This window comes from Staphylococcus caledonicus, from assembly GCF_016238465.1.
Lineage (GTDB): Bacteria > Bacillota > Bacilli > Staphylococcales > Staphylococcaceae > Staphylococcus > Staphylococcus caledonicus.
Window position 1 is genome coordinate 57,672 of record NZ_JABTXV010000004.1, and the last position, 57,671, is coordinate 115,342.

Here is a 57,671-nt window from a genome sequence, read left to right on the forward strand (position 1 = left end):
TAAAGTGTTTGAAGATGTCATCAAACGCTTGTTGTTGTTCTTCTTTTGAAACTTTTGTTGGGAAGTCATCAAGTTTCTTAGTAAGTTGTTCATCATCAGCTAATACACCCGGTTTGCCATCCATATTGCGATATACTGAATTCATGAAATTGTACGGCATTAACGCATCAGAATACGTTCTATAGAAAATAAGATCGTAATCCTTTTTAGTCCATAGCGTATCGTAATATGTTTGAGCATCTAACGTTTTAATATTTAATTTAATACCTACTTGTTTCAACTGACGTTGTAATTTTTCAGCTTTGTCTTTCCAATTTGGAAATTCTGCCGTTTGAATAGTTAAATTCAATGATAATGGTTTGCCATCTTTTTCGAAGATGCCATCGTCATTTTTGTTGTAACCTTCATCTTTTAATAATTCTTCTGCTTGTTTCTTATCAAATACATGTTTTTCCTGGTTATCCTTAGTCACAAATTCTACGTTCTTTTGGAATAATCCTTTCATCTCTGTACTAGATAATTGTGACGTATCAATACTCTTGCTAATAGCTTCTCGTACAGCGTGATTTTTTAATGTCTTATTATTAGGGTTAAATGCCATAAAATGACTTACCGTACTTGGTTTATCTTCAATTGTTAAATCTTTATTCTTCTTATCTTGTTTAAGTTGTTGTTCTGATAACATACCTAAGGCGCCACCTGAGACATCTACCTCGCCACTTTGAACGGCTGAGTTTCTTGAATCGCCATCTTCAATTGTTTGGAACGTTAAATTGTAGTTAACAGGATGGTCGTTATTAAAGTGTTTATTCGGTTTCAATGATGTCTTCTCTTTACCTTGTTCATCTACTACAAATGCACCTGTACCAATGGCTTTTTTAAACTTACCATTCACTTTTTCCCCTTCAACTGCGTGTGGGCTCATAATACGTAATGGTCGCACTTGTGTTAACTCGTTTAACACCTGATTTGAAGGCGATTTAAGTTTAATTTGTACGGTATGGTCGTCTTTAACTACCACTTTATCTAATTTCTTCAATGTCTCTACCGTTGTCTCTTTGTTCATAGCTTTCGCACGATCGATAGAGAATTTCACAGCTTTGGCGTTTAACGGTGACCCGTCTGAGAATTTAACATCCTTTTTCAAGTGAAATTCATATACTTTTCCTGAGTCATCTACCGACCACTTATCGGCTAATCCTGCTTTGATGCCTTTATCTTTGTCGTATCTTACTAAAGCGTCATACACCGCACTGTAGAAAGGCATTGCCGCATCGTAACCTTGGGCGTCTAATTTATCCGCTTTAGCCTCGGTCGGTAATGACACTTTGACTTCTTTATTATCTTTTTGGTCATCGCCATTACCACAACCCGCTAATATAATAGACGCACTTGCAGCCATCGTTATTAATAATCTTTTCTTCATAAATTAACGCCTTCTTTCACTCTAGCTTTTATTAAAAATGACTCCTCAAATAGGGTGCGCAAATAGTCATTCGGTGATAAGTAAAAATCACTATAATGCGTTAAATCAATAACATCCGGAACGGGTTCTTTTATAACTGCCACTTCAAAGCCTTCTGCCACAAAGCTATCTACAATATCTTTGAGAGAGTGATTTTGTGATGGCGTAGCGCCGTATTGATTAATCGTGTCGTTCATAAATTGGCGACTTGGATTGTCAGTATGGTCCGCAAATGTGGCGTAATAGACACCATTCGCTTGTAATACTGCTTTTAAATCTTTTGCGTGTTGGCGTAAGTCCTCGATTAAATAAAGTACCGATGTACTTACTGCAGTATGGAATGTTTTGTGAGTGTCTTGTGGTGTATCTGTTAATACATATGTAAGTGGACGTTCTCCTTTTAATTCTTCAGCTTTCTTCAATGATGCGCGTGCTAAATCAATTCCTACGCCTTCTTCGAAAGGTACTGTGTCGTACATTTGGCGTAAAAATCCTCCCTGATTACAGCCAAAATCTAAAATTCTTTTATCTTTAATGTCTTCTGTATCTAACATTTGGATTGTTCTTTCCCATGCTTCTTGATGGTCACGAGCCATATCATCGTCTGATTCTTGCCCTTTTTGCCACCAAACCTCATAACTCTTAGTCATTAAAATTCTCCTCGTCTAATATAAATCGTAATAATTACGTTTTATATCGTGCTACAATAATTCATTAAGCACAATAAGAATTTAATTTAAAAATAAAAAATGATAATTTCTATCTTGGTTCAATAGAAATTATCATTTTTCTTTTGGTCTGAGAGTTTTATGTCTCAGGCTACTCGTTACAATGAGTCATATTATTTAGTTTGTGTGGTTTTGTTAGAACGCATTTTATATACGATAAAACCAATAATAAATCCAATAATTGCCGGTACAATCCAACCCATACCGATTGTATAGAATGGTAAATATTTTTCCGCAAATCCTACTAATGATTGAGCGAATCCAGTCTTCGCAAAAGATTCTGGACTTGCTTTAACTCCATCGAAGAACGCCGCAAATACTGTAAAGAATGTTGTAAAGCGGTAAACGATTGTTGAATGATTAAATAGTGGACTTGCAAGTGTTAATAAAATTAACGTGATTGCTAATGGATAGATGAACATCAGTACTGGTGTTGAATACATAATGATTTTTGTTAAACCGACGTTGGCGAAGATACATGCTAATACGCTGGCACCAGTAGCTAACCATAGGTAATTCATTTTCGGGAAGAGTTCTGTAAATGTTTCTGAAAATGCTGTAATCAACCCGATTGCCGTTTTTAAACATGCCACGATGATAATAAGTGACAAGATGATAATACCGTAATCGCCTAAGTAGTATTGAGCGATTTGTGCAAGTGCGATACCACCATTTTCACTGACTTTAAAATGACCTAAACTCATAGTACCCATTACGGCTAATAGCGTATAAATAATGCCCATGCCGACGATACTAATCGTACCTGATTTAAATGTTTCTTTCGCAATATCGTTCGGTCTTGTGATTCCGAGCTTCTTGATTGTTGTCACGATAATAACACCGAATGCGAGTGACGCTAAGGCATCTAACGTGTTATAACCATCGATAAATCCTTTAAGTAATACGCTGTTGCTATAGTCTGGGCTAACTGGCGCATTGCCAATGCCACCCATTGGTCGAATAAATGCTAATAGCACAACGATTCCTAGTAATACTAAGAAGACGGGATTTAAGAATTTCCCTATGTAATCTAATATTTTTGAAGGTCTTTTTGAAAAGAACCATGCGACTAAGAAGAATAAAATACTGAATATTGGAAGTATCACTTTACCGGTACCTGGTGATATGAAAGGTGAAAATGCGATTTCATATGATGTTGTTGCAAGTCTTGGTAAGGCAAAGAATGGTCCAATAACGAGATATAATGCGATTGTGAATAGGTAGGCATAGATTTTACTTACTCTTGAAGAGATTTCGAATATGCCGTTTGTTTTGGATACGCCAATGGCTACGATACCTAAGAATGGTAGTCCAATTGCGGTGATTAAGAAGCCGAGATTGGCGAGTAGTACGTTGGAACCAGCCGTTTGTCCAAGATGAATTGGGAAGATTAAGTTTCCTGCTCCAAAGAACAATCCAAACAACATAGAACCAATAAAGATGTTTTCTTTGATTGTAAGTTTGTGTTTCATCATGTGTCCTGTTTCTCCTAATTGTGTATTTACTAGCTATTATACAAAACTTTGTTGTTCATTTGTTCGAAATATTCAATAAATTTATAAAAAATTACTTTAATGTATTTATTTATTCAAATTACTTTTACGTTTTGATTAGTATCAATACTTTAAATGGGCATATGTTTTATACCAATATTTCGTATTGTTGGCTCTTATTTTGTATATACACGAGTAGTTAGTCTAATATCTTTTAATACCAATACTTCGTATTGTTTGGCTCGCTTTCCGAGGAGGATGGGTCGAGCCTCGGTCTCGACGCTCATCCTATTTCCTCAGGAGTCTCGCCAACAATACTACGTAAGGATATGTGAATTTTACTTTGAACAATGACAATAAACCTTGTATGTGAGTTGCTCAACTTTACTAAGACAAATTAATAAAATATTTTATGTTATTCAACTACTCATGAGATTTCGTACTCTATTAAACAATTTATTGAAATAATAACTAAAATAACCATACTCCAATTAATTGTAAGTATGTTTTAGAATACAAATTTAATTCAAATTATTGTATTAACATGAAGCTATACTATTACATCTATTGAATACGGCAAAGTATTGATTACGACACGCCTGTGGGGGAGTGGGACAGAAATCTAATGAAATTTCTAAGATTTCGTCGTCCCACCCCGGCAAGGTTGGCTAGAAATGAAGAAAGTGAGGCTTGAACGCATCTTCATTTCAGACAACTACTGCCAAAAATGTACAAAAAACAGTTTGAGACGAGGGGTGGGATCTCAAACTGTTTTACTACTTTAATGCTAAATCATATTAATTTGTAGCTTTGGTAATCTTCCATTGGTATGGATCTTCTAGGTCGTTCCAGTCTTGTTGGATTTCTTCACTATTAATCAAGCATTGGTCTAATTCTTGTTCAATTTTCTCGCGGTCTAGGTCTGTTCCAATAATTACAAATTGTGTATTTCTATCGCCGTATTCGATATCCCATGTTTGGGCAACATCTGGGCGTTGTCGGAGTATTTGTTCACGTTGGTCAGGCGCCATGGCTGCTACCCAATATGTAACGGGACTAATATTACATGATGAGCCTGCTTGTGATAGTAAACATGCCACTTCATTGTATTGCGCTAGCCACACAATTCCTTTTGTTCTTACCACATTTTCAGGTAAATTCTCTAACCAAGTATTAAAACGTTTCGCGTGAAACGGCAACCTTCTTGCGTACACAAATGAACTAATGCCGTATTCTTCTGTTTCAGGTGTATGTGTGGCATGTCCGCCTTCTGTGAGTTCTTTAATCCAACCGGCAGAGTTACTTGCTGTTTCAAAGTCAAAACGTCCTGTGTTTAATACATCGGCTAAATCTACTTGTGAATTGGTTGTTTTGATTAATTTAGCTTCAGGTTGTAATTTCTTGAGAACATTTTCCAAACGAGCTAATTCTTCTTCTGTTACTAAATCTGTTTTATTGAGGACTAATACATCACAGAATTCTACTTGATCGATTAGTAAATCGGCAATGGTTCTTTCGTCGGTTTGGTCGGCACCTTCATCACGGTCGACTAATAAATCTTCGGAGTTAATATCATTGATGAAGCGATTCGCATCGACGACTGTTACCATCGTGTCTAATCGACATATTGAGGTTAAATCAATACCCATTTCCTCATCGATATAAGAGAATGTTTGCGCGACTGGCACTGGTTCAGAAATACCTGTAGATTCAATGACGATGTAATCAATATTGCCTCGTTGTACCAAGCGCTCCACTTCTTTAAGTAAATCATCTCTCAACGTACAACAGATACAACCATTCGATAATTCGACTAACTTTTCATCAGTCCTAGATAGTCCCCCACCATCTGCAACTAAATCTTTATCAATATTAACCTCACTCATGTCGTTCACAATGACCGCAATACGTTGACCGTTGCGATTATTTAAAATGTGATTCAATAACGTTGTTTTACCAGAACCAAGATAACCACTTAATACAGTTACTGGAATTTTGCCCATAAAATCATACCTTTCTTATAAATCGTAATAATTACGTTTTGTATTTTACAGTTATATTTAAAATTGTCAACGTTACTCGACCACACGCTAGCACTACTTCGCGGGCGCTTTTACATTTAAATCAAATATTGCTCCCCCTTGACATTATAAATTTTAGCATTGTATGATGAAATAAATTAGGTTAACCTAAACTTTATGTTAGGGGGTTGTTATTTGTTATCGATAAGCAATGTAAATTTATATTTAAGTCATAAACATGTACTTCAAGATATTAATTTATCGTTACCTATTGCTGGCGAAGTGATAGGTATTATGGGCCCAAATGGCGCTGGTAAATCTTCTTTGTTGAAAAGTTTAATCGGAGACTTTAATGCTTCAGGAGAGATGACGCTATACGGGAAACCAATACATAAGCAATTAGAATATATTACTTATATTCCGCAAAAGGCACATTTAGATTTGGACTTTCCAATTAATGTTGAAAAGGTCATCTTGTCGGGGTGTTATAAAACCATTGGTTGGTTCAAGCGTGTCGATCACTTTTCAAAAATGAAATTCCACCAATTATTAAAAGAATTAGAGTTAGATCATCTACAGTATAAGCAACTATCAGAACTGAGTGGTGGTCAATTGCAACGTGTCTTAGTGGCACGCGCTTTGATGTCGGACAGTAAGGTCTATCTATTGGATGAACCGTTTGTGGGCATCGACTTTAGTAGTGAGTCATTAATTATGGACAAAATTAAGCAACTGTAGGCACAAGGTAAATTAGTGTTGATTGTTCATCACGATTTATCAAAAGCTGAGTCTTATTTCGACCGTATTATATTGCTTAATCGAACATTACGCTTCTTTGGCCCGAGTACAGAGGCAATGCAACCTAGCAATTTAAATCGCACTTTCTCATTCAATATTAAGCCTGTGACTAACGAAAGGACTGAACCATGTTATGAATGATTTTTTTCAACATTTATTTGATTATCAGTTCTTAAATCGTGCGCTAATCACTTCCATAGTTGTAGGGATTGTCTGTGGCACAGTAGGAAGTCTTATTATCTTACGTGGCTTATCTTTAATGGGAGATGCGATGAGTCACGCGGTCTTACCTGGTGTCGCTATTTCATTCTGGTTGGGCATTCCTATGTTTATCGGGGCAATGTTTACTGGAATGATAGCCAGTTTGCTTATCGGCTTTATTTCGAATAACAGTAAGACAAAGCCAGATGCAGCGATTGGGATTAGCTTTACGGCTTTTCTAGCGAGTGGTGTAATCTTGATTAGTTTAATCAATAGTACGACTGATTTATATCATATTTTATTTGGTAATTTACTGGCTATTACTCATCAGACGTTTTGGTCGACGATTATTATCGGCATCATCGTGATGTTGTTAATTATTGTACTTTACCGCCCATTAATGATTTCGACGTTTGATGCAACGTTCAGTCGCGTTAGTGGCCTAAATACAACATTGATTCATTACTTTGTGATGTTATTACTAGCATTGGTGACAGTGGCAAGTATTCAAACGGTTGGTATTATCCTAGTCGTAGCCTTGCTTGTAACCCCTGCATCGACCGCATTTTTAATAACAAAACATTTATATTCAATGATGATTGTAGCAAGCATTATTAGCGTTATTAGTTCGATTATCGGACTTTATTTCAGCTTTATCTACAACATTCCAAGCGGTGCCACAATTGTCATCGCGACATTTAGCATTTATATTTTGACCCTTCTTTTCACAAAAATAAAAATAAAACATAGAGGTGTACGTACAACATGAAAAAGTTAATTCCAATATTAGTTGCACTGCTACTTGTCTTAGCGGCATGTGGCTCGAACTCAAGTAAAGATCATTCAGATAATGGTAAGAAATTAAATGTCGTGGCAACCAATTCTATTATCTACGATATGGTAAAAAATGTGGCGGGCGATGATGTCAATGTTCACAGTATCGTCCCTGTTGGCCAAGACCCCCACGAATACGAAGTGAAACCAAAAGATATTAAAAAACTGACAGATGCCGATCTTGTACTCTACAATGGTTTCAATTTGGAAACAGGTAATGGTTGGTTTAATAAGGCTTTAGACCAAGCTGATAAGTCGATGAAAGACGAGTCAGTGTTCGCAGTGTCTAAAGATGTAAAACCGATTTATTTGAATGGCGAAACTGGAAACAATGACAAGATTGACCCGCATGCTTGGTTAAGCTTAGATAACGGTATTCAATATGTGAAGAATATTCAATCACAATTGATTAAAGCTGATCCTAAGCATAAAGCGGACTACAAGAAACGAGGTGATGCTTATCTCGCTAAACTGAAAAAGTTAAACAATGACAGTAAAGATGCATTCAAAGATATTCCTGATCAAGAACGTGCAATTATCACAAGTGAAGGTGCGTTCAAGTACTTCTCAAAAGCTTACGATATTAAACCTGGCTATATTTGGGAAATCAACACTGAAAAACAAGGTACTCCTGAGCAAATGAAACAAGCTGTGAAATTTGTTAAAGACAATCATCTTAAACATCTGTTAGTTGAAACTAGCGTGGATAAAAAAGCCATGAACAGTTTAGCGGAAGAAACAAATAAATCTATTTATGGGGAGGTGTATACAGACTCTATAGGTGAAGAAGGTACAGAAGGTGATTCATACTACAACATGATGAAACATAATATTAAAACGATTCACGGCAGCATGAAATAACAGAACAATGTAAGATAAGTGAATATGATGTTGATTAAACACTGCGTATTGTTTGGCTTCACTTTTCTGAGGGGTCAAGAGAACGAGATTTAATAAAATTTCTAAGATTTCGTTGCTCCACCTAGGCAATGTTGACTAGAAATGAAGAAAATATTTTCATTTCAGCCGACTACTGCTAGGTCTCATCCCTTCGTCGTATAGTACCTCTCAAAGGGTTCGCCAACAATACTGTGTTTAATCATGTGGTTCAATAATAAAGTTTTAAAACATTCTCCTAAAATAATTATCCTGGGACATGGGTCCCAATTTAATCCTAAAACAATTTAATCCTAAAAATTTTCTAACCCTTAAATAATTTAATCCTAGAAAAAGGCTCGAAGGTGGTGTTAATCATCACCCTCGAGTCTTTTATTTTTACTCCGTAAACGTCAGAGCAATATTTATTATTAATTAAAGTAAAATAACGCACTCTAATTACTAATAAAAATAATTAGAGCATGATAAGTATGTTTTTTAATAAATCACTTAAAAAATACATGAAATTTCCTTATACTTTAATAAAGAGTAATCATTCAATTTTGAAATTAATTTCGCAAAATTAAAGATAAAATGTGAGTCTAAGATTTTACTTTTTACATCTACCGAGAAAGGTTGGAGGTTTATGTCAAAATCTAAAATAAGATTAATATTTAATATCTTTGTTGGTGTGTTATTTTTAGCCATGGCATGTCTACTTTTATTCACTGATATTCCTGATACCCGATGGTCAATTGGTTTTCTTATTATAGTTATGATTATTTATACTATCAGAGACATAGTAGCGCCGAAGAAAAAGAAGAATATGGATGAGGATAATAATTAAAAGAATGTTTCATGATGAGTACTAATAAAAAAGTTTATCTAACTTTCTTAATAATAACTTTTATCATATATATTACTTTACCTATAATTTTTAATAAAAATACATTCCATATACGTTTGTTTGTTATATTTCCATTACTTTTTCTTGGTGCTTATTTATTTTCTTCAGATCAAAAAAAGTAATTTTCAAAGTGTATTTAATAATAAGGTGCATCTCTAAAAATCTAACTTTTAAAGATGCACCTTATTATATTTATCTTTTTAAATAAATGTTTTTATTGATTTCTTTTATAATCTCCAACCTTCTGATTGGCTTTTTATTGTTATAAAGTCTTTATACATTCCAGGTTGTTTAATTAATGTATCATGATTACCTTTTTGAATAATTTGCCCATCATCAATTACAATAATTTGATTCGCATTTTTTATAGTACCGATTTTATGTGCAATAGTAATTACAGTTTTACCTTTGCTTAATTTATCAATAGCACTTTGTATAAGGTGCTCATTTTCTGGATCAATACTTGCAGTGGCTTCGTCTAAAATAATAATAGGTGCGTCTTTTAGGATGGCTCTCGCTATAGAAATTCTCTGCTTTTCTCCGCCAGACAAATTATTACCCTTCTCGTTGACCATCGTTTGATAACCATCAGGCAAAGCCATTATAAATCATGGCAACACGCTTGCTTTGCTGCTTGAATAACTTCTTCTTTTGTAGCTTCTGGGTTACCATATAATATGTTATTTTCTATAGTGTCATTAAATAAGTATACTTTTTGAAATACTGCGCTAATATGTGACATTAATGAGCTAAGTGTCATATCTCTAATATCAACATTTCCTACGCGAATACTTCCCTCATCCACATCATAAAATCTTAGTAAGAGATTACATAATGTTGACTTCCCGCTTCCAGAAGGTCCAATAATTGCCGTAGAGGTTTGTTCAGTCACTTCAAAATTAACATCATTAATAACTTGTTTTTCTTCATATCCAAAGCTTACATGATCAAATTCTATTGTATGGTTTTCGATATTAATATCTTTGCCCGTTTCATCTAATAAAGGCGCGCTTTTAATTTCCTCGATATCATTCAGTGTCATATCAATCATCTCTAACACATGGGCTGCATTGTTCATATTCTCTACACTTTCAAATATGACAAATGAAAAAATAGAAATCATAATAAGGCTCGGCAAATCAATATTTTGGTTAATATATAATAGACTAGCAACTAAAACAATTATTATAGATACCACTTTTAAACTTAATAAATGTAATAAGTTAAACGGAATATATTGTAATTCAATTTTTGAATTTACGCGTTTACTTTTATCAACTGCTTGATTAAAGCTTTTGAGACTTGTATTTTCTTTTGAAAATGATTTTATTACTTGAATACCTCTAATTACTTCTAACACCTTTTCAATAAGCTGATTTTGAACATGATGATATTCTGGGGCATTTTGGTGACTTTTTTTCTCTAATAGTTGGAGGCTTATAAATGATAATATCACGCCCACAAGTGCTAATAGCGATACTTCCCAAGATACAACTAAAAGTGAAGTGATAAGTACCGCTATTAAAATATAACCATTGATAACGATGTCGACCATTTTCATCGCATAGTTTTCTAAAAAGGTTAAATCTGTTGTCACGACCGTAGCTAATTCATTGGTACTATGATTTTCGAAATAGCCTAATCTGACGTTTTTTAGTTTTTCTCCAATATTCAATCTTTCTTGAGCACTCATTTCATATGCAATACTTTCTTGTAATTTACTTTTCAAATATGCAGTGATAAATCTGGCAAGAACTAATAAAATCATAATTCCTAATACAATAAAGATTTCATGCATTTCAATTTGTTTTTTTGATAATACGCGATTAAATACTTGAGCTGCTAAAAAAATAGGTAAAGCGATAAAAATTGAATTAATAAAGGATATTATAAATCCTAATATCATTCTTTGTTTAAACGGGGCAGTCCATTTCAAAAGTTTAATTGTAATGTTAAACATTTCATATCCTCCTATTTATTTGGTTTTTACAAATTAAGAAGAAACTCCCCAGTTCTTCGCATCCATATGTATGCCCCACATACGTTTGTAGTTTCCATTTAATTCCATCAAAGTCTTGTGGTCACCCTTTTCAAGAATTTGGTGATTACCTAACACGATAATTTGATCTGCCTTTTTAATTGTAGATAATCGGTGTGCAATAACTATGAGTGTTTTGTCTCGCGTTAAAGCATTTAGAGCTTCTTGAATTTTTTGTTCATTGTCTGGATCAACATAAGCCGTAGCTTCATCCAATACAATAATCGGCGCATTTTTCAATATCATTCTTGCAATGGTTACACGCTGTTTTTCCCCACCAGATAACTTATCTCCTACTGATCCAACATTAGTATCATAACCATCAGGTAATTTTTTGATAAAAGCATGACATTGAGCTAGTTTCGCTGCGTTTTCTACTTCCTCATCCATAGCTTCTGGGTTTCCAAGTTTAATATTTTCTTTAAAAGTAAGATTTAATAAAAAATTATCCTGTCCTACAAAACCAACTAAATCATTGAGTCTTTTAGGATCAATATCTTTAATGTTTACGCCACCGATTTGTATTTCACCCAATGTTACATCCCAAAAGCGTGATAAAAGTTTAGCAATCGTTGATTTACCACTACCAGAAGCTCCTACAATCGCTGTAAACGTCTTCTCTGGTATATCAAATGTGAGATGATTGAATATGAGGTTATTACTATCATTAAAATATGAAAAACCAACATCTTTGAACGTTATTTCTGTATTTTGAGGTGCTTTAAACTGTTTTGATATCTCCATCTCTTCTAAATTTAATACTTGATGTACTTCTGTAATGGCATACTGAATTGATTTTATTTGATTTACATAATTTGTAAAATTCTTTATCGGAGCTATTACACCTAAGGACAACGCTAAACAGATAAAAAATTCTGCATAAGTAAGTTGATTAATAGAAATTAAGTACATTCCTACTGGTAAAATTCCTAAAAATGTGGAAGGTAAGACGCTAGCCCCTAAATTCATATAACCCCATGTACTTTTAAACCAGTTTAATGTATGAGTTTTATAGTCATTTACAGCATCTTTGTATTTTTTATACGAATTATGCGACTGATTAAATGTTTTTATTACTTCTATACCTTCAATATATTCGACAATAGCGCTATTCATATAATTATTTGAGGCCATTTGTTCTTCATAAGTCTCGTTGAACCCAGACATCAATTTTTTAAAAGCAAAGAACGAAATAGGTATGGTAATTAACATTGCACAAGCCATTCGCCAGTCAATAATAATGATGTACACAAATATAGAAATCGAAAGTAACAAGTTCCCTATAATTTCAGGAATCATATGTGCTAAAGGTAATTCAATCGTCTCTACTTTATCTACAAATATATTTTTTAACTCACCAATTTTTTTAGACTCAACAACTCCTAGTGGCAAACGCATTAATTTTCGAGCTAATTGCTTTCGAATATTAGATAAAATGTCATAAGCCGTTACATGCGACAACATAGTTGAACATCCAAAACAGATGACCTGTAAAATATATGCAAGTATGGCGATTATGATATAAAAGATAATGTGATTCAGTTCTTTATGGCCATTAATCATTAAAAATACGATTTTATAGACTGCCCAGTAAGGCACTAAGCCAGAGAACACGCTAATAATTGATAATAATACTGATGAAATGATTTTAAATTTGCTATCTTTTGCAAATGTCATTAATGATTTTATCCAATGTTCTTGAGGCTCCATATTTAGATTTCTCCTCTCATCTATGCTATTTACACATTGAAATAATGATTTAAATATTCTAATCCTTTATAGTCTAAGGCATACTGATGTGCTATATGCCCTTCTGAAAAATGTAAAATATACGTACATATTTCTAAAATTAAAGATTTATCATGTGTAATAATAAAAATTTGTTTATCCTTTGTTTGTAAGTTCTTTATCATTTTGGCAACTTTTTTCATATGGTATAAATCTAAACCAGAAGTCGGCTCATCAAAAATAATAATTTCCTTTTCACTCATTATGGCTGTAGCTATAGCCATTCTTTGTTTTTCTCCGCCAGAAAGAGATAATGGATGCTCATATTTTTTATCAAGTAAGTTCATGCTTTCTAACATGTCATCACATTGTGTTTCAGATACTTTGTGATTTAATAGTTGTAACTCTTGATTTAAGCTTTCGGTAAACAGTTGTGTGTTAACGTCTTGAAACACCATATAACTTTGCTTCAATAATTGTTTACGACTAATTCGTCGATTGTCGTACAACACATGACCTTTGAATCCTTTTAATAAACCACTTAAACACTGCGCAAAGGTAGACTTGCCGCTTCCATTATCGCCAATAATTGCGATGACTTCTCCTATAGGAATCTTAGCTGAGTTAATATCCAATTGTTTTTTCTTACTATATTTGTCATAAGCAAAGTTAAAATCTTTTATTTCCATAGTTTTAGGTTTTAGAGAACTTTCTTGTTTTAAAACCTCACTTTGGTCATATCTAATTCCCATCTGTTTGTAAGAAGAACTTTCTAGCGATTTGAAATCGCTTACACTAAAACGCGAATTAATTTTTCCTTTTTCCATATAATAGATAGTATCAGCATGATCGATAATATAATCTAAACGATGTTCGATAAGCACAATCGTTTTACCGTTTTGTTTTAAATAACAAATCATCTCTTTTAATTTTTTGATGCTATACATATCTAAATTTGAAGATGGTTCATCTAGCACTATAATTTCTGGATTTGTAATTAACACAGACGCACAAGCAATAATTTGTTTTTCTCCACCAGATAATTCAAATATATTACGATCTAATAAATGTTCAATTTCAAATCGTTGCATTACGTCTTTAATTTTATTGATGATAATGTCCGGTTTTACACCTTGGTTCTCTAAATTAAATGCTAACTCGCTTGTTGTATCAACATTATAAAATTGAGTTTTAGGATTCTGAAATACGCTGCCAACCATTTGTGATAATTGATACATTTCAAATTGAGATATGTCTTTATTATTGATATAAACTTCTCCTGAAATATCTCCATTTTGAACTTTAGGAATTAATCCATTAATCAATTTGGCAATTGTAGACTTACCGCTGCCTGATTTTCCACAAAATATTACAAATTCACCTTTATTAATCTCAATAGAAATATCTTGGATAGCTGCTTGCTCCGAGGCTTCATAATTAAATGCTACGTGGTCAAATTTAATCACTGAACAACTTCTCCTTAAAATAAACTATCCATAAACATAAAATGATAAGAAATAATAGTTTATCTAATACTTTAAATTGAATGTTACAAATATTGGTTCTCTTATGAGGTGTATCAATTCCTCTAGTCATTGCGGTAAAAGAAAGGTCATTACCAATTTGAACCACCGAAATAATTAGAGGTATAAGTCTATATTCGATGCCTTTTAAAAAATGATGTAAAAATGTAATGCCTCTCATCTTCATAGCATAATTAATATGCTTGTATTCCTCTGCGATTGTAGGGAAAAATCTAAAAATAACTGAAATAGGGATAATGATGTTGCGTGGTAATTTCATCTTTTCCATAGCCACTATAAACTCACTTACTTTTGTAGAAAACAAGGTAAAGTAACCTACAATAAATCCTGGTAACATATTCATAAATATTCCAACAAATCCTAGAAAAATAAATTTAACAGTACCATGAGTATGTGGAACGACCCACTTCTGTATCAAAAAAAGTACTATAAATGTGGTGACGCATTTTATAAATAGACTTCTTTTATTTATACTTAATAGCAATAATAGAGAAAATAAAGTTAAACTTATTCTTAAAATACTTTGTGAACTTCCACTAGAAATTAGTATCGTGCTAATTGTGATGGTTAATAATATCTTTGTTCTAGGATCTAATTTTGCAAATACGTTTCTATCATCATTCAAAGAATTGGCAACTAGATTCACACTAGCCCAGCCTTTTTGAAATGTTTACTAAACATTTTTTTACCTAACCATGCTCCTACGAGGCCACCTAGTATAGTTAGAAGAAACATAACCGGTAAAGTCCATAGTGGTGTAATAGATTCCAAAACGCTAACATAATCTTTGCCATAAGACTGTCCTACTTCTTTAAAATATTGGTCTCTAGCAATAAACATTCTTAATACAAATCCCATTATCCATAAAGAGAAACCAGCGTACCCCCATGCGATATACTTCCAATTTTTATAGTTTCCGGCTTTCATGATGAAGTCTCCAAGTAAACCGCCGATAATTCCAGCAGGCAACATAATCAAACCACTACCCATAACTGTGAAAGCAAGCCCTAAGATAGTACCTGTTAGTGTTATCATGCCAAATTTTTCTATTTTCATTACATATAAAATAAATGGAATACCGCACACAATTGGACAAATAAAGCCTAAAAAAGGTATTAAAAATGGAATGTAACCAATCATAAACGTGACAAAAAAGACTACTAAATAAATCGCTGTAAAAATACCGACAGTAATTAAATCTTTAACTGATAATTTTTGCATAATCTCTATCTCCTTAGAATTTTCTATTTTTTAAAATAAAACGAAATAATTGCGTTTTAATGTGTAAAATTTTTTCTTTATTACTCATGTTGATTAACACTAAATAAATCTGATGCCATGAAAATGAGTTATTGCTTCTCATGTTTCGCTCGTCACTATTATTAATGTTAATTTTCAAAAATAATAAAATATTACATCATTATAATATAATATATGATAATGATTATCAATATCATATAGCTTAAAATATTGTTTTAACTATAGTATGAAATCTATTTAAATAAACTTATACGCTAACTTATCCATTGAAATGTGTCTTAAGAAGGATTATACTACTTAAATCGTAATTATTACGTTTTAAATACAGAACTTATAGAAAGGCAGTGTTAGGATGGCTAATCATCATCGCGTTATTATTATTGGGGCTGGGGCTGCTGGTATTGGGATGGCAGTGACATTTAGGGATTTTAATATGAAGGATGTACTCGTCATTGAAGGTGGGACAATTGGTCAGTCGTTTAAACAATGGCCTAAGTCAACTAAGACGATAACACCTTCTTTTACAACGAATGGTTTTGGTATGCCGGATGTCAATGCGATTGCTAAGGAAACGTCTCCTGCGTTTACCTTTAATGAAGAACATGTCTCTGGAGATACATATGCAGAATATTTATGTATTGTTGCACAACACTACAACATACAAGTCGCTACAGAGACGAAGGTTTCAGACGTTGCCTACGTAGACGGTAAATATGAATTAACGACAAATAAAGGTGTATATTCAGCCGATTACATCTATGTAGCTACCGGTGATTTTACCTTTCCACATCAACCGTTTAAGTATGGTCAACATTATAGTGCAGTTGATGATTTTAACAATTTAAATGGGGACGAGTTTATTATTATTGGTGGCAATGAGAGTGCCTTTGATGCGGCTATTCATCTCGGTAGTCGTGGTGCGTCTGTATCGATTTATACATCTTCCACAGGCTTTGATCATGACGATGCAGACCCAAGTGTTCGTTTGTCGCCTTATACACATCAACGCTTGAGAGAAGCCGTGCGCCAAGGTGCTCATATCGAATTGAATGTAGGTTATCACGCCTCAGATATTACTTGTCACGACGGCGTTTACCAAGTTCATTTTGAAAATGGTCATACAGCAACTTCGTCATCTGAACCGATTATCGCGACTGGATTTGACGTCACACGTAATCCTTTAATCCAACAACTCTTTACCGTACGAGATAAAGAAGTTCAATTAACCGACTTAGACGAATCAACACGTTATCCCAATGTCTTCTTAATCGGAGCAACCGTCCGTCATGACGAAGCAGTACTATGCTATATTTACAAATTTAGAGCACGTTTTGCCGTATTAGCTAACATTTTAATGCGTCGGGAAGACTTACCCGTTGATGCATCGCTCATCGACACTTATAAGAAGAACAATATGTATCTAGATGATTACAGTTGTTGCGAAGTGGATTGCACATGTTAGAAGTGACTTTCAATTTAAGAGATGGAAGTTATACTCCAATCCCTGATGAACCACATACGCTTTCTCTTGAAAATTATTCAAAATTAACAACACGACAACAACAATTACTTCGTAGCTATATCGTAAAGCATCAACTAGAAGTTTCTCTGAACGAAAGTGTGCCCTCCTCACCGCATCATAGTTCACAGATTATTCAACGACTAGAAGATTTCGTGGAGGAAAGTAAAGGCTATCAACCTAAGGGCTTCGAGACATTATTAGGATGGCTTATTATCTTAATGATGTTTGCCTTTCCAGTCTATTTGGCCTATCACTTTTCAGATTGGCTACAAACCAACTATGTTTCAGAGTGGATTACTACGCTTTCTCAATATCCCGTGTTTCAAATTGAGTGGCTAAACAACATTTTATTCGGCGACTATGGCGTATTATCACTAGGAACTTATTCGCTTGTCTGGGCATTACCCGTCGTTATTATGATTAGTTTATCGACGGCTACCATCGATCAAAGTGGTTTAAAACAATATGTAGTGTGGTCCATTGAACCAACGATGACACGTATTGGTTTGAATGGTTCAGACGTTATTCCATTGCTAGAAGGATTTGGCTGTAATGCCGCAGCAATTACGCAAGCCGGACATCAATGTAGCGTGTGTACCAAGACACAATGTATGAGTTTAATTAGCTTTGGGTCATCATGTAGTTATCAAATTGGCGCCACATTATCGGTCTTTAGCGTCGCACGCCAATCGTGGTTATTTATGCCCTATTTAGCTATGGTCTTTATTGGCGGTATTTTACATAATAAATTATGGATGAAACAAGGCACTCTAATGCCTACGCAAGTCGTCCATCAATCGACGGGGTTGCACTGGCCAAAATTAAAAGCGTTAGGCGCTCAAATGTGGGGCAATGTTCAAATGTTTGTGGTTCAAGCATTGCCTATTTTCATCGCTATTTGCTTTGTGGTTAGTATTTTATCTCTAACTCCTCTACTACATATCATTTCGTATGTGTTTACGCCGATGTTAGCTTTATTAGATATTCCAACACAGCTATCACCAGGGATTTTATTTTCAATGATTAGAAAAGACGGGATGTTGTTATTTAATATGCATGGCGGTCAATTGATTCAACAACTCCCTGCATGGAAACTATTATTGCTTGTCTTCTTCAGTTCGACCTTTACGGCTTGTTCAGTCACTATCACAATGTTGATTCGTCAATTAGGTTGGTGGGAAGGTCTGAAAATCACTATGAAACAAATGATGACATCCGTATGTTGTGTCGGTTTACTAGGTGTCGTTACGATGGCCGTTAAATTGATGATTAAGTAAGGAGGTTAACTATGCAAATTATTATTATCGGAGGCTTTTTAGGCGGTGGAAAAACAACTACATTAAATCACTTAATTACCGACGCATTAGATAATAACTTGAAACCTGCCGTATTGATGAACGAATTTGGGAAAATGAGCGTCGACGGCCAGTTGATTGAACAAGAAGTACCTATGGAAGAAATAGTAGATGGTTGTATTTGTTGTGCTATGAAGGCTGACGTTTCTGACCAGTTACATCAACTGTATTTAGATTATCAACCTGATATTGTCTTTATTGAATGTAGTGGCGTGGCCGAACCATTAGCCGTGGTGGATGCATGTTTAACGCCTGTCTTAGCGCCTATTATTCAAATTAGAAGTATTGTGGGCATTGTTGATGCGACGATGTATGAGCGACTTGATGCCTATCCTGCCGATATTCAAAAATTGTTTCTTGAACAAATACGTCATTGTTCTACACTTTTTGTTAATAAAATTGATTTAGTCGCTATAGAGGCTACGGCAAAACTTTTGAGAGAGCTTGAGTCGATGAATAGCACCGCCAATATTCTAGTAGGTAGCTATGGTTCACTATCCTTGAAGTCGCTATTAGAAGCTACAAATATTAAGCGTCACGATAGTCAAATACTTCACGGCGACATTGGACATTACTATATAGAAGCACCACAGTTGAAATCTAAAGCTGACTTTATTGATGATTTAAGCGCACTACCTAATGACGTTTATCGCGTCAAAGGCTTTATCCGTTTCACAGACGAACAACATATTTATCTCGTCCAATACGCCCAAGGAGAAATCGAACTCTCCCCCATCCAATTAACAGCAGACGTCCCATTATATCTAGTCGTTATCGGTAAAAACCTAGACAACATCGATATACCATTATAGCTCTTCCTTGTAGATTTTAGAGGGCAGCGACGGAAATCTAATGTGATTTAGTCGTCTCACCCTAGTAAAAGTGACTAGAGATGAAGAAGTGAAGTTTAAACGCCTCTTCATCTCAGTCAACTACTATCTAAAACACAAAAAGGGAACAGTTATAAACTAACATATTGACAATTTGCAATATGTTGAAATATAATGCAGGTCATGGAGGGATAAACATGAAACAATTAAATCAACGCTATGAAATCAAAAAAGGCGTTTGGCTTAACAATAGAATTGTGATGGCCCCAATGACTACTAAAGGATCTACATGGGAAGGTTATATTACAGACGAAGACCTTCAATTTTATAAACGCAGAGCAAATGTAGCGGGATTACTTATTACTGGTGCAACCGCAATCAGTCCTTTAGGTGAGAATTTTCCTTACCAAATGTCAATTTATAATGATAGTTTTATCCCAGGAATGACAGAACTTGCGCAAGTAATGAAATCTAAAGGGAATAAAGCAATTGTGCAACTTTATCATTCTGGCGCGAACTCTATCACTTCTTATAGAAAAACTGGAAAAGCAGTAGCACCTAGTAGACGAACATTTCATCATCTTCCTTACGTCCCTACTGAATTATCTGAAGAAGATATATGGGGTATTATTGAGGACTACGGTTTAGCTACTCAAAGAGTTATTGATTCAGGTTTCGATGGCGTGGAAATCCACGGCGCATACGGTCATATCATTCAACAATTCTTTTCAAAATACTCAAATAAACGTACCGATGCATGGGGTGGAAGTTTAGAAGATAGAATGAAATTTATTACGGAAATTATTAAAAAAGTAAATCAAGTTGCCCGTGAAAATAATAAAGAAGATTTTATTATTGGTTTTCGTATCACCGAAGAAGAATATCATGCAGATGAAATAGGGTATGAATTATCAGAAACCCTTCAACTTATAGATAAAATAGCAGATATGAATATTGACTATATTCAAGGTACTAGTGTTCAATTTGCCGAAGCTTTTAGTAAAACAATCAATGGACGTACAACATATATCTGTGTACCAAATGCGATTGAGAAAGAACAAGTTGAATATGGTTTGAATTATGGTGACTTAGTTTCAATCGCTCGTGCAGCTATGATTGAACCTGATTATGCACATAAAATTGAAACCAATACTGCTATAAAAACTGAAATTACTTCTACCGATATGGCTAAAAACCTAATGTGGCCGAATAAGTTAATGGTTTGGATGTTAGGTCCTTATGGTCAAAACTTCTTCATAAAAGGGTTACAATACTTTAAAGATATTGCGCGATATTAAGAAAGGAGGATTCAATCAAATGCCTGATTTAACTAATGATGAATCAATAGAAATATTTAAAGCCTTATCAAATCCCACTCGCTTAGCTATTTTAGAATGGTTGAAAGACCCTAAACACACCTTTGACCCTATAAAACAAGGCGATATCGATATGGATGAAGTTGGCGTTTGCGTTAGCCAAATTAGAGAAAAATCAACTATTAACCAATCTACCGTTTCCCAATATTTATCAATGCTACAAAGAGTCAACTTATTACAAGCTACTCGAATCGGTAAATGGACTTACTACAAACGTAACGAGGCATATATTCAAGAGATTAAAGAATTAATATCTCAATCTTTATAAAAAGGAGTCATTTATTATGAAACCAAAAGAAATAATAAGTAACCTTTCTATCGACGATAAAATAAAAATCATTACTGGGCATCATTTCTGGTACACACATCCATTGAAAGCGTATGATTTAGAATCTTTATTATTAACAGATGGCCCTTCCGGTATACGTAAGCAATCTGAAGGTGCAGATGCCTTAGGTCTCAATAAAAGTATTGAAACTATCGCCTTCCCTGGTCTTGCTCTTGTCACGAGTTCTTTTAATAAAAAGTTATTAAACCGATATGGCACATTGTTAGGCTCAATAGCTAAAAGTGAAAGAGTAAATATTTTGCTTGGTCCTGGCGTTAACATTAAACGTCATCCTTTAGGCGGCAGAAATTTTGAGTACATGTCTGAAGATCCATTCTTAACAGGGATATTGGCTTCTGAATATGTTAAAGGTGTTGAATCACAAGGTGTAGGTACAAGCGTGAAACATTTCGTTGCAAATAACAGGGAAAATCAAAGATTCTCAAATTCATCAAATATTGATATGAGAACACTACGTGAAATATATTTAAAACCGTTTGAAATGATAGTTAAGCGTTCAATGCCGGCTACTGTCATGACTTCATATAATTTATTAAATCACGTCTACGTTTCCGAAAATCGCTGGCTATTAACAGACATTTTAAGAAATGAATGGAATTACCAAGACTTAATCTTATCCGACTGGGCAGCTATAAAAGATAGAGCGAAAGCTTTAAAAGCTGGGTTAGACTTAGAAATGCCAGGTAAAGATAGCTATACTATAAATGAGTTAAAAGTTGCGCTTCACAACGGCGATATTAACGAAGAGATGTTAAATAAATCGGCCGAAAGAGTTATTGATACGATTCAACGTTATCAATCTGAGCAAGAACCTGAACTGTATGATAAAGATGCATTTCATGAAGCAGTCAAAGATATCGCTAATGACAGTACAATATTATTGAAAAATAATCATCAAACCTTACCTTTAGCGTCTAAAACATTTAGCGTTATTGGTGATTTAGCTGAACATCCACGCTTTCAAGCCGGTGGGTCGTCTAAAGTAAATCCTTATCATGTCGTTTCACCTGTAGAAGCATTGGAAAATGATATGAATGCCTTTGCCAGAGGTTATGAGATTAATGAAGAAGATAGTAATAATGAGCTTGTTGAAGAAGCAGTAGAACTTGCTAAGAAAGAAGAAAATATTGTCCTCTTCCTCGGTTATCCAGAACACTATGAAGGGGAAGGCTATGATAAGACTACACTCAACTTACCTGACAACCAAGTGCAATTATTGAAAGAACTATATAAAGTTAATAAAAATATTGTCGTAGTGTTACAAAATGGCGCTGTTATATTAATGCCTTGGGAAGATAAGGCGCTATCCATTGTGGAAACATATTTGCCGGGTGAAGCGGTCGGTGAATCTATTAGGGATATTTTACTTGGCACAGTGAATCCTTCCGGAAAACTTGCCGAAAGTATTCCTAAACGTATAGAAGATATTCCTTCTTATTATAGTTTCAATAAAAGTAAATCTGAGGAAAATTATTTAGAAGGCTTATTTGTAGGTTACAGACATTATGATACTAAACGTATAGATGTACAATTTCCATTTGGTCATGGTTTAAGTTATAGCAACTTTGAATATTCAAACCTTAATATTGATGTCAACACAACGCATTTAGATATACAATTTGATGTTACAAATACAGGTCAATACGACGGCGCTACTGTGCCACAAATTTATGTTGGTAATCAGACAAGCGATATCGAAATGCCTACTAAAGAATTAAAAGCGTTTGAAAAAGTATATCTCGAGCGAAATCAGACTACTACAGTTAAGGTTACGATACCTTTTGATGATTTAAGATGGTTTAATGCGCAAACCAACCTTTGGCAATTTGATCATGGTTTATATGAACTATTCATTGGAGAATCTGTATCGGATATCCGTTTAAATTCTACAGTTAATATTACTAATGAGCAGTTAGATATTCAGCGACCGTTAATCAATGAAGATACCTATCTATATGAAGTGATTGAACGTAAAGATGAAATGTCTCATGTACTTGAGAAATATGAATTTGATAAGATGATATCTAATATCAATGAAGATAAATCCTTAGCACCTCTATTTAAAAATATGCCATTACGCTCTCTAATCATGGTAAATCTAGATATTAATAAAATTTATCGTTTTATTGAAGAAGCAAATAAAGAAATTACACAAACTACAGATAAATAGTCAATAACATAAAAAAGCACTTTCTATTTTAAAATTTCAATAGAAAGTGCTTTTACTAGTTAGAAAAGGTTATATTTTAGACTGCCTTCCCACTAATTTTGTCTTTATCTGTTCCAATATCTAAAGCGTTCGAATGCATCTACAATCGCCTCTGGTTTATCAGAAACAATCACACCTGGCGCATCTAATTGGATTCTGCTATGGTTTAATAATTTAGACGCTGCCTCAGATACCACAACTGGTTTTTTGTGTTTATAACTTAATTCTGCAAAATCAATTGCTTCTTCTAATAATTGGTTACCATCTGATAAGATAATCACACTATCGAAGACAGTTGAACTTGCTGTACTGTAAGTTTCAGTGATACCTACTTCTTCAGTTAAATCTTTCGCATGTTGTCCTACGAAAGCGAAGTTCAAACGATTGTTTGAGAAGACTTCAGCATAGCCTTTCAATGTTTCTGCATCGACGTCACCATTGATTAATACGGCTACAGAGTGGCCTAATAATGGGATATCGAATTTCTCTAATGTTAATTGGCTATCGCTTGCGTCAGATTGAACTTCTTCATTATTTTCAGGCACCTCAACGCCGACATTTTGCGCTACATATTCGGCTAATTGACGATCGACTTTGTTTAATTGATCGACGGCGTTTTGTTTAACCATTACTGATTTACATTTACCGATTTCGAATGAGAATGCATCAGCCATATGTTGTTGTTCCGCTTCAGTTAAGCTATTTTTATAAAGTTTAGGTTGAGAGTAATAATCTTTGAAGCTTTCACTACGTTGACGCACTTTGTGGCCTTCAACTTTTTCTTGGTAATGTTCATAGCCACCTTCTTCTTTAGGTGTCGTATGTGGTTCATTATTATTCAAACCGTTTTTATGGTAAGACGTTTGACCTTGGTGAATGCTCATTTGGTGCATAGCATCACGTTGGTTATTGTGTACCCCACTAACCGGTCTATTGATTGGAATTTGGTTAAAGTTTGGTCCGCCCAATCTTGAAATTTGTGTATCTGTATATGAGAATAAACGACCTTGTAATAATGGATCATTTGTAAAGTCGATACCAGGTACCACATGTCCAATATGGAAAGCTACTTGTTCTGTTTCCGCAAAGACATTATCCACGTTACGATTTAACGTCATTTTACCCACACGTTTGACTGGAATTTGGTCTTCTGGCCAAATTTTCGTAGGGTCTAAAATATCGAAATCAAAGTCAAATTCTTGATCAGGCGTAATCATTTGGAAACCTAATTCCCATTCAGGATAATCGCCTTTTTCAATTGATTCGTATAAATCTTTTCTATGGAAGTCGACATCTTTACCATGTAAGATTTGCGCTTCGTCCCATACTAAACTTTCTAAACCGTGTAATGGTTTCCAGTGGAATTTAACAAAGTAAGATTGACCTTCTTTATTTACCAATCTAAATGTATGCACACCGAAACCTTCCATTTGACGATAGTTCTTCGGAATACCTCTATCACTCATCGCCCAGAATACTGCATGCGTAGATTCAGGGTTTTGCGCAAAGAAGTCCCAGAATGTGTCATGTGCTGAACCACCTTGTGGCATTTCATTATGAGGTTCTGGTTTTAATGCATGTACGAAGTCAGGGAATTTAATCGCATCTTGAATAAAGAATACTGGGGCGTTATTACCAACTAAATCAAAGTTACCTTCATCAGTATAGAATTTAGTTGCAAAACCACGGATATCTCTTACTGTATCAGGAGATCCTTTTGATCCTTGTACTGTAGAGAAACGTACGAATACTGGCGTTGTTTTTTCAGGGTGAGTTAAAAAGTCTGCTTGTGTATACTCGCTCATATCTTCATATACTTTAAATTCACCATGTGCACCAAATCCACGCGCATGTACGACACGTTCAGGAATACGCTCATGGTCGAAGTGCATCATTTTTTCACGGAAATGGAAGTCTTCTAAAAGCGTTGGGCCTCTATCGCCCGCTATAAGAGAGTTCTCATCCTCACTTACTTTCACACCATGGTTAGTTGTGATTGCTTGATTATCATTATTTTTCTTTTGCTCTTCTAATTGTTCAAGCTTTTTATTATTTGATTCTGTCATCTTTATCTCCCCCGATAAAATTATATTTGCCTTTATCATAATTAATGACTAACTATGCCCTATGGATAACTACTAAACATTTGTTCTATTCCCTTTACTCATAATTTTAATCACGCTTTAAACTTTATAATTTTAATATATTTTTTATTCATGATTTTTATTTTGTGAATTATTTTCCTGAAAAGTAGGTTACGTATAGGTTTGCGAAGGAGATATATTACGAATGCATGTCGAGAAAATGTAGTATATAATAGAGATATCTTTAAAAAATAATAAAGCTACTAACTTGTATAGATAAACTCTCCTGTGAGCGCCCCGTTGCTACATACATCCACAACGTTAAACTGCATTATTATTTTTTATCCAGTTTCACCAGTTCATATTAAACCCCTTATTACTATCGTCATATGAAATATAAAGAAAGGGATGAACGACTTTGAGTTTTTTATGGACTAAAAGAGTCAAACTGTTAGAGTTATTCGTATTAAGCGTCTTAACCGTTTTAGGTATTGGCTCCCAGTTTTTCTCCAATCTAGCATATAGTCTAAATCAAGGACTATTGCAGACTGCATTTGGATTAGGTTCCAAGCAGCTCATTATACCCTCTATTATAGGGAATTTCTCTTTTGCACTAGGCATACCGTTGGGCCACGTCTTCACACATAAGTTAGGTACTAAAAAGACATTTGTCTTTTTCACCTCATGCTTCTTAGTAGGCTCGATTATCGGCATTATCTCATTTGATATTTATTCACTATCTATTTCGAAAACAATCCAAGGATTTAGTACAGGAATCTTATTCTTCACGTTATTACCTAAACTATTCCAAGCATTTCCTAAACGCTATAAGAATGTATTCTTACTATTAGTTATAGTGGGATTATTTGGTGCGAATGCATTAGGCGGCATGTCAGGTAGCTTCTCATTAGAATTAGATAGATGGAAATGGATATTTGTCATTAACATTGTTTCAAGTATCTTATGTCTTATTCTTGGCCCAAGATTCTTAAATAATGCGGATAAAGCTCCTGAAAAGGAAGAAAAAGGTATACCTTGGCATATCGTATTTTTAGTGTTAACGACAATCACTATTAGCGTACCGATGATTATGTTGACGCAACAAAGTCATATCACGTTTCTAAGTTACATTTTCTTATTAATTGCCGTATTGTTTTTCGTCAATTTCGTGTACTTGAATATGAAATCTGATGCGCCAATTATGTATTTTTCAACGCTATTTAAGAAGAAACCAATTGTTGGTTCGGTCATGGCAATTTCATCTCACTTAACACTCTTAGTGGGCATTGCCGGTATTAATGTTTTCCTTTTAAAAGCATTAAAATTACCGTTTGAAGTCACAGAGAAATTTTATCTTTATTTCTTCATCGGAGTTATCGTCACAGGATTTATTAAAATGTTGTTTTACAGTTCCATAGGTGCCGGTATATTAGGTACAGTCGGCGCTGCCTCATTAATGTACGTCAGCATACACTGGATTGTATTAGAACATTCAGTTAACGTTAATCTACTCTACCTACACGGCTTCTTATTAGGCTTTGGGACAAGCATGACATTACTTAGTGGCGCCATGGCAACGTTACTTGATGGCGATTTAAAATACGCCTCAAATCGTTCTGTGACGATGCATAGCATTAGAAACTTTTTATCAGCATTATTAGTGCCAATCGTGACGTATATCTTAAAAGATGATATCCAGAAAGGCCTACAAACGTTGTATTCAGGTTATACCACACATATCGCGAATAAGTTCGTCTTAACGCAAAAGATTCAAGATGTCATTATCCATTCGAATCAGAAGATATTTACGTTGATGCTTATTTTTAACGTCGTCATGTTAATCTCATCTATCATCCAAATCTTCTTAGGAAAAGGACGCAGAATCACCCCTAAATCTTAGAGCAGATTTAAAAACAACAATATCCAAACATCAAAAAAGCATCTACCTTTAACTCTTAATTGAGCAAGGTAGATGCTTTCGTTTGTATTATGAATGACTTTTACTTTTGTTCCATGGCATAGGGATGTGTAAGTGAAGTAAGTCGAATTTTTCAATTAATTTACCGATAATAAACGCTAGAATTGTACTTGTGATTGCGACTGCAACGATTGTAAGAATTGATGTAATTGGATCGTTAAAGCCGAAGAGTACGATGGCACCTGCCATTGGTGTTGCCATACCTGTGACGTTAATCACTAGGCCACTAAAGGCAATGATGCAGGCGTTAAACATACCGATAAGAGCATTTGTGCCGTATAGTACGGGCGCATATTTTACGATTAAGTCGATTTGTGTGAGCGGTTCGATAAATACTGCAAAGCGATTTGGTTTTTGACCAATTTTCAAAATGTTAAATAATGTGAAGTTAACGAATGATGCACCAGTACATGTAATCGCACCGATGGCCATTGGTAAACCTGTAAGTCCTAATATACTTGCAAGTACCATTGAACTTAACGGCGTCATGCTTGTAACTGGAATGATAAGTCCTAAAATAATCGCTAATGAATATGGACTGCTATCGCCAACTGAATTAACCGCATTTGCGATTTGGTTCAGTATAGCTGTGATCGATGGATTAATAAGCGTAGCCAAGCCAAATACTAAGGCTGGCGCAATTAAAATCACCATGATTAAGTCCAAACCATCTGGAACTTTCTTTTCAATCAATTTAATTAAAAATGCCGTTATATAAGCAGCAATAAATGCTGGTAATAAACTAAAATCTTTCAATACAAGTCCTACAATAACTGCAAAAACTGGAGATACGCCTAAATTAATGCATGTAAGAATACCTACGGCGATACCTCCCAGACCTCCCATTAAGTCACCTATCGTTTGAAGAAAGCTAATATGGAAGATACCTCCAATAGCGTAACTTAAGAATGCCTGTGGAAGAAACGTAGCACAAGCCGCTCCTGAGAGTGCCTGTAAGCCTTCCTTACCGTATGGCGCGAACTTTAAGAACAATGTCATAACAATTAAAACTACAACTAATGTTCCTACTCCTAATACAATATTCATTTATATAAACCCCTTTAATTTAAACTAAATACTTTTTTAAAAAGATTTAATTATCGTAACATATTTTGTTGTATAGTATTTAAATTCAGATTAGATATTAATCCGAATTTAATATTTTTGAAAATTCAAAAGTGCAACAATAATTTAAATATAATTAGAGAAAGAACGTGCAGGTTGGTTGGGATAAGGGGGAATAAATTAGCCATTTTAGAGGAGACGAAAGCCTTTAGAGACAAGAAAAGGCCTGCTTTCTATGATAGAAAACAAACCTTAAGAAATAATACATTATTCTACGTTTAGTTCTTTATAAATAATTTCATAATATGATTTAGGACTTACTCTTTGTAAATCACCAATCACATAAAATTCTTTTTTAGCTCTTGTTACAGCTACATTTAGTAAATTAGGTTTCTCACATGACCAATTAACGGCGCCATCTTGTGTATTATCTGTACCAACTACAAAGTATACTTTTTGAGCTTCTTTTCCTTGGAAAGTGTGTACAGTTCCTATAGATTTATTAATCCATTTTTTAATCTTTTCACTATCGACATCAATCATTCCTGGCAATTTAGACTTTGCTAATCCTTTAATTTTACTTTGTACAGCTGAAAAAGGTGATATAACAAATGAGCTTGGTTCGACATTACCGTCTTTCAACGCTTCTTCCCAATCTTTAGCTAATAAATCCACTACTTTTTCGCCATGTTCTTTTACATATTGTTTATGGATAGAGGTTCCACTGACATCATGCCATCCTGTTTTGCCAATTTTTTTAATATTACTAGGTAATACCATTTTATTGTTATAGGCAATCTGATTTGCGATAGTAAACATTGGATTCAAGCATCGTCTATGCACCCACAACGGGATGCCAATCCATGTTTTTTGTTCTTCATCGGTAGTATCACTTTTCCAGAAGCCATATTTATTCGCATTATCTGCCACTGATTGAACAGAAGCTTCTTTTGAAAGTAACCGTTCCGGAATATTATAACTTTTACGAATATTATCTATTAAATGGCTTTCTAATGTAACTACAGGTTCTATTTGAATTGGGTCTCCTACAGCTATAACATTTTTAGATCGGTATAAAGCCCCTACTGCAGCTTGAGGTACCGCTTGGCCCGCTTCATCAATAAATAAATAATCAATAAAGTCACTAGGTACGCCTTGATACATAGATTTAAAACTTGCAAAAGTAGTACTTACAATTGGGAATATTAGATGCATAACATTCCAAGCGTTATATACAATCTCTGGTTTTGAATCTATGAACTTTCTTCTGTTTTTAAAATCCTGTATTGCGTAATAAATTGTAGTATTGTTAACTATTAATAATAATTTATGCAATATCATTGATCTTAAGAAAAGCATCGCGCGTCTATATTGTAATTCATCACTTGTCCATAGGTTAGAAACTTGGCGCTCATCATAATTCTCTTTATCCCAAAAATCTTTCGATGGAATGGTAATACTTGAGTTAGCACGATACTCTTCCAATTGCGCGGATTTTTGGTTAATTTGGTCTAATTTCTCTTGTATATGTTTAAATTCTAGAGTTAACTGATCTTTTTCTTTTTCCTTACTAGCTATTTCACTTTGTTGCGTGCTCTTAGATTTTTCTAATTCTAATTTTTTTGTTAGTAATTGTTGTTTTTCATTATTATATTCTTGAAATTGTTCATCTTCTTTTGGAGAAATATAGGACTTTAATTTATTTAGAAAACCTTTGTTACTAGCTTGTATTGATTGAATTAAGTCATTAATTACAGCTAGTTGTTTATCATTATCATTAATTTGCCCTTCTAAATTTTCTAGCGTATTTTTATTATCTTTTACTTCTAGTTCAATTTTTTGAATCTGATCTTTTACATTTTGTGCGTCATCTTTTAGCGAATATTCTCTTTGCACATATTCTTCATAGTCTTTATAAACTTCGAAGGCTTTGATAGATTCATTTTTCAAATTTTCAACATTTTTTAGTTCATCTAAAAATGCCTGTTGATGCTCTTTCCATTTTTTCATTAATTCTTGGTAACCTATATTACTATTCTCATCTTGTAATAATTTAGCGAAACCAACAGATTCTTTATCTTGTTTTAACAAATGGTCTAGTACTTCATTGATATTTTTACTTCTCCCAAACACACCTGAGAATAAGCCCCATGCCTGCTCTCCAATTAAATCTTCAGCAATTTTAGAAAAGCTCTCCAATTCTTGAGCTAAGGTTGCGTAATCCCTTTCGTATTCAGGAAAAGCACATTTGTCAGGGTCTCTTATTATTTCTTCCAGTTTAGGTAAATCCTTTGAAATATTTTCAACTGCTCCATTATTACTAGAAGCAACCACCATCTTATACTTAGCAATAGATTCTTTTAAAAGATACGCTGGTTTTTCATCAGTCTCATGTATTTTTACTTTTTCAAACGCTTTTCTCGGATTATCAAGTTTGGCCAGTTCTTTACCTCTTTCGACCACATAATGTGCGAAAATATCTTTTAATAACGTTGTTTTGCCAGTGCCTGGTGGCCCATTGACCGAACTAATTTTCTCTCCACTATTAGTTATTTGATTTACAGCTAGTTGTTGCATAAGAGAGAGTCTAAACTCTGTTTGTGAAGGCCAACGTCCGTCTGATAATAAAGATGGGTGCAATAATTGTTCGATAACTTCTTTATTTTCATCTACTTCTATACGTTGGCTATCTTTTACTCCTATTATATAATCAGTTAGCGTTTGATTAGGGTTTTTTCTAGCCTTTTCTATATCGCTTATAAAGAAACTATTAAATTCTGGTTTAGGTAGTTCATTATTTTTCACAAATTCTATAGCTACATAGTGTGAAAAAAGACCGTTTCTTTCTTCATTTAATATTGAAAAATATTCATCATAAGCTTTATCCATTTGTATTAATTTTTGTTCATTAACAGGCTCATCAGCTAAAATTTCATTTATTTTCTGTTGGAATTTTTCCACAGAGTCATTATATTGTTCTTCTATATCAGAGTTTTTGTCTTTTTCTATTTCTTTTAATGCACTCATAATCATTGGTATATGTATTGAATCACTTATCACTTTTCCATTTTCGTCAGTATTAAAAGTATATCCATAGCAATGTGTTGTATTAGGATTATAAATATCTGAATGACTATCGAAAATATCTTGAATTTTCAGATTAATTTCATTGTAATAGAAACAATATCTATAAAATTTAAATACTCTTTCCCCTTTTTCTCTCTTATCATCAGAAATTACAAAGCGCTCATCATTCCAAATATCAGAATATTCATCGAAAATCCTTAATTGTGTTTGCTTTTCTCCATATTTAAAGTGATCTTTAGACAACGTATCATTTGTTGTGTATTCCACTTCTCCTGGACTTAAAGACTCAATTAATAACCAAGCCGATAACGTATCTTTTACCAATTGTCCCATCATAACCCACCTTGAGTTTATTATTTAATGTTTATTACCATTCTAACAAAAAATTTATACTGTTAGTGGCTTTTCCAAATTTCCTTATATAATAGCCTTTCAACTATTTAAGTAATTACTAAAATATCTCGTTTAACTATGGTAGTGTGTAACTATACGATAACTATTTAGAATAGAACTTTAATTAGGAGGGTGCAGGTTGTAAAAAGTTTTAGACTTCATTTTTAATTTCTGTATTGTCTTACTACTGACATGTGTTGGATTACATATACTTAATAATATTTTCGACTGGCATTTAAAATTTTATTTTAGAGCCTTTCAATTAAGTGTTGGAGCCGTAGCTATAGTAGCTTACCTTTTATCAACTTTTATAGAGAAACGTAAAAAGCAATCGAAAGATTCAATTTTGTAATTAACTCTTTTTTATTTTAAAAATATTGCATGAGTTAAAGACTCTCGTTCTACTTTTTCAACTCTTTTTTAATCGTTTTAAATAACTCAGTTAAATTCCCATGTTGGGTAAAATCTGGTACTAAGATCATTTTCTTCGCCTTTGGATATGGGGATGCGAGTGGATTACTATGTAATTCTTCAAGTGCACTTTTTGTAGCTTTTACTAACAATCTGTTATCGTATAGCCCACCTATAACTACATCCTCATAATAGATAATATATTCTCCCATCATTTTTCTAGTTCTCACTTTATCTTTATCTACATTTTCCAAAAGTAACTCATTCATTTCTTTTTCTGTCGCCATAATTACCCCTCGTTATTTGTAATTTCTATATTCCAATCGCTTTTCTTAAACCTTTTAATTGAACATCTCTAATCGTCGTAGCAACTTCCTCTACATCAACATTGTCTTTATTAGCAGACCAGTATTGGAATGTCTTAATTAATATAAGATACATATATTCTTTCACTAAATCTTCTCTTACTTTTGAGACATTGGTAAGCTCTCCTAAATCAATAAATCTTTTAGCTATTTCATTTTTTATTTTCATTTCAAAACTTGAATCACCATTATGTCCTAGCAATAGACGTATTGTGTCTGAATACGGTTCTAATGCGTCAAATAATTGTGTATACATTTCAATATTAAACATATCCTTTTGCGCAAATTCTATTTCAATTTTTTGCCGTTCTTTATGAATATGATTTAATATTTCTTCTTCTATTTCTGATAAAAGATTATATTTGTCCTCATAATATCTATAAAATGTACTTCTTGTTATTTCAGCTTCTTCCACAATTTGATTTACAGTAATTAAATCAAACTTATTTGTTTCCATTAATGTCAATAAACTATTTCTAATTTTTCGTTGAGTTAAAGATGTTTTTCTATGGTAGCCCATTATATCACTCCTTATCTTCAATATAACACAAAATATTACAATATGTTCGATTTCATACAACTAATCTTTTTTTGTTCTTTTATAACTGAAAATACGGTGCTATATTTTCAAAGTATTAAATATTTGAACTTTAGGAGGTTTGTTCATGTCTAGTCAAACAAGTAAAAAATTAAACTTAGATATTCATGGCAATTCATATAAACCAAACATTATTATGAGCATTATACTGTTAGCAACCTTTGCGGGTGCGCTTATGCAAACGTCTTTAGGTACTGCATTACCTACTTTAATGAAAGATTTTGATATAGACTTTAGCACGGCACAACAAGCGACTACATGGTTTTTATTAGCTAATGGAATTATGGTTCCACTTTCAGCTTATCTAGCAACACGAATCTCTACCAAATGGTTACATGTAGGGGCATATGGAACATTATTATTAGGTTTAGTACTCACAGCTATCGCGCCTTCACAACATGAAGGATGGACTATTTTCTTAGCAGGACGAATTATTACTGCAATTGCTGTAGGGCTTATGATGCCTTTAATGCAAATTATCATTATCAATATGTTTCCTGTAGATAAAAGAGGCACTGCAATGGGATTAAGTGGTTTAGCAGTGGGATTGGCACCGGCTATGGGTCCTACATTTGCTGGTTGGATTTTAGATAAAGACCATGTTTTATTAGGTCTTACAATCACAGACTCATGGCGTAATATCTTTGTATTACCTATTATCATCGTAGCTATCGCATTTGTATTAAGTTTCTTTTTCATGAAAGACGTCATACCTAACCGTCAAATTAAATTAGATATTTACTCTCTTATTCTTTCAACTATAGGATTCGGCCTATTTTTATGGGGATTCTCCAATGTTTCAAGTGAAGGCTGGGACAGTTTAAGTTACGTAATCTCACCAATTGCAATTAGTGTTATTGTGTTATCAATATTTGTGGTCAGACAACTTAAATCTAAAGATCCTTTCTTAGATTTACGTGTATTTAAATCTAAAGGTTTCACTATAGCTACAATCGGTTTAATTGTTGTAACTATGGCCATGTACGGTGTTGAAATGATGTTACCAACCTATTTACAAAATATTCACGGCTTTTCACCGTTTGAATCTGGACTAACATTACTCGCTGGTGCTTTAATGCTCGGCTTTATTTCGCCTATTTCAGGTGCTTTATATAACAAAGTGGGCATTAAACGTTTAGCATTTGTAGGATTTTCAATTTTAACATTAGCATCAATCCCATTTGGATTTTTAACAGATAGTACATCACCTACACTCATACTAGTTCTTTATGCTATTCGAATGTTTGGCGTAGCAATCTTATTAATGCCACTTACAACTAACGCCATGGATGCTTTAACAGTTGAAAAAGGTACACATGGTACGGCAGTCAACAATACTGCAAGACAAGTAGCATCTTCTATTGCAGTTGCATTGTTAACATCTGTGACACAAAACATCATTAATAATCACATGCCAAGTACAAGTTTAAAACATACTAACCCTTTAGATTATATTGCGCAAGCCCAACAAGCTTCTGTTGATGGTTTTAACACTGCATTTATGATAGGTATATTCTTCGCTATTGTTGGCGTATTAATTGTACCTTTCTTGAAAATGAATACTACAGAAAGTGAGAAGAAATAAAATGATAGTAACTATTATATTAACTATATGTGTGTTTGTTAGTTGGCTACTCATTCCTCATAAAGTAACGCGCTATATTCTAGGTTCAATCTCTACCCTATTATTATTACTCACTATAATTGGTATTAAGGCTAATATGACACACCATTTTGGTATGGAAAAACAAGTGATTACTTCGAAAGAAACAGAGATATATAGTGCAGGTGCTAAAAATAGTCCTATTAATATGTTAATTGCTAATGAGGTCGGGAAAAACACGAATAATTATGTCATGGTTTTTAAAGATCAGGAAAATGATAAAAAAGCACAACCACATTTTAAACCTAAAATGGATAAAGAAAATATATCAGAAACGGTAAAACACCAGGCTAACTATGTAATTAAAGACACTAATAAAGCTACTAAACAGACGAAAAAAGAAGTTTGGGTTTGGAAATCAAAATTTTACAAATTTCTATTTAACTTTGGTCAAGGAGATAAAGAAATAATTAAACGTACGACTACAATCTCTGTACCAAAAGATACATGGGTAGTTTTAAATGCGGAACAGGCAAAAAAATTACAACACAGTTCGAACACGCAAAATAAAAAAGTTAACCCGAAAAAACAACAAGCAAAGATGCAAAATTTAATGGCTAAATATAAAAAACAACATCCAGATGCTTCTCAACAAGAAATTAAAAAATATATAAAACACCAACAACAGATTCAAGCTACTAAACAGATTAAAAATGAAATATCAAAATAAAATAATTGATGTTCTGTAAAAGATAGTGAATTTTGGAAAAGTGTCCTTCTCTCTTATTATTAACGCGCATGTTTACATCTCTTTACCTAGGGCTATATAAGTAGGCGTTCAATTTTATCTAAATCGAGGGAGTGATATTGATGAAACAAAGAGCATTATTAGTGATTGATATACAAAATGATTATTTCGAAGGTGGTAAATATCCACTAGTAAATACAAATGAGGCGCTAGCGAATATTTTGAAATTGGAAAAGCAATTTAAACAAAATAATGAACCAGTTATCTATATTCAACATATAAACTACAATGACAATGCAACTTTCTTTGAAAATAACACTACCGGTGTAGAACTTAAAGAAGAGCTTGATACTGACTCAAATAGTATTATTATTGAAAAACAATATCCAAATAGTTTCTTAGATACGCAATTAAAAAACACTTTAGAACATAATAATATTGAAGAAGTTGTAATATGTGGCATGATGACTCATATGTGTGTAGATTCGACTACTAGAGCTGCTGCAGAATTAGGTTACCAACCGACACTTATTGACGATGCTACTGCTACACGCGATTTAGAAGTAAACGGTAATAATGCCAACGCTGAAGATGTACAAAATGCTTTCATCGCTGCGTTAACTGCTTTCTCAACTGTGAAGAAAACAGATGAATTTGTAGAATCAAACTAAGTTAAATTTTTAAATATAATTACTAGTAAACCAACCTACTTAAATCATTTAGGTTGGTTTATTTATATTTGAGAATTTTTATTCCGAGGGGAACTGTTGATTGCTTACTTATTCACTCAGTCCTCTTTTTAATGCTTCAATCGACTCGCTCGTCGCTTTTTGACTTATTTGAGCATCTGGAACAATGGATTCAAACTCATGAAATCCTCCTGGATATAGATGGAATTCTACTGGTACACCCGCTTCAGTTAAAGCTTTTACATAGTTCATTGTCTCATCTCTAAAAGGATCCAATGTGCCAACTGTAGTGTATGTAGGGGGCAAATGACTGAAGTCTTCTTCACGCATCGGTGCAGCATATTTAGGCGTTTCTCCTTCTACATTTTTTAAATACATCGACCAAGCAAATTGATTTAAATCCTTACTCCAAATTCGTTTATCTGTAAATTCTTTACTTGAAAAAGTTGAACACGAATCATCAATCATTGGAAATAATGGCATTTGAAATTTAATATTTGGGCCTTGTCGATCTCTAGATAATAAACTTAGCGCTGCCGTTAATCCGCCACCTGTACTGCCTCCAACTACTGCTAGACGATCAATATCAACGCTGAGACTTTGTTGATTCTCAACTATCCATTGTAGTGCCAAGTAACAGTCCTCAATTGCTGCAGGATATGGATGTTCAGGTGCTAAACGATAATCTACAGAAACCACTACACAATTCACTTCTTTTACATATTGCGCACACTTAGCGTCATTACCCTCAACCGTCCCAAATACGTATCCCCCGCCGTGAATAAATAACACGACTGGCAAATCTTGTTTTTGATTGATTGGCGCATAAACTTTCAGTCTTACTTTAACGTTATTCTTATGTATTGCATAATACTCCTTTTGAGTTATTGCGCTATTTTTATACGGTTCAATCAACTTCTTATTCACTTCTCTAATAAGTGGTAGTCTTTCTTCAGTTAATTCCATTGGTGATAAATTCTTGAAAGTACTTAATAATTCCTTATGAATTCTATTTTCCATTATTTTTCTCTCCCATAACGCTTACTTGGCGAACCCAATATTTCTTTACTTTAATGTAGCACATTTAATAGAATTGGTATTTTATATTCTGCATATTCCAAATTAATTTTATGAGCCCTAAATTATTGTATTTAAACACGTACTAATAACCCTTTTCAACCACACAACTTTTTCAATTACAAAAAATAAAATTTTATTATTTATAAAATAACTACAAAAGCCTTACAAAATATATTAATATAATATTATCATAATAAAAGAATGGGGTTAGGAATTTGAAAAAGATTTTAGCAAGTTTAGGGGTTATTTTATTAGTTGCTATATTAGGCGTAGCAGTGCTATTCGCTTATGGAAGTTATAAAGATTTAGAGCTTAAAAAAACAGAAGCCAAATTAGACGAAAAGAAAGATAAACACGAGAAAAGTAATAAAGAAAAAGAATCTTCTAAAAAACATAATAATGACAACGATGGTTCATCAACAGAACAACCTAAAGAAGATACCAGTGTAGCTACTGAGCAACAAAATACTACTAATGACAATAGCCAACAACAAACTGCATCCACTTCAACAAACACTAATGTAAACAGCTCAGAACAAAATAATGTAAGCACAGAAGCTGGATCTAATACTCAACAGAATAGTCCATCTAAAGAAGAAAATTCACAAGTCGCCAACAATACTGAAGAAGCAACTCAACCTAAATATACAGCTGAAGATGCTAAGCATATGAGTGATGATGAATTTCTAAATGCTTATAAAGAAGGTATGAATGGCGATGAGGCTGCCGCAGTTGATAGTAACGCCGCTGATTCTAAAGAGTATATTAATTACTTAAGAGGGCAAGTAGAAGCAAGAGAACATGGTCAAGGCGGAACATATTAAACACTGAAAGGAATTACAATGAGTAAATTACTAAGTACTATCACGATAATTGCCATTTTAGGCATATTAGTAGCAGTTGGTTTCTTCGGATATACCAAGTATCAAGAAGTTGAATTAAGAAAAGATAAATTACAAGCGCAACAAAAAGAAAATAATGATAACGATAGTAATGCACAAGCAAGTACAGACACGGAAAATGAGTCTCCTTCACAAGACAACCCGACGTCTCAAGAAACTCCACAACAACAAGAATCAAATGACGGTAGTGAATGGGTCAAGGTTCACAAAGGTGGCACTACAAGAATTGCTAATAAACAAGAATTTTCTAACTTAAAAGTTAATAGAGATAATGTATTTGATTATTTAATAGCAGGTATTAACCAATCAGAAGGCGGAGATGCGTCTTTAATAACATTTCAACAACCTGAATTTATACTTCAAAACGGTGGTATGTGGAAAATAGCTGCTAATAACAAATCAGGCGCAGGTTCATATACTTTTACTGTAAAACAAGATGGCACAGTAGAATTTTGGGATGGCTTCATGGATGACAAATTTGAGGAACAAAAAGTTACATTACCTTAATCTAATAAAGCAGAGTATGAAGTAAAATTCGTACCCTGCTTTTTTGTATATGTTGAGTTACTCCCTTTCACAAATACTAATTTCTCTCTCTTTAACTAACTCTTCCACTCATTCTTAGTCTTTCCACACGCCCCTACTTATATAAATTTTACAAAAATTTTTTACAGAATTGTTTTTAGAATTTACACTTTAATAGAAAAACAATTTATTATTTATAATTAATATTTATTGTATAATTATTACGGTTGTTATTGTTAGACATAGTTAAAACAGAAAAATTAATTTAGAAAGGAGTTTATTTATGCGTGTTTACACCTCGATTATATTTTGGATGAGGGCGATCGCTTGTTTAAGCGTGGTAATGATTCATACGATAACAACTACATTTTATAAGTTTGATATGCCTAATGAGGGTTATTTATTACGGCTTGTACAATTATTGATATTATATGCGACACCAATGTTTGTGTTTATTTCAGAATTTTTACTGGCGAAACAGTATAAAACCAAAGTGAAAGAAGGCTTTGTAAAACAAAAGATTCTTACCCTTGGCATTCCTTACATCATTATCAATTTAAGATTAGCTTATGTATATGGTCATCCTCATAGCTTTGCGGATTATCTTGAGTCGGTTGAGTTTATGATGTTTCATGGTGGAACGTTGACATATTTTATTATCATTATTATTCAGTTTTATGCTTTACATATGTTGTTTGCTAAATATTTAGTGCGTTTCAATCCTTTGAAAATTATTATCTATTCACTCATCATTACGACTTTATTCTGGGGAATGAGAACATTTATAGATGCACCTGATTCGCCCCTTTTCCATTGGTTATGGGAACGAGAAGGTTGGATGATTTTTATTGGATGGTTAAGTTATTTCTTCTTAGGATTTTATATGGGCTATCACTACGAGAAACTTATGGCAAACATCCAACGTTATACCTTACATATTTTAATAGGTACATTCGCCGTGATTTTAATTACATCGATAAACTATTTATCCGGATTTTTAACATTAGTTGATTCTAAACGCGTAGATACACCTATTTACGTCACCATGATTATCCTGTTGTTCTTCTTAGTGTCATCCTATGTTAAATACGTGCCAAGGTTTTTCATTTTCATTAGTAATTATTCATTCTCGATATATTTAATTCATTACTTTTTCGTCCATAGACTAGGTGCATTACATGATCATCCACTATTAAATATCATCTTTACATTTACGTTAACTGTGACATTTTCAGTATGTATCGCATATATATTTAATTTAAGTAAATACGGGAAATACGTAGTAGGTGGTATTGGAAAAGTTAAATATGAAACGTTTTATCAAAGTTATAAAAACAATTTAGTGGATTAAAAGGGGGACAACACCTATGAATAAGTTAGTTTCAGTTATCATCTCAGTTTATAATAAAGAACTTTTCTTAAAAGAATGTATTGAATCCTTAATTAATATGAATATTGATAAATCACAAATTGAAGCTATATTTGTCGATGATTGTTCGACAGATAAATCGGTGGAAATGATTGAACAATATGCGAAAGATTATGAATTTATAAAGCTCGTGAAGCTGCCAACCAATACTGGTAGCCCTTCTACGCCGAGGAACGTGGGTATTGAAGAAGCTCAAGGTAAGTACATCACCTTGCTAGATGCGGACGATTGGCTAGATGTGGAAGGCTTTCCTCAATTCATCCAAAAAGTTAACGACGATGATGCAGATTTTGGTTTGGGACAAAGTTTTAAACATACTGGAAAGAATATTGCTTACCATGCGAGATTTACGGCATATAAAGATGAATCTCACTTGAAACCTGAAGATATTGAGAAGATTTTCAGAGCGGTGGGTCCCCCAGGAAAAGTATTTAAACGCGATTTAGTACTAGATAATCATATTCAGTTCGAGCATATGAAATATGGTGAGGACAAATTATTCTTTACTGAACTTATTTCGAAAGTTAACGATATTACTATGACGACGCTACCGGTTTATCACGTGAATCGTTTTGATGAAAATGTCTCACTCGTTAAACAAACGTCTGTGATAGATAAAGGTTATATCAACTTAGAAGTAGCGAAGAGAATTTGCGAGATGGATACACCTTCTACATTGAAAAAGATGGCCTTATCTAGAGTGGTCGAGGTCGATTTCATTAGTAGATTGTTGCGTACTAAAACGTTCTTAAAGTCACTTAATAGAGAAGAATTTTATACATTATTTGATAAATTGGAACAGCTATTGAATGAACATGGCTACCAAGTTATAGACCTATTAAAAAACGAAGTATTTATTGCGATATATAAACTCTATCAACGTGAAGATAAGCAACAGTTAGTTAATTTTATTAACGACGTTATCAATAAAAATTGGAGTTACGTGATTCAAAATGATGTAATTTACATGGATTATTTCAATAAATATGACGTGATAGATTTAATCCCTGTACGTTGTTATCCAATTTATGAAGGAACGCAGTTAATTGAGGGCGAAAAATACGAAGTTGTGAAGGTTATGAAACCTCAAGATTTGAATATTAGAACCGTCAAATTACAAGAAATTAATAATGCGTCTAATACACGTAAATTAGAATTTAAGTATGAGAATGGCCGCATTTATATTCATCATAGCCAGTTCGAACAGTTAAAAGCCGTAGACATTAATCTTTCAGTCGAAGCTGGTGAAACAGAACATTCATTAGTTTATGCCTCATATCCAAGTAATAATGATATTTATAAAATGAAACGCCAAAGTTTCAAAGTTGAATTTATTTATAAAGATAAAGAGAAAACTGAAACGGCACCTGTGAACCCTGAAGATAAATACTTTTTAAAAATTAGCGGTCCTTTAATGACGCTTAAGAAAGTTAAATTATACAAAGATCTTGAGTTTAGAGAACCGATTACTAACCTCGTGCCTGGTACTAAAGTAGAACCAACAGAGGTGCAATACTCATTGAATGGCACACCGAGAATTGTGTTAAAAGACGGCAATATCGTCACAGCTAATAAAGACTTCGTAGCTCCGATTGACACTAAAAAACCTGAAAATTATATTACAGAAGTCCCTGAGCAAGTTAAAATATTGAAAAAATGTAAACTGTACGATTCACGAAACTTCAAAGACAATAGTCTCAAAACCTTAGAAGTTGGCGACACGTTTAACATTCAAACAATCATTTACACTTCAAGCTCAACACCTCGCCTAGTAACCGAAGACGGCTTCTACCTCACCGCAAATAAAGATTTTGTTGAAGTAGTAAAGTAGAGAAGTATAAAGTAAAAGGTCAACGACAGAATACTATCGTTGACCTTTTTTAGTGGCAAAAACCTTCCCCTACCATATACATAGGGGAAAGATTTTAACTAATAATTAAATTTTAATTCGTTATTGGCTTCGGTTATCTCTATCGTATCGCCTTCTCTTAACTCGCCATATAACCTTTCTTCTGTTAAACGGTCTTCTAATAATTTAGAAATGCCTCGTTTAATTGGTCTGGCACCGTTTTTAGGGTCATAACACAACTTAGCTATTAATCTAATCGCATCTTCTGAAAATTCGATATGGTACCCCATTGATTCAATTAATTCAATTTCATCATTGATTAATAGTTGTGTAATTTCAAAGATATCTTGCTGATTAAAAGGCTTATAAGTAATAAATTCATCGATACGGTTTAAAAATTCAGGTCTGAAATAAAGATTTAAAGCATTTTTGACACTTTCATCTACCGTTTCAAAATCAGTTTCATCTTTATTTTGTTGATTTAACCCTATTACTTTTTGATTGCGTACGTCGCTTGCACCGATATTAGAAGTTAATAATATAATACTCTCACTAAAGTCGGCCGTCTCTCCTAATGAGTTAGTGAGCCGTGCATCATCAAACACTTGCAATAATACATCGAAAACTTTAGGGTGAGCCTTTTCAATCTCATCAAAAAGAATCACTGCTCTAGGATGATCTAACACAGTCTTTACTAGATCCCCAGTTTGCCCAAAACCAACATAACCCGGTGGTGGCCCAATTAATTTAGAAACCTCATGTTCTTTTTGATATTCAGACATATCAAATCGTATTAGGTTACGTTCATCTTTATATAAAATTTGGTTTAATATCTTAGCAGTTTCTGTTTTACCGACACCAGTCGTCCCTAATAACATGAATACACCAACAGGATGATTAGACTGCTTGAAGCCTAACTTCTTTCGAACTACTGCGTTGGAAATTACTTCGATGGCTTCATCTTGACCGATAATTTTAGACTTCATCGTCTCTTTTAATTGGCGCAAACGCTCGATTTCAATATCTGAAACAGTTTCATCGGGGTTGAGTTCCGCTTCTTCTATTTCTTCACCCAATTTTTGTTCGATTGCCTTTTTAATATGTTCTTTTGTCACTGTCTGAGAAAACGTTTTGTCCTTAGAAGCAGTCATATTTCTAGAATATTCAGTTTCAAGTTGTGTCATTTGTTGACGTATTTTCTCGATATTCTGTTCATTAAATTCAATCGATTGGGCTTCTTTTAATTCTGCCTTTAGCTGATTCATTTTATCGATATAATCAGCTTGTATGTTGGCCGTCTGTCCTTGTTCAATCCTACATATCGCCCCTGCATTATCTAAAATTGTAAATGCTAAATCAGGTAACTGTTCTCTTGGAAAATATTTTTTCCCAAAATGTGACGCTAACTTAATTGCATCTTTTTCATAGTTAACTTGATGAAAATTCTCATAAACTAGTATTGCTTTATTCGTTATTTCAATTGTATGTTCAATACTTGGTTCATCGATCTTGATTATCTCAAAACGTCTAGTCAATGCAGTATCATTAGATATATATGATTGCCATTCGTCTGGCGTTGTTGCGCCTATTATACGAAAATCATTTCTAGCCATAGCTGGTTTTAATAAATCTGTAAGACCTTTACTTGAACCAATCATATGAATTTCATCAATAAATAAAATAACATCTTTTTCCCGTTTCATTTCAGTTAAAAATCTTTGGAGCCCTTTATGAATATCGCCCGCTATTACTGAAATTAAGTCATTCAAACTAAATTGCAGGATTTTTTTATTATTTAATGAGGGCACCTCTTTATTGATTATTTTTAATGCTAAACCTTCGACAATGGCAGATTTACCTACCCCACCTTTACCTATTAAAGCGACATTATTTTTATCACGACGAGACAAAGCAATTTCCATATGCTGAATTTCTTTATCTCTATTTATCACAGGCATTATTTCTTTATTACGTGCTTTTTCAGTAATGTCTACTGCAATATCTTCAAGTAGTGAATAATCGGGATCTGACAATTTATTAGTTATGCGCTTTTGTCTAGCTGCATTCTCGCGTTGTTCTTCTTCACTTTTACCATCATAACAGCCACTTAATTTAGAGTTATAACGCGATTGATAACGTTCTGCTAATGACTCACCCTTGTATAGGTAATCATATTTCAACATTAATTTATCTAAAATATGATAGACATTACAAGTCTCTTCTTGAACCATTCCCACTAATATCCAATATGTGTCTATACCGCCGCTTGGGTTGTTTTGAAATCTCATTTCTTCGGCAAAATCCAATATCTCTTTAACATTATGTGAAATTGGATAGTCACCCATATATTTTATAGTTTGATCTATAGACGTTTCATTTATAAACTGTACTGCATGGGTTTTTACGTATCTATTGTGTTGTTTTTGCTTTTTAAACACATTAAGCCTTTCATCATCGAGATAATCTTTATCTTCAAGTTCTATATGACGATTTTCTACTATATCAGCTTGTTGAATTTCATTTTTAATTTTCTTGCTTGTTATAGAAAAGCGACCTAATGCATAGGCCGCTCCAGTGTCTGCAGTAATAGCAAAAGCAAGCAAAATATCTTGTGATTCAATAACTTTTCGTTCCTTCTTAGCTACTACCTCAGCAACATTTAAAAATGAATCCTTACATTGCTTTGTGATGTTATATTCCAACATGTTATTTAAAGATGCTTCCATATTTGAAAATACCTCACTTAATCGTTATTTTTAGTAAGTTCTTCTAACTCTTCTTTAAATTTATTTAAGCTAATTTCTTCATGTAATTCATCGATAACATCACTGACACTCTTAACATTTTCATTGTTTTCTGGTGAAGACAACGTTGAAACAATATTATTTTTAGATATAGCCGCACTTTGTCCTTTAAATTTATATATTGATGGTTTTATGTCTCTTTCGTAATCAATGTTACGTTCATTACAAATATTTATAAATAAATTTTCCCATGAGTCATACTTATCATCTTCAAAGCTATAACTTCGTAAAAATACCACTGTATCTTTATCTCTCTTAATTTTATCGATAATTGTATTCACACTTAATCTACTACTCTCTAAATTTTTTAAATTCTTTAAATCACCCTTTCCAAATGTTCTATATGGAATTAATTCAATATTAGCAACTTTAATATTATATAAAGCCTTTTCAAACTTTTCTTCAACATCGTATCCCAATGCTTCCGCTTCTTCCATTGTTTCAAAAATTTCTTTAGACGCGAAGTCTGTATTATTTTTATCATTTACATATTTTTTCTCAATTGCAAATTCTTCTTGTATGTACTCTCCCACAGTTTCACAATCATTTGAATCCTTTGTCTTCATATGAGTTCTAGGGTTAAGTAAACCTACTATAAATTTCGCATTATCAATGTCGCCTAAAATATGGTTAGGTATACCCCAACGTATTGCTTTAGATTTTTTTCTTTTAAGATCATCGCGATCATTATCGTTAATCCATGAAAATTCTTCATCTTCAATTTCTGGGTTTTTATATAATTCTTGATATCTCTCAGCTTTTTCTTTTACTTCTTCTTTATTCCAAAAATTTTCAAATTTGTTCCATAAATCATTACTCATATTATTCTCTCCTATCTTTTTAAACGGACAATTATAGACACACAATTTATGTATATTTATAATGGACGCTTTTTGTATATAATTTAGTAAAACATATTAAAAAGACAGTATATGTCCGTTTATAAATGTATTGTAATTATTGAGGTGAAAAGTATGGAAAAAGAGAAAAGACTGCTATATTTTTTCTATTTAATCATTAATGGGGAGAAGATTAATCGTTCAGAATTTATCAAACAAACAATGGTCACACCTCGAACATTAAGAAGAGATGTAGAGGCTATAAATAACTTTTTTAAAGATCCTGAGTCTCCATGGCGTGATAGTGATAGTCATATACAATTACACGGTAAAAATAATGAAGCTTATTATCAAATTCAAAATAATTCATTTAGTAAAAATAGCTATGCCACGCTAGGATTATTATTAAGTATTAAAAGTTTAACTCCCAAACTACATAGCAGTGTTTACAACTTATTTAACCAACTTATTTCATATAGTAGAACGGAAGATATCAGTACATTAAGAAGTGTATTAAATCATTTTAATATAAGAGAAAAAGCAGGAGATAGTATTTTTCCTGGTCAAGAATTAATGACTTTACAAAAAGCGTTAACTACAGAAAAAATGGTCACATTTAAAGACAAAGAATCAAAAAAGCATATTACAGCTACGCCACATTCCTTGATGTATATGAATTATGATTACTGGTTAACCTATGATATAGGAGGCAGATTATACGATGTGAAAGTGCGTAATGTGACAGATGTAGAAGTTATGGAGAACTTTTCAAAAAATAATTCAGAAGTCTTTGAAATCGTTAAAGTGAGAGTACGTAAGAACATAAGTCAGGAATTAAAAGAGTTATATGATGTTAAAAACAGTCGCCCATTAAACGAAGAGGAAGCCAAATTTGTGGATAAAGAAAGTGATTGGCTCATTTTTGAAATTCTATGTACTAAATTAGATGCATTTTATATTGCTTATCAAAAAGCTCCACACGCACAAATACTTGAACCACAAACTTATATAGATAGCTTTTTAGATAGAATGTTAGAAATATTTAATCAGTATGATGTGCCAAAAGATAGAATAGGTAAGCAATGAATCTTAGGTTAATAATTCTTTGTAATAAGAAAAGGGAGTAAGTTATTCTAGTGACTCACTCCCATTTTTTATTAGGTTTATTTATATTGTTTAAATAACGAACTTATTTATGCCGTAACAAGTTGGTGATATTTCTTCATAATAATTGGATGAATAATTATAGAAACCAAGAATATTGGACTAAGTATCCATGCTAAGATGTACTTTATAACTATAATTATGATAAAGCTAAAAAAGACGCTTTTAATATATGTGCTATAAGATTCACGCCAACTTATTTTATTTCCTCTTCTCTCTTCTTTAATAGTTGGCATAGCTTGACGATTAGCATCATATGCCATTTTAGCAAGCGTACCAAAATCTTTTCTAAAAAGTATGCTTTTAGCAAAGAAAAATCGTATAAATCTATTTTCTTTTGTATCCAGTATATATGAACTTAACCAAGCATACGTATAACTTCCGAGTATAAAAACTGTTATATTCCAAATCCAACTAACCAAGCTTGTATATTCATTTTGAGCCATGAATATAAATTTAGTTAAATAGATTAGCGTATACGGTGTATAGAAAAAGAAAATTGGCATTCGTGGAGTTGCGAAATAATTTTTTAACATTAATTAATCATCCTTTTTATTTTATAAATAAGAAAAACTAATTTTGATCTTCTTCGTCTCTTTTAACATATTTTTCATCCGGCTTATCATTTACTACTGTTTCAGCTTCATCTCCCACCTTAGTTACTAACTTAGTATCGGAATACTCTGTGCTATCCATATATGCAAAATTTGTATCATATATTTTCTTTACACCACCACTACTAAATGACAAGTAACTATCATGTTGTGGTTTATAATTTTCACTTAAAATTTTGTATATATCATTTTTATTATCTGCTTTTGTATATGAAAATCGATTATAGCGCACGTTACCGAAGGGTTCGATGTTAAAACTTTCTTTCTCGGTTTCATTACCAGAATCATCAGATACCACTTTAATATTTAATTTGTATGGCTTAGTACCATTTTCGAACATGCTATCTGCTTCTTTTTGTGCATCTTTAACATATTTCATGGTTTTATCGTAATCACCTTGAGAATAATTAAAGACTTGACCATCTATTTCATGTCTACCTATTCTGTCTTTATCTACGACGAAATTAAAATCATCAGTAAGAGCATCAAAATCAGAAACGTTCTCATTTTTAAGATAATTAGTCAAAGCAAGAGAATATACGCTTTGATTATTTATTGTTTTTTTCAAGCCTTTTTCAGCTACTTCTTCTATTTCTTTATCAGACATTTTACTAAGTTTTCCTAGGCTGACTTCATCTTCCATATCCTTGTCAATTAAAGGTTCTGCATTAAGATTATATGTAGATATTTTTCCATTTTGAGATTTTACCATTGTATGTACAATATTATCTTTACTAATTGAATCTTCTGCATCTTCAACTACAAAAAACCATTTTGTACCACTGTTCATCATTTCACCAAAAGCTACTTCTTTTTTATTACTTACTCGATCTGCTTTATTTCCACAAGCAGCTAAGACAACAATCATGGTTAAACATACTAAAATTATTCTTTTCATCGCTTTCCCTCACAATATTTAAAAATTTATATATTTAATTATATGAATTAAAAACGACATTATATGACCGTTTGAAAATTAGTTTATAAATATAAAAAAGGTTTGTTTCCAAATTTAACGGAAACAAACCTTTTTTCATCTTAAAAATGAGTTTTAGACTGACCTTACACGTCCGGCACATTAAAAGGCAACAGTACCTATTAACATCGCAATAAGTAATAACACTATCGCAAAGCTCCATACCCAGAAGAAGGCGTATTTAATATATGTGCCCATGTTCGCTTCGGCTAAGCCAAGTGCAAGCCATACTGCTGGCGCAAATGGACTGACGAAGGTACCAATAATATTACCGATAACCATTGAATAAGCTGTAGATACTTGAGAAACGCCGAACTGTGCTGCTGTTTCTTTCACAATTGGTAATAGTGCGAAGTAATACGCATCTGTACTTGTTAATAAATCAAGTGGTACGCCGAAGATACCTACGATGATATGGATATATGGCCCTACCGGTTGTGGAATGATATGGATGAAACTTGTAGAAATGGCTTTAAGCATACCTGTTTCATCTAATATACCTAGGAACATACCTGCTCCTACAATGACAACGGCCATCATTAAGGCGTTAGGTGCGTGTGCTTTTAAACGATCCATTTGTTCATCTACGCTCTTATAGTTAATAACTAAAGCGATTGAGACGCCAATCATGAACGCGAATTCAGGTGGCGCTATATTAGATAACATGACTACCATGACTAAAAGCGTTAATGCCGCATTAATCCACTTGATTGATCCATGTTCTCTTGCGCGTCCTCTTACTGGAAACTTGATTGCTTGATCTTGTTCATAATGCTTAACGAGTTTATGTATGTCGATATCTTGTGTTTCTTCAAGTTCTCCTCGTTCAATTTTCTTTTTAATGCGTTTCTTTTCCCTAAAACCGAAATAAACAGATAACAACATGACTAAGAAGAAACCGATAATTTGAACCGGTATGATGCCATACCATAATTCATTAACACTTTCCGCCTTTAACACTGTCGCCACTCGAGCCATCGGACCGCCCCAAGGCACCATGTTCATGACCGCTGCACTTAACGCTAGTAGTAAAATAAGTAAGTAACGGCTCATATTTAGTGCCTGGTACAACGGTAATAATGCAGGAATACATAGTAAAAATGTTACTGCTCCCGCCCCATCAAGTTGTGCAATAGTACCGAGTAATGCAGTCATAATACATACAATCACCACATTACCACGTGTCATAAGTAATAATCGCTTCACAAGTGGTTTAAATAGGCCACTATCATTCATAATACCAAAGAAGATAATTGCGAAAATGAACATGATGACCACATTCATTACTTGCGCTAACCCTTTATCGAAGAATGTTACTAAATCTGCGACGCTATATCCTAAAATTAATGCCCCAATACACGGAATAAGCGTCATACCCACTACTGGACTAATTTTCTTAGCGATTAATAACCCCACAATCGTAATAATAATCGCCAACCCGACTATCGTTAACCACATACTGTCCCCTTGCATGATTAACTTCCCCCTTCAAATGATTTAACAATCATTAATAATTAGAATTCAACATCTTTATTGCCATAACGTTTTAATTTTTGCAAATGTAAGCGCTTTAAAAATATTTTATCATAAATTTATATATTAAGATATGTATGATTTATATGATTGTTATAGTTTGGAAATTTAAATTAATAAGAGGATGTTAACTAAAGGTAGCGTAGTTTTAAGAAGGTTTTAGAGACTAATTAAGTTAAAAAAATAGCTAAGACACTAATATAAAAATGTCTTAGCTATTAATGTGGCAGTAGTTGTCTGAGATGAAGATGCGTTTGAATCTCACTTTCTTCATCTCTAGTCAACCTTGCCGGGGCGGGACTACGAAATCTTAGAAATTGCATTAGATTTCTGTCCCGCTCCCACCTATAAAATAGGCTGTAAGTAAATAACATATGCGAGTGTATCAGCTCATTGAATATGTTTACTAAGTTTTACACCTAGTTAGTGATTAACAGTCAAGACTAGGTGTATTTTGTTACTTTTATATTACCACGAGTTTTAAGTTTGGACAATTAATTTTAAGTCAGGTTTTTATTATCATATTGTAGATTGATTAAGGTCTAATTAAATACATTATTTTACAGAAGCTCTACATACTTACTTCACTTTTCAAAAAATACTGTATTTCCAAATATGCAAATCATACAACAAACACATAAATTACAAAATGTTGTATTTACATATAATAAAATTTTATTTATATTATAAAAAGCAGGGAAAAGAGTACAGATTTATAAATAATAAAGGGGTTAAGAATGTGAAGGTTATAAAAAAGAAAGAGTTAACTAACAAGATTAAAGTAAGTGTATTAATCAGTACCTACAACAAAGAAAAATTTATTGAAAAAACATTGGATAGCATATTAAATCAAACGATGAATAAGAAAGATTTTGAAATCATCGTTGTGGATGATTGTTCAACAGACAACACGTTCGACGTGGTATCTAGAAAAATTGAAAGTTTTGCCAATTACCAATTTGTCCAATTAGATGAGAATTCAGGTACACCAGCAAAGCCACGTAACTTATCCATTGATCTAAGCAAAGGCAAATACATTATGTTTGTGGATGGTGATGATTGGCTACCTACAGATGCCTTAGAAAAATTATATACACTTTTAAAAACTAATAAAACTGACTATGCTACTGGTCTTACAAAGTATGTATATAACGATCGCGTTGCACGTAGTGGCGTGGCTTTATCTAAAGTTGCATATAAAAAGACTGATTTAAAGAATTTCAGAAAATCATTTTATCACCTAGCGCCTGCAGGTAGAATGATAAAATCGAGCATTATCAAGAAAAATAAAATCTATTTCCCAGAAATGATATATGGAGAAGATTTACAATTTTTCGCCGAAGTTTTCTTCAATACTAAACATATCAGTACTACACAAGATGTGGTTTATTGTGCTAATCGTTATGAAGAAAACGTCTCTTTAGTAAAATCAGAAACATCTACTACACTCAATCGTATGAAATGGCAAAATGAAGCCTATAAACACTTGATGAATAAATACAAGAAGAATAGAATTATTGAAAATTTATTATACAGAATAATAAACAAAGATATTTTAGAAGCGAAATTTTACAAGAAGCGTTTTATTAAACAAATTGATACATTGTTACCAGTGTTCCAAGACATTTTCAACATGATTGATAATGATTTCAATTCATTAGATTACGCAGATGACGATTTAAATAAACAAGCTATAGAACTTATTAAAAGTGGCAATAAAGAGGAAATTATAAACTTTGTTAACTTCTATTTGAAAAAAGACGACAAACCATTACATGTCTCAAATGATATATATTATTACGTATATAAAGGAAATAAATATAAAAAGAGAATGCATGTAACGTTAGAAAAGATATTCGAAAAAAATGGAAATATCTACTTAAAAATCTTCTCCAAAAACTCAGATTTAAAGTATCTTGAAATGAAAAGTAGAAAAGATCCAACAGACTATAAAGTTATAGAGTTGAATAAAACTTTCCTCAAACCTGGAGAATACACAGTTCGATTCAACACAAATAAACTTCCAAAAGGAAAATTAGCCTTAACCGTACTCGATAAACATTTAAACGGCTCCGTAATTAAATCAGGGATGCAGTTCGACTTTTATGAAACAGTTAACGGTTACCTAGGTTATATTAAAAAATAATAGCTATATTAAAAGGTTTGTCTCCGCGTATTGTGGAAACAAACCTTAAATTTTATTCTGAAATTGATTTTTAGACTTACCGGACCCATCTCTCAAGTTAAAACTCAATATAAATAAAAATTAATACTATATTGCTATTCATCATTACAACCGCTTCGATAATTTATAAGTATATTTTTATTTTAATATTATTTTTTCAATAAGCTTTGCTATTTTTATAATTTCACCGTCTATTAAAATTAAATATTCATTCAAATCGCCCATTTTTTCATTCATAATTATTTGCTCTATAATACTTCTATCTTCTTTAATTAAAATCTCCTCAATTTTATAATGAAATATGTTGTTCCTTAGTTTATTATTAATCATTTTATTTTCACTATCTAATATTAATTTTAGTTCTTCAATATAATCAACATTTATTTGCTTAGAATAGTTAAAATTTTTTTCAAGAATACTCAAAGAATTACATGAAGAAATGTAAATTATCAGTTTATAACGTGTATATAAAGGAGATCTATCATTAATTATTTTTGGTAGTACAAATCTCATAAAATTAATAGAAGAGAGTATTTTCAATAAAAATAAAATAACTTCGTCATCTAGATTATTATTAAAGTATTTAGAATTAGTAACATTATCATCATTAAGTTCAATATCAAATAATTTCATTTTTTTAATTGAACTATTAATACAATATGCTAAATTTGTTTGTTTAATACCTTCACAAAATAAATTAATTAATAACGAAATATTTTTTGAGTAAGCTATTATATTGTTTTTAGTTTTTAGCGATTCTAAATTATTTTTATAAATCAGGTCTTCTAATTGTTCAAATATTTGATGGCTACTGTAAATAATCTTGTTATTATATGTAGCAATACTCAAGTTATCTTGTCCGAATAGTTTAATGAATAAGTTTTGGATGCAATTATAGCTATTTGTCATAATATAATTCATACTTAGCATACTTTTTTGTATACCCTTTATTGATTTTGCAACTTTTTGCTTTGCATAAATTTTATTTTCTAATCTTGTTGACTTAATAATTTCTTCCATTGTCTTATCGTTGATATCTTCAAAGCTACTTAAGATTTGTGGACAAATAGATATAATACCTTCAGCAACCATACTAATAATATTCAAATATGAAAGGCTAACTATTTCTTTTTGTTTTTTAGGTAATAAATCTATCTTTTTAATACCATTTCTACATTCATTAGCCTCTATTATCAATTCAAGCATTGAATAATTATCATTATTTAACATATTTTTCCATACCCCTAGTTTTTATCCTATTAGTTAATCCTTTTATACTTTATAATTATAAAATTTGAATAATAATTAGTAAGCTTTACCTATTCTACTAATTCGATTAAAAGAAACATTTGTAGTATTTACATTTAGTCTTCGAAAAATTGTATTACTTATATTTGTTTTTCAGGATTTTATTCTATTATCATATTTAAATTATACATTTTACTCAAACTTAAGTTTCATTACTATGCTAGGTATCAATTCTTTAGTATGGTTCATCTGATAAAATTTTTATTTTTAGTTTTATAATAATCTTATAGTGACTTAGTGCATTCATTACTTAAGATACTATGTTAAGTGTCAGCTGATACTGAGTTTTTCTACAAATCAAATAGGTTCACTTCTGGTTCTTCAATCATCGACATAAACCCACTTTCTGTTTGCCAAAACATACGCATTTCATGCATACCAAACGTTTGCTTTTCAACTTCATTTAAATTTTCCCAAGAAGACGGTTTAATAACTATGTTGTCTGTATTATCAATAACCAAATTACTAATATAATACTCTCTTTCTTTTCCACTTAAACTATTAAGTTGCTTTTGCAAATTCAACAAATTTTTACCATCTGATTTCAACCATGATAGTAGCGCAATGCTTCTTCCACTTTCGGGAAATACGTTAAAATATATATGGCTAACTATTTCGTCTTTTTCTAAGTCTTGTATTAAATTTCTTTCTAAATCAACGATAGGTGCATAATAACCACAAGCAGCAAAATTCACTTCTTTATCAAATTCCCATACAACATTTACTAAACAATTAAAATTTTCATTTATTATAGCATTATCAAATTCTAACTTTTTTGCTAAAAAATCATAAACTGCCATTTGTTGTCCTTTTTCTAAGTATTTATAAATATCATTACTATTTGCGAAATTACCACTAAAATTACAATCCGTAATCTTTTTATAATATTCTGATACAAATGCTTTGTAAGCATATTGAAATATTTGCTTTATTTCTTCTTGAAATTCCTTATTATCTATATCTTTAAAAACTTCTTGATCATGGTAATTACAAAATCCTGAAAATGTAGTTGCTTGTTTTCGTCCATAAATATGTGCAAATTCAACCGGTGTCTTTGGGGTATAATGGGTCATAACCACCTTGCCATCTTCACTGATTTTACTTAATATCTTATTATTTTGAATTGCATGAGCTTTAGATATCTTACCTTTGCAATTCTCTCTTTGAGGATGAAAACATTCTTTTATTTTTGATTTCTTTAATAATGAACTAATTTCATTTTTGACGTCCTTGCTAGTTGGCTTACTATCCTTTCTCAAACAACAATTCTTATATTTTTTCTGGCTTCCACAATAACAAAGTTGATTTCTACCTATTTTCAATTATTTACTCCTTTAATTTTATATAACTATAATTTTGAAAGTATAATTCTTAAGTTTACTCCCTTATAATAAACTATAATTAACCAAAAATAATACTATTAATAGATTAAAAATAGTCTTAATTGGCTGATAAATCAGTTTAGTAGAGTAATACTTTTCTAGAACATACGAAAGTATTTTCTAATAATCCATGTTTTATTAAAAATTTCTTAACTATAACATATTTCTATTTATCGACTATTAATATTGTTTTAATCTTCACTATATTTTTAACATATTAATATTTATTTTAGACTCCTAGCAGACATACCTCTTTCCAAAACTCTAACTAGTCAAATTCCTTTTGTCTAAGTGCTTCCTTTGTGGTAATATCATTATGCATAAAAATTCGTGATACTAATAAAGAAGAAGGTTTAAATATACTATGAAAGAAAATTTTTGGAGTGAATTGCCACGTCCATTTTTTATTTTGGCACCTATGGAAGACGTTACTGATATCGTCTTTCGTCATGTGGTTAGTGAAGCAGCTAGACCTGATGTGTTTTTCACTGAATTTACAAATACTGAGAGTTTTTGCCATCCTGAAGGCATACACAGTGTGCGCGGACGCTTAACATTTAGTGAAGATGAACAGCCTATGGTCGCTCATATATGGGGTGACAAGCCAGATCATTTCAGAGAGATGAGTATCGGTTTAGCAGAAATGGGCTTTAAAGGCATTGATTTAAATATGGGTTGTCCTGTAGCTAATGTTGCCGGCAAAGGTAAAGGTTCTGGACTGATTCTACGACCTGAAAGAGCAGCCGAGATTATTCAAGCTACTAAAGCAGGCGGATTACCAGTCAGTGTTAAAACTCGCCTCGGTTATTATGAAATAGACGAGTGGAAAGATTGGTTAAAACACGTCTTCGAACAAGACATCGCGAACTTATCTATCCATCTTCGTACACGCAAAGAAATGAGTAAAGTAGATGCACACTGGGAATTAATTGAAGCTATTAAAAATTTACGCGACGAAATTGCGCCAGACACATTATTAACTATTAACGGTGATATCCCAGATAGACAAACAGGTCTTGAACTTGCCAATAAATATGGTATCGATGGTGTCATGATTGGTAGAGGTATCTTCCACAATCCTTTTGCTTTTGAAAAAGAACAACGCGAACATACAAGTAAAGAATTATTAGACCTGTTGAGATTACATCTATCATTGTTTAATAAATATTCTACAGATGAAACACGACAATTCAAAAGTTTACGCAGATTCTTTAAAATCTACGTACGTGGCATTAGAGGCGCAAGCGAATTACGCCATCAATTGATGAGTACGGAATCAATTGACGAAGCACGCGCATTACTCGATGAATTTGAAGCTCAAACCGACGATGATTTAGAATCTTAATAATTATCTCACAAGACCCCTTGCTAACTATGCTTGTTAACAAGGGGTCTCATCATATCTAATGTTTTCAACTTTATAGCACATTTTCACATACATAAAAAAACAAAAGCGTCTAGAATGATTCTAAGACGCTTTTGCTTGTAGCAATTAATGGTTTTAGTTTATTTTAATTTTTAATCAATGTGCCAATTTTACCATCTAGCGCATCTCCTAAGCCTTCTAGAGATGTAATTAATACGCTACCGTTGTCACTTTGTTCAAGGAATTGGAGGGCCGCTTCAACTTTAGGAAGCATACTACCTTTCGCAAATTGACCGTCAGCAATATGTTGTTTGATTTCATCAACTGTTACTTCGCCTAGACCTTCTTGATTATCTTTTCCAAAGTTAATATAAACATGGTCTACGGCAGTTAAAATAATCAATTGATCAGATTGTAAGTGAGCCGCTAATAATGCACTTGTTTTATCTTTATCAATAACGGCATCTACACCTTTGTAGTTATCTTGTTCTTTAATGACTGGGATGCCGCCACCGCCAGCTGCGATAACGAGTGTGCCATGTTTGATAAGTGTTTCAATACTTTCTAATTCCACAATATTCATTGGTTGTGGAGATGGTACGACACGACGATAGCCACGTCCTGAGTCTTCTACAAATTGGTAACCTTTTTCTTGAATAGTCTTATCTGCTTGTTCCTTAGTATAGAATAAGCCGATTGGTTTCGTTGGATTGTTGAATGCTTGGTCATCTTTATCAACTTCAACTTGTGTCACAAGCGTTACAACTTGTTTATCGATACTCATTGAATGAAGTTCATTCAATAAACTTTCTTGCATTTGATAGCCAATATACGCTTGGCTCATAGCACCACATTCAGGGAATGGGAATGGTGGACCTTGTTTATTTTCAGCAGCATAGTTTAAACCTAAGTTGATACTTCCGACTTGTGGTCCGTTACCGTGACTAATTACCACTTCATATCCTTTATTGATTAAGCTTACTAACGATTTTGCTGTCCCTTTTAATAGTTCTAATTGTTCTTCAGGTGATTGACCTAAGGCGTTACCACCTAAAGCTACGACGATTTTAGACATTTTAGGTCCTCCTTCTCTCTATTCTCCTAAAGTTGCAACCATTACAGCTTTAATTGTATGTGCTCTGTTTTCAGCTTCTTGGAAG

43 protein-coding genes and 2 pseudogenes (2 of these 45 cut by a window edge) are annotated in these 57,671 nt (G+C 32.9%); 21 read left to right on the plus strand and 24 right to left on the minus strand.

What is annotated here, in order from left to right; all coding sequences use genetic code 11:
- The 4 genes from HS848_RS10585 to HS848_RS10600 all read right to left on the minus strand — a co-directional run.
- Positions 1–1,426 carry the 5' portion of an ABC transporter substrate-binding protein gene (locus tag HS848_RS10585; RefSeq protein ID WP_198612298.1) on the minus strand. It extends 134 nt beyond the left edge of the window, so 1,426 of the gene's 1,560 nt are visible here — the first part of the coding sequence; its start codon is at positions 1,424–1,426; its stop codon lies off the left edge, out of view.
- Positions 1,423–2,115: a class I SAM-dependent methyltransferase gene (locus HS848_RS10590; protein WP_198612299.1), complete on the minus strand. Its 693-nt coding sequence runs from the start codon at positions 2,113–2,115 to the stop codon at positions 1,423–1,425. Before HS848_RS10590 ends, HS848_RS10585 begins: the two co-directional genes overlap by 4 nt.
- Before the next feature lie 191 nt (positions 2,116–2,306).
- Positions 2,307–3,668 carry a branched-chain amino acid transport system II carrier protein gene (gene brnQ / locus HS848_RS10595; protein WP_198612300.1) on the minus strand — a complete coding sequence of 454 codons (1,362 nt, stop codon included), beginning with the start codon at positions 3,666–3,668 and terminating at the stop codon, positions 2,307–2,309.
- A gap of 815 nt (positions 3,669–4,483) precedes the next feature.
- Complete coding sequence (locus HS848_RS10600; RefSeq protein ID WP_198612301.1) at positions 4,484–5,689, minus strand: GTP-binding protein; 1,206 nt, start codon at positions 5,687–5,689, stop codon at positions 4,484–4,486.
- A gap of 213 nt (positions 5,690–5,902) precedes the next feature.
- On the opposite strand from HS848_RS10600, the pseudogene HS848_RS10605 reads away from it, so the two are divergent.
- The 4 genes and pseudogenes from HS848_RS10605 to HS848_RS10620 all read left to right on the plus strand — a co-directional run bounded on the left by HS848_RS10605 (position 5,903) and on the right by HS848_RS10620 (position 9,263).
- Positions 5,903–6,646: pseudogene (locus HS848_RS10605) on the plus strand (metal ABC transporter ATP-binding protein).
- Positions 6,639–7,475: a metal ABC transporter permease gene (locus HS848_RS10610; protein WP_107507309.1), complete on the plus strand. Its 837-nt coding sequence runs from the start codon at positions 6,639–6,641 to the stop codon at positions 7,473–7,475. Before HS848_RS10605 ends, HS848_RS10610 begins: the two are co-directional and overlap by 8 nt.
- Positions 7,472–8,401 carry a manganese ABC transporter substrate-binding lipoprotein MntC gene (gene mntC / locus HS848_RS10615; protein WP_198612302.1) on the plus strand — a complete coding sequence of 310 codons (930 nt, stop codon included), beginning with the start codon at positions 7,472–7,474 and terminating at the stop codon, positions 8,399–8,401. Before HS848_RS10610 ends, mntC begins: the two co-directional genes overlap by 4 nt.
- A 661-nt stretch (positions 8,402–9,062) precedes the next feature.
- Positions 9,063–9,263, plus strand: coding sequence for a hypothetical protein (locus tag HS848_RS10620; RefSeq protein WP_133170284.1), 201 nt, complete (start codon positions 9,063–9,065; stop codon positions 9,261–9,263).
- 287 nt (positions 9,264–9,550) lie between these two features.
- Here the strand turns inward: HS848_RS10620 and HS848_RS10625 are convergent.
- From HS848_RS10625 to HS848_RS10645, 5 genes and pseudogenes are all read right to left on the minus strand, one after another.
- Positions 9,551–11,283 (minus strand): annotated as a pseudogene (locus HS848_RS10625) (ABC transporter ATP-binding protein).
- A 33-nt stretch (positions 11,284–11,316) separates the two neighbouring features.
- On the minus strand, positions 11,317–13,071 hold the full coding sequence (locus tag HS848_RS10630) for an ABC transporter ATP-binding protein (protein WP_198612303.1): 1,755 nt from the start codon (positions 13,069–13,071) through the stop codon (positions 11,317–11,319).
- Between the two features lie 29 nt (positions 13,072–13,100).
- Positions 13,101–14,555 carry an ABC transporter ATP-binding protein gene (locus HS848_RS12930; RefSeq protein ID WP_198612304.1) on the minus strand — a complete coding sequence of 485 codons (1,455 nt, stop codon included), beginning with the start codon at positions 14,553–14,555 and terminating at the stop codon, positions 13,101–13,103.
- Positions 14,548–15,279: an energy-coupling factor transporter transmembrane component T gene (locus HS848_RS10640; protein WP_198612305.1), complete on the minus strand. Its 732-nt coding sequence runs from the start codon at positions 15,277–15,279 to the stop codon at positions 14,548–14,550. The genes HS848_RS12930 and HS848_RS10640 overlap by 8 nt, the downstream gene beginning before the upstream one ends.
- Positions 15,276–15,854 (minus strand): MptD family putative ECF transporter S component, encoded by a 579-nt coding sequence (locus HS848_RS10645; protein ID WP_198612306.1) that lies wholly within the window; start codon positions 15,852–15,854, stop codon positions 15,276–15,278. Before HS848_RS10645 ends, HS848_RS10640 begins: the two co-directional genes overlap by 4 nt.
- Positions 15,855–16,245: 391 nt before the next feature.
- Here HS848_RS10645 and HS848_RS10650 point away from each other — a divergent pair, with 391 nt between their 5' ends.
- The 6 genes from HS848_RS10650 (at position 16,246) to HS848_RS10675 (ending at position 23,495) form a co-directional block, all read left to right on the plus strand.
- Complete coding sequence (locus HS848_RS10650) at positions 16,246–17,355, plus strand: NAD(P)/FAD-dependent oxidoreductase (RefSeq protein ID WP_198612307.1); 1,110 nt, start codon at positions 16,246–16,248, stop codon at positions 17,353–17,355.
- Entirely contained in the window at positions 17,349–18,692 is a 1,344-nt protein-coding gene (locus tag HS848_RS10655; RefSeq protein ID WP_198612308.1) for a ferrous iron transporter B, read from the plus strand. The genes HS848_RS10650 and HS848_RS10655 overlap by 7 nt, the downstream gene beginning before the upstream one ends.
- 11 nt (positions 18,693–18,703) lie before the next feature.
- Positions 18,704–19,582: a CobW family GTP-binding protein gene (locus HS848_RS10660; protein ID WP_198612309.1), complete on the plus strand. Its 879-nt coding sequence runs from the start codon at positions 18,704–18,706 to the stop codon at positions 19,580–19,582.
- 215 nt (positions 19,583–19,797) lie between these two features.
- Positions 19,798–20,898, plus strand: coding sequence for an oxidoreductase (locus HS848_RS10665; protein WP_198612310.1), 1,101 nt, complete (start codon positions 19,798–19,800; stop codon positions 20,896–20,898).
- Positions 20,899–20,917: 19 nt separating this feature from the next.
- Positions 20,918–21,244 carry an ArsR/SmtB family transcription factor gene (locus tag HS848_RS10670; protein ID WP_107508611.1) on the plus strand — a complete coding sequence of 109 codons (327 nt, stop codon included), beginning with the start codon at positions 20,918–20,920 and terminating at the stop codon, positions 21,242–21,244.
- Between the two features lie 16 nt (positions 21,245–21,260).
- Positions 21,261–23,495 (plus strand): glycoside hydrolase family 3 C-terminal domain-containing protein, encoded by a 2,235-nt coding sequence (locus HS848_RS10675; RefSeq protein WP_198612311.1) that lies wholly within the window; start codon positions 21,261–21,263, stop codon positions 23,493–23,495.
- A 104-nt stretch (positions 23,496–23,599) separates the two neighbouring features.
- On the opposite strand, the gene HS848_RS10680 is transcribed toward HS848_RS10675, so the two are convergent.
- Positions 23,600–25,600, minus strand: a complete 2,001-nt coding sequence (locus HS848_RS10680; protein ID WP_198612312.1) for a catalase — start codon at positions 25,598–25,600, stop codon at positions 23,600–23,602.
- A gap of 436 nt (positions 25,601–26,036) precedes the next feature.
- Here HS848_RS10680 and HS848_RS10685 point away from each other — a divergent pair, with 436 nt between their 5' ends.
- Positions 26,037–27,518, plus strand: a complete 1,482-nt coding sequence (locus tag HS848_RS10685) for an MFS transporter (RefSeq protein ID WP_198612313.1) — start codon at positions 26,037–26,039, stop codon at positions 27,516–27,518.
- A gap of 87 nt (positions 27,519–27,605) precedes the next feature.
- On the opposite strand, the gene HS848_RS10690 is transcribed toward HS848_RS10685, so the two are convergent.
- The 4 genes from HS848_RS10690 to HS848_RS10705 form a co-directional block, all read right to left on the minus strand.
- On the minus strand, positions 27,606–28,643 hold the full coding sequence (locus HS848_RS10690; RefSeq protein WP_198612314.1) for a PTS sugar transporter subunit IIC: 1,038 nt from the start codon (positions 28,641–28,643) through the stop codon (positions 27,606–27,608).
- Between the two features lie 285 nt (positions 28,644–28,928).
- Positions 28,929–32,081, minus strand: coding sequence for a DEAD/DEAH box helicase (locus tag HS848_RS10695; RefSeq protein ID WP_198612315.1), 3,153 nt, complete (start codon positions 32,079–32,081; stop codon positions 28,929–28,931).
- Between the two features lie 461 nt (positions 32,082–32,542).
- Positions 32,543–32,839 (minus strand): TfoX/Sxy family protein, encoded by a 297-nt coding sequence (locus HS848_RS10700; RefSeq protein ID WP_198612316.1) that lies wholly within the window; start codon positions 32,837–32,839, stop codon positions 32,543–32,545.
- Positions 32,840–32,864: 25 nt separating this feature from the next.
- Positions 32,865–33,437, minus strand: a complete 573-nt coding sequence (locus HS848_RS10705; protein WP_198612317.1) for a TetR/AcrR family transcriptional regulator — start codon at positions 33,435–33,437, stop codon at positions 32,865–32,867.
- A 145-nt stretch (positions 33,438–33,582) separates the two neighbouring features.
- Between HS848_RS10705 and HS848_RS10710 the strand changes: the two genes are divergently transcribed.
- The 3 genes from HS848_RS10710 (at position 33,583) to HS848_RS10720 (ending at position 36,537) form a co-directional block, all read left to right on the plus strand.
- Positions 33,583–35,100 (plus strand): MDR family MFS transporter, encoded by a 1,518-nt coding sequence (locus HS848_RS10710; protein ID WP_198612318.1) that lies wholly within the window; start codon positions 33,583–33,585, stop codon positions 35,098–35,100.
- A 1-nt stretch (position 35,101) separates the two neighbouring features.
- Positions 35,102–35,848 carry a DUF4811 domain-containing protein gene (locus HS848_RS10715; RefSeq protein ID WP_198612319.1) on the plus strand — a complete coding sequence of 249 codons (747 nt, stop codon included), beginning with the start codon at positions 35,102–35,104 and terminating at the stop codon, positions 35,846–35,848.
- Between the two features lie 140 nt (positions 35,849–35,988).
- Positions 35,989–36,537, plus strand: coding sequence for a cysteine hydrolase family protein (locus HS848_RS10720; protein WP_198612320.1), 549 nt, complete (start codon positions 35,989–35,991; stop codon positions 36,535–36,537).
- Positions 36,538–36,645: 108 nt separating this feature from the next.
- On the opposite strand, the gene HS848_RS10725 is transcribed toward HS848_RS10720, so the two are convergent.
- Entirely contained in the window at positions 36,646–37,575 is a 930-nt protein-coding gene (locus HS848_RS10725; RefSeq protein WP_198612321.1) for an alpha/beta hydrolase, read from the minus strand.
- A gap of 275 nt (positions 37,576–37,850) precedes the next feature.
- Here HS848_RS10725 and HS848_RS10730 point away from each other — a divergent pair, with 275 nt between their 5' ends.
- The 4 genes from HS848_RS10730 to HS848_RS10745 all read left to right on the plus strand — a co-directional run bounded on the left by HS848_RS10730 (position 37,851) and on the right by HS848_RS10745 (position 42,322).
- Positions 37,851–38,459: a hypothetical protein gene (locus tag HS848_RS10730; RefSeq protein ID WP_198612322.1), complete on the plus strand. Its 609-nt coding sequence runs from the start codon at positions 37,851–37,853 to the stop codon at positions 38,457–38,459.
- Between the two features lie 18 nt (positions 38,460–38,477).
- Positions 38,478–39,044 carry a hypothetical protein gene (locus tag HS848_RS12780; RefSeq protein ID WP_232806172.1) on the plus strand — a complete coding sequence of 189 codons (567 nt, stop codon included), beginning with the start codon at positions 38,478–38,480 and terminating at the stop codon, positions 39,042–39,044.
- A 301-nt stretch (positions 39,045–39,345) separates the two neighbouring features.
- The gene (locus tag HS848_RS10740; RefSeq protein WP_198612323.1) at positions 39,346–40,413 is read left to right on the plus strand and encodes an acyltransferase family protein; all 1,068 of its coding nucleotides are present in this window, start codon (positions 39,346–39,348) and stop codon (positions 40,411–40,413) included.
- Positions 40,414–40,429: 16 nt separating this feature from the next.
- Entirely contained in the window at positions 40,430–42,322 is a 1,893-nt protein-coding gene (locus HS848_RS10745) for a glycosyltransferase (protein WP_198612324.1), read from the plus strand.
- A 98-nt stretch (positions 42,323–42,420) separates the two neighbouring features.
- Here HS848_RS10745 and HS848_RS10750 read toward each other — a convergent pair whose 3' ends face one another.
- On the minus strand, positions 42,421–45,066 hold the full coding sequence (locus HS848_RS10750) for an AAA family ATPase (RefSeq protein ID WP_198612325.1): 2,646 nt from the start codon (positions 45,064–45,066) through the stop codon (positions 42,421–42,423).
- A 17-nt stretch (positions 45,067–45,083) separates the two neighbouring features.
- Positions 45,084–45,965 carry a hypothetical protein gene (locus HS848_RS10755; protein ID WP_198612326.1) on the minus strand — a complete coding sequence of 294 codons (882 nt, stop codon included), beginning with the start codon at positions 45,963–45,965 and terminating at the stop codon, positions 45,084–45,086.
- Between the two features lie 153 nt (positions 45,966–46,118).
- Here HS848_RS10755 and HS848_RS10760 point away from each other — a divergent pair, with 153 nt between their 5' ends.
- On the plus strand, positions 46,119–47,069 hold the full coding sequence (locus HS848_RS10760) for a hypothetical protein (RefSeq protein ID WP_198612327.1): 951 nt from the start codon (positions 46,119–46,121) through the stop codon (positions 47,067–47,069).
- A gap of 107 nt (positions 47,070–47,176) precedes the next feature.
- Here the strand turns inward: HS848_RS10760 and HS848_RS10765 are convergent, their stop codons facing one another.
- From HS848_RS10765 to HS848_RS10775, 3 genes are all read right to left on the minus strand, one after another.
- On the minus strand, positions 47,177–47,683 hold the full coding sequence (locus tag HS848_RS10765; protein WP_198612328.1) for a hypothetical protein: 507 nt from the start codon (positions 47,681–47,683) through the stop codon (positions 47,177–47,179).
- Positions 47,684–47,720: 37 nt separating this feature from the next.
- Positions 47,721–48,659, minus strand: a complete 939-nt coding sequence (locus HS848_RS10770; RefSeq protein ID WP_198612329.1) for a hypothetical protein — start codon at positions 48,657–48,659, stop codon at positions 47,721–47,723.
- Positions 48,660–48,839: 180 nt separating this feature from the next.
- Positions 48,840–50,210 carry a CitMHS family transporter gene (locus HS848_RS10775; protein ID WP_198612330.1) on the minus strand — a complete coding sequence of 457 codons (1,371 nt, stop codon included), beginning with the start codon at positions 50,208–50,210 and terminating at the stop codon, positions 48,840–48,842.
- Positions 50,211–51,009: 799 nt separating this feature from the next.
- On the opposite strand from HS848_RS10775, the gene HS848_RS10780 reads away from it, so the two are divergent.
- On the plus strand, positions 51,010–52,416 hold the full coding sequence (locus HS848_RS10780; RefSeq protein ID WP_198612331.1) for a glycosyltransferase family 2 protein: 1,407 nt from the start codon (positions 51,010–51,012) through the stop codon (positions 52,414–52,416).
- Positions 52,417–52,593: 177 nt separating this feature from the next.
- Here the strand turns inward: HS848_RS10780 and HS848_RS10785 are convergent, their stop codons facing one another.
- On the minus strand, positions 52,594–53,685 hold the full coding sequence (locus tag HS848_RS10785) for a hypothetical protein (protein WP_198612332.1): 1,092 nt from the start codon (positions 53,683–53,685) through the stop codon (positions 52,594–52,596).
- Between the two features lie 368 nt (positions 53,686–54,053).
- Complete coding sequence (locus tag HS848_RS10790; protein ID WP_198612333.1) at positions 54,054–55,085, minus strand: YecA family protein; 1,032 nt, start codon at positions 55,083–55,085, stop codon at positions 54,054–54,056.
- A 424-nt stretch (positions 55,086–55,509) separates the two neighbouring features.
- Between HS848_RS10790 and HS848_RS10795 the strand changes: the two genes are divergently transcribed.
- The gene (locus HS848_RS10795; RefSeq protein WP_198612334.1) at positions 55,510–56,490 is read left to right on the plus strand and encodes a tRNA dihydrouridine synthase; all 981 of its coding nucleotides are present in this window, start codon (positions 55,510–55,512) and stop codon (positions 56,488–56,490) included.
- Positions 56,491–56,656: 166 nt separating this feature from the next.
- Here HS848_RS10795 and arcC read toward each other — a convergent pair whose 3' ends face one another.
- Positions 56,657–57,586, minus strand: coding sequence for a carbamate kinase (arcC, locus tag HS848_RS10800; RefSeq protein ID WP_198612335.1), 930 nt, complete (start codon positions 57,584–57,586; stop codon positions 56,657–56,659).
- A gap of 18 nt (positions 57,587–57,604) precedes the next feature.
- Positions 57,605–57,671, minus strand: partial view of an ornithine carbamoyltransferase gene (gene argF, locus HS848_RS10805; protein ID WP_107508539.1) — the 3' portion only. Its footprint extends 932 nt past the window's final position; the window shows 67 of its 999 coding nt (coding positions 933–999); its start codon lies off the right edge, out of view; the stop codon is at positions 57,605–57,607.

Bases quoted from the DNA above. Each gene is read 5' to 3' on its own strand.
- HS848_RS10795 (WP_198612334.1), top strand. From the start codon at position 55,510: ATGAAAGAAAATTTTTGGAGTGAATTGCCACGTCCATTTTTTATTTTG.
- HS848_RS10670 (WP_107508611.1), top strand. From the start codon at position 20,918: ATGCCTGATTTAACTAATGATGAATCAATAGAAATATTTAAAGCCTTA.
- HS848_RS10600 (WP_198612301.1), bottom strand. From the start codon at position 5,689: ATGGGCAAAATTCCAGTAACTGTATTAAGTGGTTATCTTGGTTCTGGT.
- HS848_RS10745 (WP_198612324.1), top strand. From the start codon at position 40,430: ATGAATAAGTTAGTTTCAGTTATCATCTCAGTTTATAATAAAGAACTT.
- HS848_RS10725 (WP_198612321.1), bottom strand. From the start codon at position 37,575: ATGGAAAATAGAATTCATAAGGAATTATTAAGTACTTTCAAGAATTTA.
- HS848_RS10665 (WP_198612310.1), top strand. From the start codon at position 19,798: ATGAAACAATTAAATCAACGCTATGAAATCAAAAAAGGCGTTTGGCTT.
- HS848_RS10700 (WP_198612316.1), bottom strand. From the start codon at position 32,839: ATGGCGACAGAAAAAGAAATGAATGAGTTACTTTTGGAAAATGTAGAT.
- HS848_RS12780 (WP_232806172.1), top strand. From the start codon at position 38,478: ATGAGTAAATTACTAAGTACTATCACGATAATTGCCATTTTAGGCATA.
- HS848_RS10680 (WP_198612312.1), bottom strand. From the start codon at position 25,600: ATGACAGAATCAAATAATAAAAAGCTTGAACAATTAGAAGAGCAAAAG.
- HS848_RS10750 (WP_198612325.1), bottom strand. From the start codon at position 45,066: ATGGAAGCATCTTTAAATAACATGTTGGAATATAACATCACAAAGCAA.
- HS848_RS10620 (WP_133170284.1), top strand. From the start codon at position 9,063: ATGTCAAAATCTAAAATAAGATTAATATTTAATATCTTTGTTGGTGTG.
- HS848_RS10645 (WP_198612306.1), bottom strand. From the start codon at position 15,854: ATGCAAAAATTATCAGTTAAAGATTTAATTACTGTCGGTATTTTTACA.
- HS848_RS10715 (WP_198612319.1), top strand. From the start codon at position 35,102: ATGATAGTAACTATTATATTAACTATATGTGTGTTTGTTAGTTGGCTA.
- HS848_RS10740 (WP_198612323.1), top strand. From the start codon at position 39,346: ATGCGTGTTTACACCTCGATTATATTTTGGATGAGGGCGATCGCTTGT.
- HS848_RS10590 (WP_198612299.1), bottom strand. From the start codon at position 2,115: ATGACTAAGAGTTATGAGGTTTGGTGGCAAAAAGGGCAAGAATCAGAC.
- mntC (WP_198612302.1), top strand. From the start codon at position 7,472: ATGAAAAAGTTAATTCCAATATTAGTTGCACTGCTACTTGTCTTAGCG.
- HS848_RS10690 (WP_198612314.1), bottom strand. From the start codon at position 28,643: ATGAATATTGTATTAGGAGTAGGAACATTAGTTGTAGTTTTAATTGTT.
- HS848_RS10785 (WP_198612332.1), bottom strand. From the start codon at position 53,685: ATGTTAAATAATGATAATTATTCAATGCTTGAATTGATAATAGAGGCT.
- HS848_RS10655 (WP_198612308.1), top strand. From the start codon at position 17,349: ATGTTAGAAGTGACTTTCAATTTAAGAGATGGAAGTTATACTCCAATC.
- HS848_RS10610 (WP_107507309.1), top strand. From the start codon at position 6,639: ATGAATGATTTTTTTCAACATTTATTTGATTATCAGTTCTTAAATCGT.
- brnQ (WP_198612300.1), bottom strand. From the start codon at position 3,668: ATGATGAAACACAAACTTACAATCAAAGAAAACATCTTTATTGGTTCT.
- HS848_RS10755 (WP_198612326.1), bottom strand. From the start codon at position 45,965: ATGAGTAATGATTTATGGAACAAATTTGAAAATTTTTGGAATAAAGAA.
- HS848_RS10770 (WP_198612329.1), bottom strand. From the start codon at position 48,659: ATGAAAAGAATAATTTTAGTATGTTTAACCATGATTGTTGTCTTAGCT.
- HS848_RS10760 (WP_198612327.1), top strand. From the start codon at position 46,119: ATGGAAAAAGAGAAAAGACTGCTATATTTTTTCTATTTAATCATTAAT.
- HS848_RS10695 (WP_198612315.1), bottom strand. From the start codon at position 32,081: ATGGGACAATTGGTAAAAGATACGTTATCGGCTTGGTTATTAATTGAG.
- HS848_RS10630 (WP_198612303.1), bottom strand. From the start codon at position 13,071: ATGGAGCCTCAAGAACATTGGATAAAATCATTAATGACATTTGCAAAA.
- arcC (WP_198612335.1), bottom strand. From the start codon at position 57,586: ATGTCTAAAATCGTCGTAGCTTTAGGTGGTAACGCCTTAGGTCAATCA.
- HS848_RS10710 (WP_198612318.1), top strand. From the start codon at position 33,583: ATGTCTAGTCAAACAAGTAAAAAATTAAACTTAGATATTCATGGCAAT.
- HS848_RS10660 (WP_198612309.1), top strand. From the start codon at position 18,704: ATGCAAATTATTATTATCGGAGGCTTTTTAGGCGGTGGAAAAACAACT.
- HS848_RS10765 (WP_198612328.1), bottom strand. From the start codon at position 47,683: ATGTTAAAAAATTATTTCGCAACTCCACGAATGCCAATTTTCTTTTTC.
- HS848_RS10775 (WP_198612330.1), bottom strand. From the start codon at position 50,210: ATGCAAGGGGACAGTATGTGGTTAACGATAGTCGGGTTGGCGATTATT.
- HS848_RS10705 (WP_198612317.1), bottom strand. From the start codon at position 33,437: ATGGGCTACCATAGAAAAACATCTTTAACTCAACGAAAAATTAGAAAT.
- HS848_RS10675 (WP_198612311.1), top strand. From the start codon at position 21,261: ATGAAACCAAAAGAAATAATAAGTAACCTTTCTATCGACGATAAAATA.
- HS848_RS10650 (WP_198612307.1), top strand. From the start codon at position 16,246: ATGGCTAATCATCATCGCGTTATTATTATTGGGGCTGGGGCTGCTGGT.
- HS848_RS10720 (WP_198612320.1), top strand. From the start codon at position 35,989: ATGAAACAAAGAGCATTATTAGTGATTGATATACAAAATGATTATTTC.